Source organism: Isoptericola sp. NPDC019693 (assembly GCF_044389085.1).
Taxonomy (GTDB): Bacteria; Actinomycetota; Actinomycetes; order Actinomycetales; family Cellulomonadaceae; genus Isoptericola.
This window is the reverse complement of record NZ_JBIRXP010000006.1, coordinates 56,798-113,306: the sequence shown is the minus strand read 5'-3', so window position 1 is coordinate 113,306 and position 56,509 is coordinate 56,798. Positions and strand designations below refer to the sequence as shown.

Below are 56,509 nucleotides of genomic sequence, written 5' to 3'. Positions count from 1 at the left end.
CCCCGGCGCCGACGCGATCGAGCGCAGCTTCACCGAGCTGTGCCCGCGGACCTTCGTCGTGTACGTCGGGTCCGACTACGAGTCCTCGAGCCTGTCGATGTACTACGTCGCTCCGGACGAGACGACCTGGGCGCTCGGCGACCGCGAGCTGGTCTGCATCGTCGAGAACGGGGACGGCACGCCGCTCACGGGCAGCGTCACGGCCTCGCGGATGTGAGGCCGCGCCGCTGCGCCGGGCGGGGTCTCGTGCCCGTTCAGCGCAGCGGCGCCCCCGTGAGGCGCTGGTACGCCTCGAGGTAGCGGTCGCGGGTGCGCTCGACGACGTCGTCCGGCAGCGCGGGCGGCGGTGCGTCGGACGCACGGTCCCAGCCGGACGCGTCGGACGTCAGCCAGTCGCGCACGAACTGCTTGTCGAAGCTCGGCTGGGCACGTCCCGGTTCCCACTGGTCCGCCGGCCAGAACCGCGACGAGTCGGGGGTGAGCACCTCGTCGCCCAGCACCGTCTCGCCGGTGGCGGGGTCGACGCCGAACTCGAGCTTGGTGTCCGCGAGGATCACGCCGCGCTCGCGCGCGATCCCCTCGGCGCGGGCGTAGACGGCGAGCGTGAGGTCCCGCAGGCGCGTGGCGGCGTCGTCGCCGACCCGGCGCGCCACCTCCTCGAACGGCACGTTCTCGTCGTGCTCGCCCACCTCGGCCTTGGTCGCCGGCGTGAAGATCGGCTGCGGCAGGCGCGACCCGTCGACGAGGCCGGCGGGCAGCGGGATGCCCGTGACCTCGCCCGACGCGCGGTACTCGGCCAGGCCCGAACCCGTGAGGTAGCCGCGGGCCACGCACTCGACGGGGAACATCTCCAGGCGCCGGCAGATCATCGCGCGACCGGCGACGACGTCGGGCACCAGCCCGTCGGCCGGCGCGGCGCTCGCCTCGGTGGACACGACGTGGTTCGGGACGAGGTCCGCGAGCTGGTCGAACCACCACAGGCTGAGCTGCGTGAGCACCACGCCCTTGTCGGGGATCCCCGGGGAGAGGGTGTGGTCGTAGGCGGACACCCGGTCCGACGCCACGACGAGGACGACGTCGCCCAGCGGGTGCACGCCGCCCAGGGCCGGCAGGTCCGGCTCGTACAGGTCGCGGACCTTGCCGGAGTAGACGTGCCGCCACCCCGGCAGGTCGAGCGGTCCCCCGGCGAAGGCGTCGGGCTGGTCGGCGTCGCGCGTCTCGGTCACGGCGCCCAGTCTCGCATCCGGCGGCGCGACGGGGCGTCTTCGTCCGCGACCCCGCCGCACCGCTCGATCAGTTCGGCAGGACGTGGATCTCTTCGGCACCGATCCGTGCCGAAGAGATCCAGTCACTGCCGAACAGAGCAGCGTCAGGGGACGGCGACCTCGCCCCGCTCGGCCTTGAGCGCGATGTCGCTGCGGTGGTGCGAGCCGTCCAGCGCGATCTTCTCGACCCCGGCGTAGGACGCCGCGCGGGCGGCCGCGAGGTCCGTGCCCCGGCCGACGACGGACAGCACGCGCCCGCCGGCGGACACCAGCGCGCCGCCCGTGACGGCGGTGCCGGCGTGCAGCACGTGCACGCCGTGCAGCGCCTCGGCGTCGTCGATCCCGGTGATCGGGTCACCCTTGCGCGGCGACTCGGGGTAGCCCTGGGAGGCGACGACGACGTTCACCACGGCGTCGTCCGACCAGCGCAGCGGCTCGATGCCGTCGAGGCGCCCGGTGGCGGCGGCGAGCAGGACGCCGGACAGCGGGGTGCGCAGGCGCGCGAGCACGGCCTGGATCTCCGGGTCGCCGAAGCGGGCGTTGAACTCCACGACGCGCGTGCCGCGCGAGGTCAGCGCCAGACCGACGTAGAGGACGCCGGAGAACGGGGTGCCGCGGCGGGCCATCTCGTCCACGGTGGGCTGCGCGATCCGGTCGACCACCTCGGCCACGAGGCCCGACGGCGCCCAGTCGAGCGGCGTGTAGGCGCCCATGCCGCCCGTGTTGGGGCCGGCGTCGTCGTCGCCCACCCGCTTGAAGTCCTGCGCCGGCACCATCGGCACCACCGTGGCGCCGTCGCACAGGCAGAACAGCGAGACCTCCGGGCCGTCGAGGTACTCCTCGACCACGACCGTGCCGTCGACCCCGCGCGCCTCGAGCGCCTCGCGGGCGTGCGCGAGGGCGGCGTCACGGTCGGACGTCACGACGACGCCCTTGCCGGCGGCGAGCCCGTCGTCCTTGACGACGTACGGGGCGCCGAACGCGTCCAGCGCGTCGGCGACCTGCTCGACGGTGGTGCACACGTGGGCCATCGCCGTCGGGACGGCCGCGGCGGCCATGACGTCCTTCGCGAACGCCTTCGACCCCTCGAGCCGGGCGGCCTCTGCCGACGGCCCGAAGACGGGGACCCCGGCCTCGCGGACCGCGTCGGCGACCCCGGCCACGAGCGGCGCCTCGGGCCCGACGACGACGAGGTCGACGCCCAGCGACCGGGCGAGGGCGGCGACGGCGCGGCCGTCGTTCGCGTCCACGGGGTGCAGCGCGGCCTGCGCGGCCATGCCCGGGTTGCCGGGCGCGGCGTGCAGCTCGTGCGCCGGCTCCTCCGACGCGAGGGCGTGGACGATGGCGTGCTCACGGGCACCGGTCCCGACGACAAGGATCTTCACGGGCGACCATGCTAACGATCCCGGCGGCGGGACCGCCCCGGCGTCCGTCCCGGACGTCGTCGCGCCAGGTGGGACTGCCAGGGTCAGTCCGTCGTTCCCGAGGGCACGGTCGCGTCCTGGCCGGAGCGTGCCAGGGCGGCCGCGACGAAGCCGTCGGCGGTGAGCTCGGCGACGGCGTCGCGCAGCCACGCCACGGCGGCCGGGTCGCGGTCGCGTCCCGTGGCGACGGCCTGCCGGATCTCGGTGAACCGCGGCTCGACGACGCGCAGCCCCGGGTGCTCGGCGACGTACCGCGTGAGCGGCTGGCGGATGCCCGCCGCCACCTCCAGCCCGTGCTCCTCGAAGGCGACGGTGCCGTCGGCGCCGCGCACCACCTCGGCGCGGGCGAGCGTGCGCGAGAGGAACAGGTCGTAGGCCGACCCCTGCTTCACCCCGACGCGCACGCCCGGCCGGTCGACGTCGTCGGCGGTGCGGACGGGAGAGCCCTCCGGCACCGCGTACACGCCCTCGATGAGCACGTACGGCGCGGTGAACGCCACCTGCTCGGCGCGCTCGGGCTCGACGGCGAGGAAGCCGACGTCGGCCCGGCCCTCCGCGACGGCCGCGAACGAGTGCCGCGCCGCGTCGACGCACTCCAGGCGGGCGGGCACGCCCAGCCGCCGCGCCAGCTCCCGCGCGAGGTCCACGGTGACGCCCGACGGGGCGTCCGGCGTGCCCTGCGCCAGCACCGGGTTGCCGAGGTTCACCACCGCGCGCAGCACCCCCTGCGGGGCGAGCGCGGCGCGGACCTCCGGGGTCACCTGCGCGGGAGCCGCCACGTCAGCGCGCGTGGATCAGGTCGTGCACCGGGATGATCTCGTCGCGGCGCGGGCCGACGCCCACCGCGGAGATGCGGCAGCCGGACAGCTCCTCCAGCCGCGCGAGGTAGGCCTGCGCGTTCGCGGGCAGGTCCTCGATGGTGCGGGCACCGGAGATGTCCTCCCACCAGCCCGGCATCTCCTCGTAGATCGGCTTCGCATGGTGGAACGCCGACTGGTCGTCGGGCATCTCGTCGTAGCGGGTGCCGTCCACGTCGTAGGCCACGCAGACCGGCACCTTCTCCAGGCCCGTGAGCACGTCCAGCTTGGTCACCACGAGGTCCGTGAGGCCGTTGATGCGCGACGCGTACCGGGCGATGACGGAGTCGTACCAGCCGCAGCGGCGCGCACGGCCGGTCGTGACGCCGTACTCGCCGCCGGTCTTGAGCAGGTACTCGCCCATGTCGTCGAACAGCTCGGTGGGGAACGGGCCCTCGCCGACGCGCGTCGTGTAGGCCTTGATGACGCCGATGACGGAGTCCACGCGGGTGGGCCCGATGCCCGAGCCGGTCACCGCGCCGCCGGCCGTGGCGCTCGACGAGGTGACGAACGGGTACGTGCCGTGGTCGATGTCGAGCATCGTGGCCTGGCCGGCCTCGAACAGGACGTTCTTGCCGTCGTCGAGCGCCTGGTTGAGCACGAGCGGCGTGTTCGCGACCATCGGGCGCAGGCGCTCGGCGTGCGCCAGCAGCTCGTCGACCGTCGCGTCGATGTCGACGGCGCGGCGGTTGTAGACCTTCACGAGCAGGTGGTTCTTCTGGTCGAGGGAGCCCTCGACCTTCTCCCGCAGGATCTTCGGGTCGAACAGGTCCGCGATGCGGATGCCGACGCGGTTGATCTTGTCGGCGTACGCCGGGCCGATGCCACGACCCGTGGTGCCGATGCGGCGCTTGCCGAGGAACCGCTCCGTGACCTTGTCGAGCGTGCGGTGGTAGCCGGCGATGACGTGCGCCTGGCTCGAGACCAGCAGGCGGGAGACGTCCACGCCGCGCACGATGAGGTCGTCGAGCTCCTCGAACAGCACGTCGATGTCCACGACCACGCCGTTGCCGATGACGGGCACGACGCCCGGCGACAGGATGCCGGAGGGCAGCAGGTGCAGCGCGTACTTCTCGTCGCCGATGACGACGGTGTGACCCGCGTTGTTCCCGCCGTTGAACTTCACGACGTAGTCGACCCGTGACCCGAGCAGGTCCGTGGCCTTTCCCTTGCCCTCATCGCCCCACTGGGCACCGACGAGCACCACGGCTGGCATGAAATCTCCTCGCGTCGACGAGGCCCGGCGTGTTCACCCACGTCACCTCAGGAGGCGGGCCTCCTGGGCCGGGCCGCGCCCGAGTTTACCCGCCCGTGACCTACCTGCCGGTCCGGCGCGCGCTCAGCCCGCGGGGTGGTGCGTCGCGGACGTCGACGGGGCGGGCGCGGACTCGCACCGGTGGTCGCGGTCGATGCGGAACAGGTCGAGGGCCCCGCACACCTCGAGCACGAACAGGTCGCGCTCGTCCGCGCCGCGCAGCACCGTGGCTCCGCCGCGCTTGCGGCCGGCGTCGGCGAGGGAGATGAGGAACGCGGCGCCGGTCGAGTCCATGAACGTGACGCGGCACATGTCGATCACCAGCAGCTGCCGCCGCAGCCCGACCACCCGGGTGGCGATCTCCGGGAACTGGTCCCGCTCCGCGAGGTCGAGGTCACCGGCGATCACGAGCGTCGTCGTCGTCGAAGACGTCGCGATCTCGATCATGGAGCGAGCGTACCCGCGACCGGCGGTGCACGGTGCTCGAGGCGTCGAACCAGGACGGCGCCGGGAACGGCGGGCCAGAATGGGTCCATGACGTCCTCCCCGCGTGACCTGCTCGCCGGCCCGCCCCCGACGCTCCTGCCCGACGACCACCCCCAGGTGCGCGAGGGCCTGGACACCGGCGAGGACCCGGCGCGGCTCGCCGCCGACCACCCCGCCGCCACCCTCGCCTGGGCCGTGCTGGCCGAGTCGACGCTCGACGCCGCCGGCACCGAGCCCACCCCCGCCCGGTCCGTGACGGCGTACGCGTACGCGCGCACCGGGTACCACCGCGGGCTCGACGCGCTGCGCCGCGCCGGGTGGCGCGGGCAGGGGCCGATCCCTGCCGACCACGTGCCCAACCAGGGCTTCCTGCGCGCCCTCGCGGCGCTCTCCGAGGCGGCCGCGCAGATCGGCGAGACGGACGAGGCGGAGCGCTGCGCGCAGTTCCTGCGCGACTCCGGCACGTCGGCCGAGGAGGTCCGCGCGCTGCGCGACTGACGCGAACCTGCCTTCCGGCAGGTCAGCCGGGGGCGACGGCGTTCGCGTGCAGCTTGGCCCACACGAGCTTGCCGGACCCGGCAGGCCGCCAGCCCCAGTCCGCGAGCCGCTCGACGATCTGCATCCCGAACCCGCCGACGCGGTTGGGGTGGCCGTCGGTGGTGACGGGCGGGGCAGGGTTGGAGTCCTCGACCTCGATGCGCAGCCCGTCGCCGGTGTCGAACAGGCGCAGCGCGATGTTGCCCCAGCCGTGCAGGACGCCGTTGGCGACCAGCTCGGAGACCACCAGCTCCGCCGACGCGGACTCCGGCAGCCCCCAGGCCTGGCAGGTGCGCAGCACGGCGTGCCGGGCCCGCCCGATGGAGGCCGGCTCGCTCGGCAGCAGCCACCGCCGCGACCGCGGGCTGAGCGGCTGGATCTGGGCGTCGGCGACCGGGTCGGGCACGCGGACGACGACGAGCGCGACGTCGTCCTCGGGGGCGTCGGCGAGCCGCGACAGCAGCTCCTCCCCCACCCCGGCGGCGTCGCGGGCGGTGATGCGCGCCGACGTCTCGATGAGCGCGTCCAGGCCGACCTTGAGCGACCGGTCGCGGCGCTCGATGAGGCCGTCCGTGTAGAAGAGCAGCACGTCCCCGCGTCGCAGCTCCGCCTGGCCGGTGGTGCGCGGCTTCGACCCGAACCCGACGAGGGAGCCGGCCCCGCCCGCGAGCTGCGTGACGGTGCCGTCGCGCAGCAGCAGCGGCGGCAGGTGGCCGGCACGGGTGTACTGCACGGTCCAGGCGTCGCCGTCCTGCTGGTTCCGCAGCGTGGCGTAGACCATGGACGCGGACCGCGGGATCCGCATCCCGGTGACGAGCTGGTCCACCCGGTCCACCACGATGCCCGGGGTGGCGAGCTCGAACGCGTACGACCGCACCACCGACCGGAGCTGCCCCATGGCGGCGGCCGCCTCGACGTCGTGCCCCACGACGTCGCCGACCACCAGCCCGACGGTGCCCTCGTTGATCTGCAGCACGTCGTACCAGTCGCCGCCCACCTGGGCGTGCTCGGCGTTGGGGGCGTAGTAGGTCCACACGTCCAGCCCGGAGACGTCGGCCTGCTCGGGGAGCATGGCGCGCTGCAACGCCTCCGCGAGCCGGTGCTCGCGCGCGTACAGGCGCGCGTTGTCGATGGCGGTGCCGGCCCGCCGCGCCACCACCTCGATCACGGTGTGCACGTGCTGCGGCTCGCTCGGGCCGGGCCAGGCCTCCTCGGTGACGGTGCCGTCGGCGGCGACGCCGACGCCGTGCCAGGTCGCGAGCAGCCCCAGCACGCGGCGTCGTCCCGCCACGGCGTGCACGACGACGGCGCGCGGCAGCGCCCCGGTCTCCTCCACCACGCGGCGCAGCAGGTCGCGGCGCAGCCACCCGGACGCGGAGTGCGCCGGGAAGCCCGCGTCGAGCCGCAGCATCACGGGGCCCTCGACGACACCCTCCAGCAGGTCCTGCACCTCGTCACGGACCGGCTCGCGGGAGGCCCGGGCGTCGGCGGGCGGGTCCGGCGGCTCCCCGGGGACGTCGTCGGGGAGCTCGGGCACGTACCGCGCGTGCCGGCGGCCACGGCCGCTGGGCGGCGACGCGACGTCGACGCCGTCGGTGAAGACGAGCCCGTCGTCGTTGACGTAGAAGCCCGCCCACGGCACGAGCGCGCGCAGCAGGTCGGCGATGTCGCGCAGCGCGTACGGGTACTCGAGGTCGCCGAGCAGCTCCGTGGTCTGCGCGATGAGGTCGAGGTCGGCCCGCTCCCGGCGCTCCACCTCGAGGGACGCGAGCTGGTTGGCCTGCCGCTCGACGTGCGTCGACACGTCCGTCGCCGTGCCGAACCAGTGCTCCGCGGGGCTCGCCGGCCCCGGCACCGGTGTCATCGTGACCTGCCACCACGTGGCCCGGCCGTCGATCAGCCGCCCGCTCACCATCCGCGTGGTGGGACGCCCGGAGCGGAGGTCGCCCTGGCTGCGCTCACGCTCCGCGTCGTCGCCCACGAGCTCCAGGAGCGGGTGCCTGCCCAGGACGGCGAGGTCGTTGACGCCGATCCCGGACTCGCGCCCGAAGGCGTCGTTGACCCACAGGACGGGCATCCCGTCCTCCCAGGCGCCCGTGACGAAGGCGGGGATGACCGCCGCGGCGATGGCCGCGTCGAGGAATCCGTCCGGAAGGGGCGGCACAGGACCGGATGATTCGGTCATAATGCCTCCACTGCCGAGATTCCCCGCCCTGGTTGGTGTTCTTGCTGGTCATTCAACCGTAGATTGGTGTCCGCCGAGACTCGAGGTGAACGCCCCGCGCGTGGAAGGAGCACCGTGCACGACGGATCGAACACGACCCCCCGTGATCTGCGGCGTGCGGTCGTGAAGGAGGCAGACGCGGTGCCTGAGCTGGGAGACCCCGCGAGCGTGCACGTCATCGTGGGTGCGTCGCGCGCCCGTGTCGTGCTGTCCGGCGAGATCGACGCCGACATCGGAGCAGAGCTGGGCGAGGCCATCTCCGACGCCGAGGGCTCCGGCCTCCCCGTCGAGATCGACGCCCATCACGTCACGTTCATGGACTCCTCGGGCGTGGCGTTCCTCGCCCGGCTCGCGTCGCGCAGCCCGCACCGCGTCCGGGTGCTGCGCGCACCGCCGACCGTCCGGTTCCTCCTCGAGGTCACGCGCATCGGCGAGCTGCTGGAGATCGTCGACGTCGACCCGGGCTTCGACCTGGAGACCCCGGCGCCGAGGTAGCTCGAATCTCGTCGAGGTAGTTCAGAGGGCGGCCCGCACCACGTGCGGACCGCCCTCTGAACTACCTCGGCGCGAGGGTCACATCTTGTGGCCGGCGGAGCGCAGCTGCTGCGCGGCCTCGACGATGCGGGCGGCCATGCCGGCCTCGGCCTGCTTGCCCCAGGCGCGCGGGTCGTAGGCCTTCTTGTTGCCGACCTCGCCGTCGATCTTGAGGACGCCGTCGTAGTTGCGGAAGAAGTGGTCCGCGACGGGGCGCGAGAACGCGTACTGCGTGTCGGTGTCGATGTTCATCTTGATGACACCGTTGTCGACCGCCTCGGAGATCTCCTCGGCCGTGGAGCCCGAACCACCGTGGAACACGAGGTCGAACGGGTTCTCCTTGCCGATCTCCGAGCCGACGGCCTTCTGGATGTCCGCGAGGATCGACGGGCGCAGCTTCACGGCACCCGGCTTGTACACGCCGTGCACGTTGCCGAAGGTGAGGGCCGTCAGGTAGCGGCCCTTCTCGCCGGCGCCGAGGGCGCGCACGGTGGCGAGGCCGTCCTCGGCCGTCGTGTACAGCTTCTCGTTGATCTCGGCCTCGTGGCCGTCCTCCTCGCCACCCACGACGCCGACCTCGATCTCGAGGATGGTGCGCGCGGCCTGCGAGAGCTCGAGCAGCTCGGCGGCGATGACGAGGTTCTCGTCCAGGGGGATGTCCGAGCCGTCGAACATGTGCGACTGGAAGGTCGGGTTCTTGCCGGCCTTCACCTGCTCCGCCTCGAGGGCGAGCAGCGGGCGGACCCAGGAGTCGAGGTTCTTCTTGACGCAGTGGTCGGTGTGGATCGCGATGTTCACCGAGTAGTTCTTGGCGACCTCGGTGGCGTAGGCCGCGAGGGCGAGCGAGCCCACGACGCGGTCCTTCACGGTGGAGCCCGAGGCGTACTCGGCGCCGCCCACGGAGACCTGGATGATGCCGTCCGACTCGGCCTCGGCGAAGCCCTGGAGCGCGGCGGTCACGGTCTGCGACGAGGTGATGTTCACTGCGGGGTAGGCGAACTTGCCGGCCTTCGCCCGGTCGATCATCTCGGCGTAGACCTCGGGGGTTGCGATAGGCATCTGCGGTACTCCAATGACGGGGCGTACGAGGATGCAGCGGGATGCTTCGTCGCGACGGGCGCCGTGCGACCCGCATGCAACCGGATTTTCTCACGTCCGGGTCATGGGAGTCACATCCCGTCGGCTCCGTGAGACGGCACGGGTCACGACGGGCCCGACGACGAGAGCCAGCGCGACGCCCACGCGTGCATCGCGACGGCCCCCGCGGCGCCTGCGTTGAGGGAGCGGGTGGACCCGTGCTGGGTGATGTGCAGGACGTCGGCGCACACCGCCTGCGCCTCCGGCGTCAGCCCGGTGGACTCCTGGCCGAACAGCAGCACGCAGCGGGCGGGCAGGTCGTAGCCCTCCAGGGCCACGGACCCCGGCACGTTGTCGATGCCGATCACGGGCAGCCCTGCCCCGCCGTCCGCCGACGCCGCCCAGGCCGCGAGCGCCGCCGCGTCCGGGTGATGGTGGGTGTGCAGGTAGCGGTCGGTCACCATCGCGCCGCGCCGGTTCCACCGCCGCCGCCCGACGACGTGCACCCCCGCCGCGTTGAACGCGTTGGCCGTGCGCACCACCGACCCGATGTTGAGGTCGTGCGCCCAGTTCTCGATGGCGACGTGCAGCTGCCGGTCGGCGGGGCGGCGGGCGTCGAGGTCGGCGACGACGGCCTCGACGCTCCAGTACCGGTAGCGGTCGACGACGTTGCGCCGGTCGCCGTGCTCCAGCAGCTCCGGGTCGAACCGGGGGTCCGGCGTGCCGTCGGGCAGCCGCGGCCACGCGTCCGGCCCGCCCGGCCACGGCCCGACCCCGACCTCGTGCTGCTCCTCGGGCCCCGTCACCGCCCGGCCAGCCAGTCGTCGTAGGTCACCGTGCCCACCGCGGCGTCCGGGACGAGGTTGCGTCCCGCCCGGAAGAACTCGCCGAGTGCGCCGGGCAGCGGCACCCCCACCGGCAGCCGGCGCGAACCGTGCGCCCGCCGCCAGGCACGCGCCATCGCCCGCCCGTCGAGCGTCTGCGGCCCGCCGAGGGTCGCCGTCGGCGCGCCCGACGGCCCCGTGGCGGGGACGACGCCCAGCGGGTCGGCCCCCTCGGCCGCGTCGACGAGCGCCCGGGCGACGTCGCGCAGGTCGATCGTCTGGAACCGGCAGCCGCGCGGGTACGGCAGCAGCCCCAGCCGGGACCAGGCACCGAGCCGGCTGTCCCGGCCGAAGAAGAGGTCGAGGAACTCGTGGAACTGGGTGGCCCGGACGACGGTCGCCGGGACCGCGCCCCCGGCGTACACCCGCTCCTGCTCGGTGTGCGCCCGGTAGTACCCGTACCCGCTGCGGTCGACCCCGGCGATCGAGAGGATGACGGCGCGGCCCACGCCCGCGCGCTCCGCCGCGGCCACGACCCGCCGCGCCCCGGCGGTGAACACGGCCTGCGCGGCGGGAGACATCCCGTTGCTCGTGTCGACCACCGTGTCCGCGCCCTCGAACGCTGCGGCGAGCGCGCCCGCGACCCGTGCCGCGTCGTCGTCGAGCAGGTCCACCGCATGGTGCTCCGCGCCGGGCTCCAGGTCGGCGGGACGTCGGCGGGAGACCACCCGCACCTCGTGGCCGCGCGCCGCGGCCTCCCGCACGACGGCGCGCCCGGCCTGACCGGTGCCGCCCACCACCGCGATCGTCGTCATGCGCCCATCCTGGCGCACGCGCGACGCCGCCCCGCCCACTAGGGTGAGCGGCGTGAGCGAACGACGGATCGAGTGCTGGCTGACCGACATGGACGGCGTCCTCGTGCACGAGGGCCAAGCCATCCCCGGGGCACCGGAGTTCATCCGGGCGCTGCGCGACGCGGAGCGCCCGTTCCTCGTCCTGACGAACAACTCGATCTTCACGCCGCGCGACCTGCGCGCCCGCCTCGCCACGTCGGGGATCGACGTGCCGGAGGAGGCGATCTGGACGTCCGCGCTCGCGACCGGACAGTTCCTCACCGACCAGATCCCCAACGGCTCCGCCTACGTGATCGGCGAGGCCGGCCTCACCACCGCCCTCTACGAGGCGGGGTACACGCTCACCGAGTCGAGCCCGGACTACGTGGTGCTGGGCGAGACGCGCACCTACTCGTTCACGGCGATCACCAAGGCGATCCGGCTCGTGCGCGACGGCGCCCGGTTCATCGCCACCAACCCGGACACGACCGGCCCGTCGGCCGAGGGGCCGCTGCCGGCCACGGGCGCCGTCGCCGCGATGATCCAGGCCGCCACCGGCCGCTCGCCGTACTACGTGGGCAAGCCGAACCCCATGATGTTCCGCTCCGCGCTCAACCGCATCGACGCCCACTCCGAGGTGACGGCGATGATCGGCGACCGCATGGACACCGACGTCGTCGCCGGCATCGAGGCGGGGCTCGAGACGTTCCTCGTCATGACCGGCTCGACGACCGCGGCCGAGGTGGACACGTACCCGTTCCGGCCGTCGCACGTCGTCGACTCGATCGCCGACCTCATCGGCCGTGTCTGACGTCGGCACCCCGACCCCCGGGGCCGGAGACCCCCGCCGACGCCGCGGCACCTGGGCCGCGGTGCTCTCGATGGTGGTCGGCGCCGGCATGGTCGTCTGGGTGCTGACCCGCCCGGTGGGCTACGCGTCGGCCGGCTGGTTCGCCTACGCGCCGCTGTCCGACACGCTCTTCGTCCCGGGGTCGTCCAGGCTCGTGGTCATGCAGGTGCTGTTCGGCGTGGGCGCGCTGCTCGTCGGCCTGGGCGCCGGCTTCCTGCTCGGCCGCCGGCGCGGCTGACCCCTCGGCGCGGCGCGTTCGCCGCGGCCCTGCGGGCCGCTCAGGCGAGGCCCAGGTCCGCCAGGTCGTAGAGGTAGTGGTAGGGCACGCCGAGGGCCTCGATCTTCTCGCCGGCGCCGGTGGCGCGGTCGACGATCGTGGCGCAGCCGAGCACCTCGGCGCCCGCGGCGCGCAGCGCCTCGATGGCCGTGATGGGCGACCCACCGGTCGTCGTCGTGTCCTCCAGGACGACGACCTTGCGGCCGGCGACCTCGGGCCCCTCGATCTGCCGCTGCATGCCGTGCGCCTTGGCCGCCTTGCGGACGACGAACGCGTCGAGGTCCTGCCCGCGCGACGCCGCGGCGTGCAGCAGCGCGTCCGCGATCGGGTCCGCGCCGAGGGTCAGTCCGCCGACGGCGTCCACCTCCGCGGTGCCGAGCCCGACCTCCTCCAGGTGGTCGAGCAGCACGTGGCCCACCAGCGGGGCCGCACGGTGGTGGAGGGTGATGCGGCGCAGGTCGACGTAGTAGTCGGCCTCCTTGCCGGAGGACAGCGTCACCTTGCCGTGCACGACGGCGAGCTCGGTGATGAGGTCGCGGAGCTGCTCGCGGGGCGTGGGGCCGAAGGCGGTATCCGAGGAGGTCACCCGGTCATCGTACCGACGGCGTCCGCCCCGCCCGCGGGCGGGGCCGCCACCTGGAGGGCCACCAGGGCCACGTCGTCGGCGCCGCGGATCGGCGTGCTGCGCGCCAGCACGCAGTCGGCGAGCCGGGTGAGCCGGGGGTCCACGACCTGCTCCACGTCGCGTCGCAGGTGCTCCAGGGACTCGGTCAGCAGCTCGCCGCGCCTTTCGACCAGGCCGTCCGTGAAGAGCAGCAGCGACGCGCCCGGCTCGAGCACCAGGCTCGACTCCTTCCGCCGCTGCGGAAGGAGCAGGCCGAACAGCCTCCCGGGACGCTCGTCCAGGAGCTCGGCACCGAGGCCGGCCCGCCGTACCAGCGGCGGCAGCGAACCGGCGCGCGCCCAGGTGACGCGCCGCGACCCGTCGGGCGCGGGCGGGTCGACGACGGCGACCGTGACCGCCGCGAACGCCTCGAGCCGCAGCGCGGAGGCGGCCCGCTCGGCCCGGTCGAGGACGTCCGCGGGCCCCGCGTCGTCCTCCACGGCGACGGTGCGCAGCACGCCCTTGAGGTGGGTCATCGCGGCCGCGGCGTCGATATCGTGACCCGCCACGTCGCCCACGATGAGCACCGCCCGGCCCGACTCGCGGAGCACCACGTCGTACCAGTCGCCGCCCACCCGCGTGATCCGGTTGGCCGGCTGGTAGCGGACGTCCACGGCGAGGCCGGGGACGTCCGGCGGCGGGGTGAGCACCGACGACTGGAGGGTCACCGCGGCCTCGCGCTCGGCGGCGGCCGTCGCACGCATCCGCGCCACCGTGCTGTGCCACGACATGCGCTCGGGCGTGGCGTCCTCGTCCGTGCCCTCGACGTCGTCCGCGTCGACCTCCTCGACCCGGACGACGACGGCCCGGACCATCGAGTCCCCCGAGCGCGTGACCGGCAGCACCAGGAGCATCCAGTACCGCGGCCCCGTCTCGCCCGTGCGCGGGTCGGGCAGGTCCCACCTGGTCGGCTCCACGACCTCGGGCAGCCCGGTGCGCAGGCACCGGCCGATCGCGTCCAGGGCCCGGCGCACGGGAGGCGGTCCCCCCGGCACCCGCGCCAGCGCGTCGGCGAGGGTGCGCCCGACCAGGGCGTCCACCGGCATGCCGAGCAGCTCGGTGTACGAGCGGTTGGCGTCGAGCACGACGAGGTCGCGGTCCAGCACGATCTTCGGCACGGTCATCGCGTCGAAGAGGTCTCGGTAGTCCAGCGCGTCGCCGCCGGGTGCAGCGCTCGGGCCGCCCCCGGCGGCCGCCGCCGGCGTCGTCCCCCGGGTCACCCCACCATCGTGGGTCAGGCGGCGGGTCCTCGCCCGGGCTCGGTGACGGCCGTGGTCAGCGGTACTTGCCGACCGCGCGCACCGCGGCACGTGGGGCGAGGCGCAGCAGCGCCGAGGCCGCCTTGTAGCGGACGGACGGCGTGGAGATGACGACGCCGCGGCGGACGTCCGCGAGCGCCTCGGAGACCACGCGCGGGGCGTCCAGCCAGCCGATCTCCGGCACGGCGGACATGTCCACGCCCGCCCGGTCGTGGAACTCGGTGCGCACGAACCCGGGGCAGAGCACGGTGGCGGTGACGCCGGTCCCCTTGAGCTCGACGGCGAGCCCCTCCGTGAACGACCGCACGTACGCCTTCGCGGCGGCGTAGGTGCCGCCGGCGGTCAGCGCGGCGACCGACCCCACGGTGAGGATCGCGCCCCGCCCGCGGGCCGTCATCTGCCCGGCGGCCGCGTGCGACAGCACGAGCACCGCGCGGACCATCACGTCGAGGGCCGACAGCTCGACAGCGAGGTCTCCCCTCACGAACGACTGCGCCGTGGCGAACCCGGCGTTGTTGACGAGCAGGCCCACCGGGCGGCGGTCGTCGTCCTCCTCCTCGCCGGTGACGGCGAGCCGGGCGGCGACCCGCTCCAGGTCCTCCGGCACGGACAGGTCCGCCTGCAGCACCTCCACCCGCACGCCGGCGGCCGCGCGCACCTGCGCGGCGACCTGCTCCAGGCGGTCGGCGTCGCGCGCGACGACGACCACGTCGTGTCGCGCGGTGGCGAGCTGCCAGACGAACTCCAGGCCGAGGCCGGCGGTGGCGCCGGTGACGAGCGCGGTACCCATGGGGGCAGCCTAGTGGCGCGCCGCGGCCTCGGGCCGCCGGCGGGGCGGCGGCATCGACAGCATCAACAGCATCGGCGGCATCGGCGCCCGCGCCGGTAGCCTGGCGCCCGTGCGCCTCGCGACCTGGAACGTCAACTCCGTCCGTGCCCGCGTCGACCGGGTGATCGCCTTCCTGGAGCGCTCGGGCACGGACGTGCTCGCCATCCAGGAGACCAAGTGCCGCGACGAGCAGTTCCCGCACGCCGCGTTCGAGGCCGCCGGGTACCAGGTGGCGCACACGGGGCACTCGGCGTGGAACGGCGTCGCCATCGCGTCCCGGGTCGGGATCGCGGACGTCGAGACGTCCTTCCCGGGCCAGCCGGGCTTCGCCAAGCCCACCGCCCCCGCGCCCGCCGACGACGCGCCGGCCGAGGCCCCGGACGCGTCGCCCGACGAGGCACCGGCGGCCACCCTCCTCGACGTGCCGCCGCCGGTCGAGGCGCGCGCCCTCGGCGCCACCTGCGGCGGAGTCCGCGTCTGGTCGCTGTACGTGCCGCACGGTCGCGCCGTCGGCGACCCGCACTACGCGTACAAGCTGGCGTGGCTGGGCGCGCTGCGCGACGCCGCGTCCGGGTGGCTGGCGGACGACCCGCGCACGCAGGTCGCGCTCGTCGGCGACTGGAACGTCATCCCGCTCGACACGGACGTCTACGACCCCGGCGCGTTCGAGGGGCACACCCACGTGACGCCGGCGGAGCGCGAGGCGTTCACCTCGTTCGCCACCGCCGGGTACACCGAGGTGACGCGCGAGCACCTGCCCGCCGAGCACACCTACACGTACTGGGACTACCAGCAGCTCGCCTTCCCCCGGAACAAGGGCCTGCGCATCGACTTCGCCTACGCCTCCCCCGCCGTGCGCGAGCGCGTCACCGGCGTCGTCATCGACCGGGACGAGCGCAAGGGCAAGGGCGCCAGCGACCACGTGCCGGTCGTCCTCGACCTCGCCGACCCGGCCTGACGCGCGCGGAGCACGTCGTGACCCAGGACCCGATCCGCGACCCGAACCAGGACTCGAACCAGGACTCGAACCACGACCAGGTCCGAGACCCCTCGTCCGGGCCCGACGCGGCAGCCGGCACGACGCCGCCCGCGGACCCGGTCTTCGCCGCGCCCACGCCGGCGGGCGTGCTGCCCGTGGACGGCCTGGGCGACCTGCGACTGCCGGGACCGGGCGACGGCGACCCCTCGCCCGACGTCGCACGGCAGGCCCCGATCCCCGCGGGCGGGAGGGCCGGCGCCGCCCGGACCCGTCGCGTCGCGGGCCGCGCGGCGCTGGCGGTGGTGGCGCTGGCCGTCGTCGGCGGCGCGGTCGCGGCCGGGGTGACGACGGCGCGCGAGCGGGCGACCACCCCCGTGCCGGCGGCGGTGGCGCAGGCGCGCGACGTGAACGCGGTCCAGCTCGTGCTCGGGTCGTGCCTGCGCGACGTGCCGCCCGGCGACGTCGGCAGGGTGACGGTCGTGCCGTGCACCGACGAGCACGTCGCCCAGGTGGTGGGCCGCACGGACTCCGCGACCGGTGCCGTGTGGCCGGGGCACGACGCCCTGGTGCGCAAGGCGTCCGCCGACTGCGGGCCCGGGCTGCTGGGCGCCGCGGGTCGCGAGGCCGAGGGGCTGAGCTTCGTCGTCCTCGTCCCCTCCGAGGACGGCTGGGCGGCCGGCGACCGGACGGGCCTCTGCCTCGCGGTCTCGGGCTCTCCCGGGTCGGACGACCTGCTGGTCTGAGGCATAGGGGCCGAATCCCCCTACGGGCGGATTCCTACAGTGATCTTGGTCACATCCGGTATCACGCGACCCTGCCCGGTTCGGCCCGGCTTGCCCGAACTCGTCCAGGAGGGATGCCCCTCGCCCGGCTGGGCGACACGGCAGGGGACCTGTTACCGGAACGTGACCTCAGGGGGTCCCGGGGGTTAGCGTCCCTCGACCGCACCCACCACAGGTGCCGGCCGACCGAGGCGCAGCCGAGTGCTGCCGGCGTCCCGGTGACCACGACACCCACGGCAGCAGCGGGAGACCCACTTCCGGCCGGCCGCCCGGGCACACCGCCCGGACGCTCCCGGCCTTGGGGTTCAGCCACCTAGTGGCGGGCCAACGATCTCGGCCTCACCCGACAGCTCATCTCGCAGGCTGGAGGTCACGCCCATGTCCACGTCCCACGATCCCGCGCGCCCCGGCACGGCCGCCGTGGCCGCCCGCCGGCCCCGCCGGGCGATCATCGCCCTCGCCGTCGCCGGCGCTCTCACGGGCGGTGGCCTCATCGCCGTCGCCCCCCACGCCTCCGCCGCGACCGGCGTGAGCTCGGCCGCCGTCCAGGCCGCCACGTCGAAGCCGAAGCCCAAGACCGTCTTCACGGCGTCCAAGCACACCGTCTCCCGGTCCTCGGGCAAGCACCGCCCCACCTTCACGATGAAGGCCACGTACGGCGGCAAGGCCATCTCCGGCAAGGCCAAGCTCGTGCTGAACGGCAAGGTCGTCGCGACCAGGTCGCTGCACAGCGGCAAGGCGTCCTTCAAGCCGTACTGGTCCACCTACAAGGCCGGCAAGAACCGGGTGCGCATCGTCGTCGACCCGGCGTCCGGCTCGCTCGCGAACAAGTCCTCGCGCACCACCGGGGTCCACAAGAAGACGGGTTCGCCCGTCGTCGCGATCGCGAAGACCAAGGTCGGCGCGCGCTACGTCAGCGGCGCCACCGGTCCGAGCGCGTTCGACTGCTCGGGCTTCACCTCCTACGTGTACAAGAAGGCGATCGGCAAGAACATGCCGCGCACCTCGTCCGCGCAGAAGCACGTCGGCAAGAAGGTCTCGCGCAAGAACGCCAAGCCCGGTGACCTGATCTGGTCCCCCGGCCACGTCGCCATCTACATCGGCAACGGCAAGCAGATCGACGCCGGCAACCCGCGCGTCGGCGTCGTCAAGCGCAGCATCTGGCAGTCCAACCCGACGTTCATCCGGGTCAGCAGCAAGGCGGTCTGACCACCCGGATCACCCCCGGACCACCCGTCGGGCCCCCGGCCTCCGTCACGCGAGGCCGGGGGCTCGACGTCTGTGGCCTCAGCCCGCCGCGAGGGGCCACGAGTTGCCGCTCGCGACGACGGCGTCCCCCAGCTTCGCCGCGACGTCGTTGCCCGACGTCGTGTTGTCGCGCAGCACGGCGGCGGCGGTCTCCAGGAAGAACCCCGCCGCCCCGTTGTCCCGCGCCGTGTTCCCCACCAGCCGGATCGCCCCGCCGTTGCCGCCGTCCGCGAAGCCGTGGTGCCCGTTGCCCCACGCCACGTTCCCCTCGACGACGTGGGCCACCGCGGGCGGCTCGTCGCCGCCGCCCAGGGTGTAGCCGCCCCCGTTGCCGTGCCAGCCGGCGATCCCCCACCGGTCGATGCCGTTGCGGAACGACTCGTTCCCGCGCAGCGTCACCGGGCTCGCGAACTCGCCCAGGTCGACGCCGTCGTCGGCGTTGTCGTAGAAGCGGTTGCGCTCCACGACGTTGCCCGCGCCGGAGCCGAACTTGACCCCGAGGCCGAGGCCCGCGTCCCCGCCGGAGGAGTCGTCGTGGTTGTCGTAGAACGCGCTGTCGCGCACGACGTTGCCCACCGTCCCCGCGCCGCGCAGCTCGAGGCCGGAACGCGTGTTCGCGTGCACGCGCAGGCGCTGGAACACCCCGTCCGAGCAGGACACGCACAGGTACCCGTGGCTCTTCGAGCCCCGGACCTCCAGGTCCTGCACCGTCCACCGGTCGGCCTCCTGCACGAGGGGCCACTCGTCGGCGGGCACGCCCGCCAGGTCGAGCACCGCGCGCTCGTCGCGGTAGCCGCTCAGCGTGATCCGGGCGCCCGGGGCGCCGTCGGTCGTGATCGACACCGGCTCCTCGACGCGGTGGGTGCCGCCCCGCAGCGCGATGACCTGGCCGGGCCGGACCACCGACACCGCGTGGGCGACGGTCGCGAACGGCCGCGCCCAGCTGCCGTCGCCCGCGTCGGAGCCGTCGGGCGCGACGTACAGGTCGGCGGTGGGCACGCCCGACGTCGGCCCGTCGGGCGGCGGCTCGGTGGCCGGCGGCTCGGTGGCGGGCGGCTCGGTGGCCGGCGCCGCGACCTGGTCGACCGGTGACGACGGGTCCGGTGCGGTCGACGGCACGACGACGTGCGCCGGTCGGTCCGGGCCCGGCAGGACCAGCGTCGTGACCGCGGCCCCGCCCCCGGCCACGACGACCGCCGTCGCGGTGACGGCAGCCACCGGACGGGCGACGACCGCGTCCCACCCGTCCCGCAGCTGGTCCGCGAGGGCGTGCCACCAGCCGTGCGCGGCCGGGGCCCCGGCGTCGAGGAGTCCGCGCACCGTCTCCTCGGCCGCGCCCGCCGGCACGGCCACCAGGCCGATCGCCGGGACCAGCCGCTCGGGCGGCACCAGGGCGGCGGCGAGACCGGAGCACGCCGGGCAGTCCCGCACGTGCCGGTCCAGCCGCTTGCGCCACAGCGGCGAGGGCGTGCCGTCCCAGCCGGCGGCGGCGCGGTCGAGGCCCGCGCACCGCGGGACGGCGTCGAGCGCGAGGCCGATGCCGCGGGCGGTCGCGAGCTGCGCCCGCATGCGTTGCACCCGCACCGCGGCGTGGCGCCGGCCCACGCCGAGCGCGCGGGCGAGGTCGCCCCGGCCGAGCTCGCCGCACGCCTCCTGCCACCAGAGCCCGAGGACACCCTGGTGCGCCGGGTCGAGCCAGCGGCCCGCCGCGACCAGGCCGCGTCGCTGGTCGGCGGCCACGACGTCGACGGTCGCGCGCACGTCGGGCGACGGCTCCGGGTCGGCGACCCGGGTCAGCGCCGGGTCGTCAGGGACCGGACGACCGCGGCGCGCACGGTGGTGGTCCTGCATCTGCCGGTAGGCGATCGCCAGCAGCCACGACCGGAACCGGGCCGGGTCGCGCACCGCGCCCAGCGACGTCATGGCCCGCAGCATGGTCTCCTGCACGACGTCGTCGACGTCGGCGGCACAGGCCCCGTCGTCGCCGAGCCCCCTCGCGACCACGCCGCGCACGAGCGGCAGGTGCGCGCCGAGGAGCTCTCCGAGGGCGACCCGGTCGCCTCCCTGGGCGCGGACCACCAGGTCGGCCGTCCCGTCCACGTCGCTCTCCGTCCCCGTCGCCGGCCGGTCCGCGCCGTCGTCGGACCGCCTGGCATCGTAGCGAGCGGCTGCATCGATGAAAAAAGTGTTGTCGTCGCCGCCGGGCGACCGTCTACCTCGTGGCTCGCGACGACGCGGGCCACGGACCGGCCACCGGTCCGTCAGCCTGAGGGAAGGACCGTCGGACATGACCGACATCCCCAAGCACCGCCGACGACGGCTGGCCGGCGCCGCCGCCGTCGCGACCCTGGCCGCCGGGTTCCTCGTCGGGACCACGACCACCACCGCCGCCGCGGCGCCCGCCGCGGGCACCTACCAGCTCACCGTCGCCCGCAGCGGGCAGTGCCTCGACGTCGTCGCCGGCTCGAAGGACAACAGCGCCCTGCTCCAGCAGTGGGGCTGCAGCGGCGGCGCCTGGCAGCAGTTCCGCCTGGAGCCGCTCGGCGGCGGGGCGTACCAGCTGCGCAACGTCAACAGCGACCGCTGCCTCGACGTCCCCAGCGGCACGGACGTCGTCGGCACCCGCATCCAGCAGTGGAGCTGCAAGCCCGCCCAGACCAACCAGCAGTGGACGCTCACGCCGTCGCGCGACGGGTCGTACCTGGTCTCGAGCGTCGCCAACGGCCTGTGCCTCAGCATCCAGGGCGCGTCCACCACCAGCGGCGCGGCCGTCATCCAGGAGGGCTGCACGCACAACACCAACAAGCAGTGGACGTTCACCGCCGCCGGCGACGGTGGCGGCTCGACGGGCGACGCGACCGTCGCGGCCGACGGCTCCGGGACGTACCGCACCGTCCAGCAGGCCGTCGACGCGATCCCCGCGAACGCGACGTCCAAGCAGCGGATCACGGTCGCGCCCGGCACGTACCGAGGCAAGGTCGTGGTCGGCAAGGACAAGCCGTTCGTCGAGCTCGTCGGCCTCGGGGACGACCCCGCGGACGTCGTGATCGTCGACGGCGTCAGCGCCGGCGAGGGCGGCAGCCACCGCGGCAGCGCCACGATGGTGGTCGAGGGCGCGAGCTTCAGCGCCGACAACCTCACCGTGTCGAACGACCACGACGAGTCGGAACCGGGCGACGGCGACCAGGCCCTGGCCCTGTACCTCAACGCCGACCGGGTCCTGCTCGACGACCTGCGCCTCCTGGGCGACCAGGACACCCTGCTGGTCAACGACGCCACCCGCGCGTACGTGACCGACACGTACGTGGAGGGCACGGTCGACTTCATCTACGGCGGCGGCGTCGCCGTCTTCCACCGCAGCACGATCCACGAGAAGCGCACCACGGGCGGGCCGATCACCGCGGCGAGCACGCCGGCGGACCGCAAGTACGGCTTCCTCTTCTACCAGTCACGCATCACGGGGGCGACGAACAACACCACCCAGCTCGGGCGCCCCTGGCGGCAGGGCGCACAGGTGCTGTACCGCGAGTCGGACCTGTCGGCCACGATCAGGACGGCGCAGCCGTGGACCGACATGTCGGGCAGCACCTGGCAGAACGCCCGGTTCCTCGAGTACCGGAACACGGGCGCCGGCGCCGGCGTGAACTCCAACCGCCCGCAGCTCTCGGACGCCCAGGCGGCCGAGTACACGCCGCAGAAGTACCTCGCGGGCTCCGACGGCTGGAACCCGGTGGGCTGACCATGACGACCACCGTGACCCGACCCGAGACCCGCCCCGAGGAAGGACCGTCCGACATGACCGACACCCCGCCCCGCCGACGACGGCGCCTTCTGGCCGCCGTCACCACCGCCGCCGTCCTGGCCACCGGCCTCGCCGTCGGCAGCACCACCACCGCCACCGCGGCGCCCGCCGCGGGCACCTACCAGCTGAGCGTGGCCCGCAGCGGCAAGTGCCTCGACGTCGTCGCCGGGTCGAAGGACAACAGCGCCCTGCTGCAGCAGTGGGGCTGCAGCGGTGACCCCTGGCAGCAGTTCGAGCTCGAACCCGTGAACGCCACCACCTACCAGCTGCGCAACGTCAACAGCGACCGCTGCCTCGACGTGCCGAGCGGCACCGCCACGGTCGGCACCCGCATCCAGCAGTGGAGCTGCAAGCCCGCCCAGACCAACCAGCAGTGGACGCTCACCCCGTCCCGCGACGGCTCCTACCTCGTCACCAACGTCGCCAACGGGCTATGCCTCAGCATCCAGGGCGCCTCCACCGACAACGGGGCCGCCCTCGTCCAGGAGGGCTGCACCCACAACACCAACAAGCAGATCACCTTCACCCGGGCGGGAGCCGGCGGCGCCTGGCCGTCGTCCGCCGACGGGTTCGCCTCGACCGACGGGGGCACCACCGGCGGCGCCGGCGGCACGGCGGTCACCGTCACGACGCAGGCGGACCTGGAGAAGTACGTGACGGCATCCGGCCGGTACGTCATCACCGTCGCCGCGCCGATCACGATCTCGCCGAAGGGCAAGGAGCTCAAGGTCGCCTCCGACAAGACGATCGTCGGCAGGGGCACGTCGGGAGAGATCGTCGGCGGCGGCTTCTTCCTCGGCGAGACCACCAGCAACGTCATCATCCGCAACCTCACCATCCGCGACACCCGGATGGTCGAGGACGACCCCGACGACAAGGAGTTCGACTACGACGCCATCCAGATGGACGGCGCCGACCACGTCTGGATCGACCACAACCGCCTCACCCGGATGAACGACGGCCTCATCGACTCGCGCAAGGACACCACGAACCTCACCGTGTCGTGGAACGTGCTCGAGGAGAACAACAAGGCCTTCGGCATCGGCTGGACGGACAACGTCACGGCGAAGATCACGATCCACCACAACTGGATCCGCGCCACGAACCAGCGCAACCCCAGCACGGACAACGTGGCGTACGCCCACCTGTACAACAACTACCTGCAGGACGTCGCGAGCTACGGCAACTACGCCCGCGGCGGCACGAAGATGGTGCTGCAGAACAGCTGGTTCGAGCGGGTGAAGGACCCGTACTTCCGCGACGACACCGCCGCGCTCGCCCAGTCCGGCAGCATCGTCGTGGACTCCACGGGGCAGCAGGAGAGCGGCGGGACGGCGTTCGACCCCGCGTCGTTCTACCCGTACACGCTCGACCCGGCGGCCGACGTGCCGTCGATCGTGCGGGCGGGCGCCGGCCCGCAGGCCTCCATCGGCGGCTGACCACCTTCGCCGAGGTAGTTCGAGAATCGCCGAGGTAGTTCGAGAATCGCGATTCTCGAACTACCTCGGCGTCATGTCATGCCTGCCGTGTCACGACCAGCCCTGCGGCGTCCGGGGCCCGGTCGACGACGACGGTGCTGCCGTCGGAGACCGCGCCCGACAGCAGCTCCTTGGCGAGCCGGTCGCCGATCTCGCGCTGCACCAGGCGGCGCAGCGGGCGGGCACCGTACGCGGGGTCGAAGCCCTCCAGCGCCAGCCACTCGCGCGCGGCGGGCGTGACGTCCACCGTGATGCGCCGGTCGGCCAGCCGCTTCGCGAACGCCGCGACCTGCAGGTCGACGATCTCGCCCAGCTCCTCGACGTTCAGCGCGTCGAAGATCACGACGTCGTCGAGCCGGTTGAGGAACTCCGGCTTGAACGAGGCCCGCACGGCCGCCATGACGGCCTCCCGGCGGGCGGCGTCGTCGAGCGCCGGGTCCACGAGGAACTGCGAGCCCAGGTTGGACGTCAGCACCAGGATGACGTTGCGGAAGTCGACCGTGCGGCCCTGGCCGTCCGTGAGGCGGCCGTCGTCGAGCACCTGCAGCAGGATGTCGAAGACCTCGGGGTGGGCCTTCTCCACCTCGTCGAGCAGGACGACGGAGTACGGCCGCCGCCGCACCGCCTCGGTGAGCTGGCCGCCCTCCTCGTAGCCGACGTACCCCGGAGGGGCGCCGACCAGGCGGGACACGGAGTGCTTCTCCGAGTACTCGGACATGTCGATGCGCACCATGGCGCGCTCGTCGTCGAACAGGAAGTCCGCGAGGGACTTGGCCAGCTCCGTCTTGCCCACGCCGGTCGGCCCGAGGAAGAGGAACGACCCGGTGGGGCGGTCGGGGTCGGCCACGCCGGCGCGCGAGCGCCGCACGGCGTCCGAGACCGCGCGCACCGCGGCCGCCTGGCCGATGAGGCGCTCGCCGAGGACGTCCTCCATGTGCAGCAGCTTCTCCGACTCGCCCTGCAGCAGCCGCCCGGCCGGGATGCCCGTCCAGGCAGAGACCACCTCGGCGATCTCGTCGGAGCCCACCTTGTCGGCGATCATCGGCGCCTCGTGCGCCGCGTCCTCGCCCGACTGCGACGCCTCGGCCCGCTCGGCCTCCGCGAGCTCGCGCTCGACCTGCGGGATCTCCCCGTAGAGCAGGCGGGCCGCCGACTCGAGGTCGCCCTCGCGCTGCAGCCGGTCGGACTCGGTGCGCAGCTCGTCGATGCGCGCGCGCAGGTCGCCGACGCGGTTGTGGCCGGCCTTCTCCGACTCCCACCGCGCGGTGAGCGCGGCGAGCCGCTCGCGCGTGTCGGCGAGGTCGGCGCGCAGCCGCTCCAGGCGGTCCTTCGACGCCACGTCGTCGGACTCCTTGAGCACGACCTCCTCCATCTCGAGGCGCGTGACGGCGCGCTGCAGCTCGTCGATCTCGACGGGCGAGGAGTCCATCTCCATGCGCAGCCGGGACGCCGCCTCGTCGACGAGGTCGATCGCCTTGTCGGGCAGCTGGCGGCCGGTGATGTACCGGTCGGACAGCGCGGCGGCGGCGACGAGCGCGGAGTCCGCGATCGTCACCTTGTGGTGCGCCTCGTAGCGCTCCTTGAGCCCGCGCAGGATGGCGACGGTGTCCTCCACGGACGGCTCGCCGACGAAGACCTGCTGGAAGCGCCGCTCGAGGGCCGGGTCCTTCTCGATGTGCTCGCGGTACTCGTCGAGCGTGGTGGCGCCCACGAGCCGCAGCTCGCCGCGGGCCAGCATCGGCTTGAGCATGTTGCCCGCGTCCATGGCGCCCTCGCCGCCGGCGCCCGCGCCGACGACCGTGTGCAGCTCGTCGATGAAGGTGATGACCTCGCCGTCGGACGCGGTGATCTCCTCGAGGACGGCCTTGAGCCGCTCCTCGAACTCGCCGCGGTACTTGGCGCCCGCGACCATGCCCGCGAGGTCGAGCGCGACGAGGCGCTTGCCCTGCAGGGACGTGGGGACGTCGCCCGCGACGATGCGCTGGGCCAGGCCCTCGACCACGGCGGTCTTGCCGACGCCGGGCTCGCCGATGAGCACGGGGTTGTTCTTGGTGCGGCGACTGAGCACCTGGACGACGCGGCGGATCTCGGAGTCGCGGCCGATGACGGGGTCGAGCCGGCCGTCGCGGGCGCGCTGCGTGAGGTCGCTGCCGTACTGCTCCAGCGCCTTGTAGGTGCCCTCGGGGTTCGGGCTGGTCACGCGGGAGGAGCCGCGGACGGCGGGCAGGGCGGCGCGCAGCGCGTCGGCGGAGGCGCCCGCCTCGGCGAGCGCCTGGGCCGCGGCCGACTGGCCGGCGGCGAGCGCGATGAGCAGGTGCTCGGTGGAGACGTACTCGTCGCCGAGCGCCTCCGCCTCCTTGCCGGCGTTCTCCAGCACGGCGCTCATGGCGCGCGAGGGTGCGGGCTGCGCGACGGCGGAGCCGCTCGCCTGCGGCAGGGCGACGAGGGCCGCGCGGGCGCGCTGGCCGATCTGCTGGGCGTTCGCGCCGACGGCGTCGAGCAGGCCGACGGCGACGCCGCCCGTCTGGTGCAGCAGCGCCTGCAGCAGGTGGACGGGCTCGAGCTGGGGGTTGCCCGCGGCCGACGCCGACTGGACGGCGTCGCCGAGCGCCTGCTGCGACATGGTCGTGAGCTTGATGTCCATGGGACCTCCGGGGTGACGTGCGGTGACACGGAAAAGACGTCTGTCGGGGGAACGACGGCAAAGTTGAGTCTATTCCGCTCAACTTTGATCGCCAACCGGCCGGGACGCCGGGTGGCTGCCCGACCGCCGCTGCGGGATGCTGGGCCGGTGACCACTCCAGCCCGCTGCCCCGTGCGCCGCCTCCGCACCGTGATCGCGGCGGCGCTCGCCGCTGTCGGCCTCCTCGCCCTCGCCGGGTGCATGAAGGTCGACATGGACCTGAAGCTCTCGGAGGACGACACCGTCTCCGGCACCATGATCATGGCCGTCTCGAACAGCCTGGCCGAGACCATGGGGATGGAGCCGAGCGAGCTGTGGGACCAGGCGGGCGGCGAGCTGACGCAGGGCCTGCCCGAGGGCGCCTCCCAGGAGCCCTGGTCCGACGACGAGTACACGGGCACCAGGTACACCTTCGCCGACGCGCCGATCAGCGAGATCTCCGGCGAGGGCGGCGAGGACCTCAGCATCACGCGCGACGGCGACACCTACGTGGTGGACGGCGTCATGGACCTCTCGGAGGGTGCCGACCAGCTCGAGTCGCTGCCGCAGGGCGTCCAGGACGCCTTCGACGTCAGGCTGGCCGTCACGTTCCCCGGGCCCGTGAGCGACGCCACCGGCACCGTCGACGGCAACACCGTCACCTGGACGCCGAAGGTCGGGGAGAACACCGAGATCCACGCCGTCGGCTCCGCCGACGCCGGGAGCAGCTTCCCCTGGTGGATCGTGGGCCTCGTCGTCGGGCTCGTCGTCATCGGCCTGGTCGTGTGGTTCGTCGTGCGGAACAACCGCCGTCCCGCCCCGTTCACGGGCACGGCGACGGGTGATGCCGCGTTCGCCGCGCAGGCGGCCCCCGGGGCCGTGCCGGCGGCGGGCCCGACGCCCGAGGAGCAGGTCTTCGGCGCCCCGCCCGCCCCGCCCGCGCCGCCAGCGCCGCCGACGACGCCGGCGGGTGGTCCCACGACCGGTCCCGTGGCCGAACCGTTCGCACCGGAGCCCGCGCCCGAGACCGCCCCGCCGGCGGGCCCCGCCACGGGCCCGGTCGCCGAGCCGCTGGAGCCCGGCCGCCCCGGCGAGGAGGACACGCTCCGGCAGCCGCCGGCCGACGACCCCTCCGCCCCCGGTCCCGACGTCGAGCCCGGGACCGACGACCGCCCGTCCGGCCCCGCACAGGGTGCCTGACGCGCGGACCGCCCCACGTCCTCCCGAGCCAGGGGCGTGGCGCGAGGACGTCCTCGGCCCGGAGTTCCGGGCGCGCACCCTCCTGCTGCCCGACGGCGCGGAGGCCGTGCTGGTGCGACACGTGCCGTCCACCCCGGGGGACGACGGCGGGGCTCCCGGACGGCAGGGCGCCGTCGCGCGCACGGCGGTGCTGTACGTGCACGGGTTCGCGGACTACTTCTTCCACCCCCACCTGGCGGCGGCCTTCGCCGGGCGCGGCATCGCGTTCTACGCCGTCGACCTGCGCGGCCACGGGCGGGCCTGGGACGCCCAGGTGTCCGCCGGCGGCGACCCCAACCAGGTGCACGACATCGCCGTGTACGCCCGGGACCTCGACGCCGCGGCCGCCGTCGTCCGCGCGGCCGGGCACGAGCGGCTCGTCGTCCTCGGCCACTCCACCGGCGGCCTGGTGGCCCCCCTGTGGGCCGCGGCCCGCCCGGGCCGGGCCGACGCGCTGGTGCTCAACAGCCCGTGGGTCCAGCTGAACAAGCCCCGCCCCGTCCGGCTCGCCGCCACCGCCCTCGTCGAGGCCGTCGGCGTTGTCGCGCCGCGCACCGTCGTCAACCACCTCGACGACGGGTACGCGCGCGCCCTGCACCGGGCGCACGGCGGCGAGTGGGACTTCGACGCGGCGTGGAAGCCGCACGAGCCGTTCGCCGTCCGGGCGGCCTGGCTGCGGTCGGTGCTGCGCGCGCAGCGCCGCCTCGCCCGCGGGCTGGGGCTCCGGGTCCCCGTGCTCGTGCTGACCTCCGACCGGTCCACCACCGACCAGCACCTCACCACCGACACGGTCCTCGACGTCGCGCACATGCGCGAGCGGGCACGGCGTCTCGGCGGCGACGTCACGGTCCGTACCGTCGCGGGCGGCACCCACGACCTGGCCCTGTCGCCACGACCGGCCCGGGACGCGTACCTCACCGCCGTCCTCGACTGGATCGGGGCCCTCCCCTAGCGCCCCGCGGCGGCGCCACAGTCGTGTCCGAATCCCGCTAGCCACCGGTCGGTGGCCGGCGCGAGGATGAAGGCATGACGACGACAGACCGCCCCGACGGCGCACCCGGCACGGTGGACGCGCGCGCGTTCGAGGAGCGGTACCGCGCCATCGCCGCGCGGGACACCCGGTTCGACGGCCAGTTCTTCACGGCGGTCAGCTCGACCGGCATCTACTGCCGGCCGTCCTGCCCGGCGCGCACGCCCAAGCCGGAGAACGTCACCTTCTACCTCACCTCGGCGGCGGCCCACGAGGCCGGGTACCGCGCCTGCAAGCGGTGCCTGCCCGAGGCCGCACCCGGCACCCCCGCGTGGGACCTGCGCCACGACCTCGCCGGCCGGGCGATGCGCCTCATCGCCGACGGTGTCGTCGACCGCGAGGGCACGGACGGGCTCGCGGCCCGCCTCGGGTACAGCGCCCGCCACGTGCACCGGCTGCTCACCGCCGAGCTCGGCGCGGGCCCGCTCGCCCTCGCCCGCGCGCAGCGGGCACAGACGGCGCGGAGCCTCGTCGTCGGCACCGACCTGCCGCTCGCGGACGTCGCGTTCGCCGCGGGGTTCGGCTCGATCCGGCAGTTCAACGACACGATGACCGAGGTCTTCGCCGTCGTGCCGAGCGAGCTGCGCGCCCGCGCCCACCGCCGTCCCACGGCGTTCCAGCACGCGATCCGTCGCGGCACGGGGCCCGATGCCGCGACGGATCGCTTGCTGGATGGCGACTCCGGCGCCGACGCCGCGCGCGTCCGGCTCGACCTCGAGCTGCCGGTGCGGGAGCCGTTCGACGCCCGCGGCGTGATCGCTTTCCTCGCGGCGCGCGCCGTCGACGGCGTGGAGGTCGCCGACCTGTCGGGGGGAGCCTCCGGCGCCGACGTGCGCTACGCCCGCACCCTGCTGCTGCCGCACGGACCGGGCGCGGCGGAGGTGCTGGCGGGGCCCGGCGCGGGCCGGGGACGGGTGGCGGTCCGCCTCGAGCTCGCCTCCGCGGCCGACGTCTCGGTGGCCGTGTCCCGCCTGCGCCGGCTGCTCGACCTGGACGCCGACCCGTCCGCCGTCGACACCGCGCTGGCGGACGACCCCGCGCTGGCGCCGTCGGTCGCCCGCACGCCCGGCCTGCGCCTGCCCGGCACGGTGGACCCGCACGAGATCGTGGTGCGCGCCATCGTCGGGCAGCAGATCAGCGTCGCCGCGGCCCGCACCCACCTGAGCCGGCTGGCGGCCGCCGCGGGCACCCCGTACGAGTCCGCCGTGCCCGGGCTGACGCGCCTGTTCCCGACGCCTGGCCAGGTCGCGGCGTCGGCGGCCGACCACCTGCGCCTCCCCGCCCGGTCGGTCGCCACGGTCGTGGACACCGCCCGCGCCCTCGACGACGGCACCCTCGCCGTCGGGATCGGCGACGACGGCGACGCCCTGCGCGCCGCGCTCGTGGCCCGGCGGGGCATCGGGCCGTGGACCGCCGGCTACGTGGCGATGCGCGTGCTGCGCGACCCGGACTCCTGGCTCGACGGCGACGTCGCGCTCCTGGCCGGTGCCGCCGCGGCCGGGGTCGCGCTGGGGCTCCCGGACGGCGCCTCCCGCGCGGCCCGGTCGCGCGCCCTGGCCGCCCACGCCGAGCGGTGGGCGCCCTGGCGGTCGTACGCGGCCCTCCACCTGTGGCGTGCCGCCCTGCCGCCGGCCAGGCGGTAGCCCCCGTCCGCCCGCCGGCCGCACCCCTGCCCTGCCCCTGCATCCCACCTGCGCGACGCCCGCCCGAGACCGATCCCCCGGAGGTTCCCATGACCGTCACGACCCCGGCCGCCCGTGCCACCACCCTGAGCACCCCGGACGGCCCGTTCACCCTCGTCGTCGACCCGGACGGCACCGTCCTCGCGTCCGGCTGGACGACGGCCGCCGACGCGCTGGTCGGCCTCGTCCACCCCGACGTCCGGCCCGCCGCGACGGTGGCCGTCCCGGAGCACGACGCGGCCGTGGCGACCGCGGTCGCGGCCGTGCGGGCCTACTACGAGGGCGACGTGCACGCGATCGACGCCGTGCCCGTGCACCAGGTCTCCGGCCCGTACCGCACGCACGCCTGGGAGGTGCTGCGAGCGGTCGACGCGGGTGCCCCCGTGACGTACACCCGGTACGCGGAGCTGTCCGGCCGCCCGGCCGCGGTCCGTGCGGCGGCGGGCGCGTGCGCGATGAACGCGGCCGCCCTGTTCGTGCCCTGCCACCGCGTGCTGCGCACCGACGGCAGCCTCGGCGGCTTCCGCTACGGCCTGGACGTCAAGCGCAGCCTGCTCGCCCACGAGGCCCGGCACGCCGGCTGAGCCCGGCCGCCCGCGCCGGATCAGCCCAATCAGCCCGATCAGCCCGATCAGCCCGATCAGCCCGATCAGCCGGCTCAGAGCGAAGGCTCCTCCGGCGTGGAGACGGTGAACACGGCCCCGGCGATGACGGGCACGCGCGTCGCGACCCGCTCGAGGTCGTCCAGGCGGCGCGCGACGGTCTCCTCCGGCTCGTTGCCGCTGAGGTCCACGCTGGCCACGAGGTACAGCGACCGGGGCCCGACGTACTCGAGCCGCAGGTACGTGACGCGCTCGACCTGCGGCATCGCGACGAGGTGGTCCAGCACGGCCGCGCGCGTCTCGGGGCGCGCGGCCTCCCCGACGAGGAACCGCCGGTTGCGGTCGACGAGGACGAGGGAGACGACGGCGAGCACGAGGCCGACGACGATCGACCCGAGCGCGTCGGGCACGGGCGACCCGGTGAGCTGGTGCGCGAGCACGCCCCCGAACGCGACGACGAGGCCGATCAGCGCGGCGGCGTCCTCGGCGTAGACGGCGCGCAGGGTGGGGTCGGAGGTGACGAGCACGTGGTGCAGGACGTCGTGCTCGGCCTTCCTCGCCTCCGCCCTCGCCTGCCGGGAGGCCTGCAGGAACGAGAACCCCTCGAGCACGAACGCGAGGCCGAGGACGGCGTACGCGACGCCGAAGTCGCTCGCCGGCTCCGGGTGCACCAGCTCCTGGATGCCGTGCGTGACGGACACGCCCGCGCCGACCGCGAACAGCCCGATCGCGGCGAACATCGACCACACGTACGCCTCCCGGCCGAAGCCGAGCGGGTGCAGCGGGTCGGCGGGCCGGCGCGAGCGCCGGTCGGCCACGAGCAGGAAGATCTCGTTGCCGGTGTCCGCCCAGGAGTGCACGGCCTCGGCCAGCATGGACGCCGACCCGGTGACCACCGCCGCGAACGACTTGGCCGCCGCGATGAGCAGGTTGGCGCCGAAGGCGATGACGACCGTGAGGGTGCTCTCGCCGCCGCGCTCCTCGCGCACGACGCGCGGGCTGACGCCGGGCTGGACAGGGGCAGGGCGGTCGGGCTCGGCAGGGGCCATGCGCCCGGTCTACCAGCCGGGGGTCAGTCGGGCTCGCCGAACTCGTTGGGACGCAGGTCCTCGGGATCGACCTTGCCGGTGCGGAACCCGGCGCGGCCCACCATGTGGGCGGCGACGGGCGACGTGACGAGCTGGAACGCGACCACCAGCACGAGCATCGCGACGGCGGACCAGCTGCGCACGCGCAGCGCGAGCGCCGTGAGCAGGAGGATGAGGCCCAGCACCTGCGGCTTGGTGACGGTGTGCATGCGGGCCAGCAGCGACGGGAAGCGCACGAGCCCCATCCCCGCGCCGAGCGTCAGGAACGCGCCGGCGAGCAGGCACACCGCGGCGACGGTGTCGGCGATCGTGGTCCACAGACCGGGCTCGACGTGGGTCATCGCGGCGCACCTCCCGTGCCGTCGGCGTCGTCCTCGAGATCGATCGCCCGGGCCCCGTCCCGCTGCTCGCCGCGCGACACGTCAGAGGCACGGGCCTGCGCGGCCACCTCCTCGGGCGTGCGCACCCGGCCCTCGCCCTCGGGCTCCTTCGCGGCGAACCGGGCCATCGTCACGGAGCCCACGAAGCCGACCATCGACAGTGCGACGAGGATCGGGATGGTCTCGGTGCGACGGGACCAGATGGCCTCGATCGCGATGGCGCACACCAGGGTGATGGTCAGGGTGTCGAGGGCGACGGCCCGGTCGAGCATCGACGGACCGCGCTCGACCCGGACGATCGCGAGCAGCGCGGCGGCCGCCACGAGCACGGAGGCCGCGATCACGGCGGCGAGCATCATGCGTCCTTCCCCTCTCGCCCGGACGGCGACGTCGACGCGGCGCCGAGGGAGTCGCCCGGCGCCAGCCCGCACCGGGCCAGCACGGCGCTGCTCGCGAACGCCCGCAGGACCCGCTCCTCGAGGTCCAGCGTGTCGCGGCGCACGGCCTCCGGGCCGCCGGAGCCGTCGATGTCGAGCACGTGCAGGTAGACGACGCCGGTGTCGCGGCGCGCCTCGACGACCAGGGAGCCCGGCACCAGCGACGACATCACCGCGGTGATGGTGAGGTAGGCGTCCTCGGGGTTGCGCAGCCGGACGGCGACGATCGCGCCGTGCGGCGGCGGGCCGGGTCGGACTGCCTTCCACGCCACCTCGAAGGACGCGGCGAACAGGTCGGAGACGAACCGGGCGACGAGCACGACGGCCCGCCACGGACGGACCGTGCCGTTCATCTCGACGACGGGCAGCGGGAACAGCATGACCACCGCGCTCGCGATCACGGCTCCCGCGATGACGTTGGCCCACGACAGGTCGCCCCACAGCATCACCCAGACGGCGGTGAGCAGCACGAGGGCGTGCCACTGCGACCCCAGCCGGCGCAGCAGGTCGGCGGGTCGGCGCGACTGCGGGCTCATCCGTGACCACCTCCCTGGGCGCTGTCCTCGGTCGCGCCGTCGTCGTCGCCGGAGACGACCGACTCGCCGCGGCCGCGGTCCGCCCCGTCGGGGAAGACGGCGTCCACGTAGGTGTGGCCGTCCATCGACGCCGTGGCGGCACGCTCGGCGTAGCCGTACAGCGGGCCGGCGGCGACGGTGAGGAGCAGGCCGAACGCGACGAGCGCACCCGTGGGCAGCACCATGCCGCGCGGCAGCGGCACGTCGGCCTCGATCTCCTCCGACGGCGCCTGCCAGAACGCCTTGTTCCACGCCTTGACGATGGCGTACAGGGTGAGCAGCGACGTCACGACCGACCCGACGACGAGCACCCACGCCAGCCCGGTCCCCACGGTCGCGCCCTCGGTGAGCAGCCCGACCTTGCCGAGGAACCCGGACAGCGGCGGGATGCCGGCCAGGTTGAGCGCGGGCACGAAGAACAGCACGGCGAGCCCGGGGGCGAGCTTCGCGAGGCCGCCCAGCCGGTCGAGCGACGTCGACCCGCCCCGCCACTCGACGAGGCCCACCACGAGGAACAGGGCCGTCTGGACGGAGATGTGGTGCACCACGTAGTAGATCGCCGCGGCGGTGCCCGCCTCGGTGGCGAGCGCGATGCCGAAGATCATGTAACCGATGTGGCTGACCAGGGTGAACGACAGCAGGCGTTTGACGTCGTTCTGCGCGACGGCGCCCAGGATCCCGATGACCATGGTGAGCAGCGCGAGCACCATGAGCACCTGGTCGACGGTGGGGTTGTCCGGGAACAGCACCGTCTGCGTGCGCAAGATCGAGTACACGCCCACCTTGGTGAGGAGGCCCGCGAACACCGCGGTGACCGGCGCGGGCGCCGTCGGGTAGGAGTCCGGCAGCCACGCGGACAGCGGGAAGATCGCCGCCTTGATGCCGAACGCGAGCAGCAGCAGGAGCTGCAGCGCGGTGCGCACGGTCGGGTCGATCTCGGGCAGCCGCTCCGCGAGCTGGGCCATGTTCACGGTGCCGGTGGCGCCGTAGATCAGCGCGATCGCGCTGAGGAACAGCGTCGACGAGACCAGCGTGACGATGATGTACACCGACCCGGCGCGGATGCGCTCGGCCGTGCCACCCAGGGTGAGCAGCACCGCGGACGACGCGAGCAGGATCTCGAACCCGACGTAGAGGTTGAACAGGTCCCCGGTGAGGAACGCGTTCGCGACACCCGCGGCCAGGATGAGGAACGTCGGGTGGAAGATCGCGACGGGGATCATGTCGCCGCGCGTCGCGCCCGGGTCCTCCTCCCCCTCGGGCACGCCCTGCCCCAGGGAGTACAGGAGCACGCACAGCAGCATCACGAACGAGACGGTGAGCATCACCGCGGAGATCCGGTCGGCCACCAGGTCGATGCCGACGGGTGCCGCCCACGAGCCCACCTCGACGACGATCGGCCCGGCGTCCGCGGCGACCAGCAGCCCGACGGAGGCCGCGAGGGCGCCGGCGAGCGCGGTGACGCTGATGATGCGCTGCACGCGGGCGTACCGGTGCAGGGCGAGCGTCAGCCCGGCGGCGAACAGCGGCAGCATGACGGGCAGCGGCACCAGCGTGGCGGAGTCCCAGGGCATCAGGGGCGCTCCTCGGGGGTGCCGGTCCGGGGGCTGTCGGCGCGGTGGGCGTCGTCGTCGCTGTCGTCGACGTCGTCGTACACGTCGGCGGCCTCCTCGTCGAGCGTCTGGTCGGGCTCGGTGTCGTCCGCGTCCTCGAACGCAGGGGCGTTGAGCGCGGCGTGCCGGGCGACCCGCCGGTCCTCGACGTCGTCCGCGACCTCGTCGTGGCCGTGCAGCTGCCACGACCGGTAGGCCATGGCCAGCACGAACGCGGTCAGCGCGAGCGTGATGACGATCGAGGTGAGCACCATCGCCTGGGCGAGCGGGTCGCTCATCCGCACGCCCTCGGGCGCGTTGCCGATGATGGGCGACGCGCCGGAGCGGCCGCCCATGACCAGCAGCATGAGGTTGACACCGTTGCCGATGAGCACGAAGCCGAGCAGCACCCGGGTCAGCGGACGCTCGAGGAGCAGGTAGACGCCGGTGCCGAACATGACGCCGATGGCGAGCACGAGGACGGCGGGCGGGGTGTTCTCGAGGACGATCACGCCGACACCTCCTCACGGGCGGGCCGCGGGTCCTGACGGTCGATCTCGGCGCCGAGCGTGCGCAGCAGGTCGAGCACGAGGCCGACGACGACGAGCATCACGCCGATGTCGAAGAACAGGGAGGTCACGAGGTGCACCTCGCCGAGCACCGGGAAGTGCATGTCGACGATGGCGCTCTGCAGCACCTCCTGCCCGGCGACGAGCGTCGCGAGGCCCACGCCGGCGGAGAGGAACAGGCCGGTGCCGAGCAGCACGCCGGGGTTGACCGGCGCGGCCTCGCCCAGCTCGTACCGCCCGCCCGCCAGGTACCGCACGGCGAACGCGATGCCGACCACGAGCCCCGCGGCGAAGCCGCCGCCCGGGGCGTTGTGGCCGCTGAACAGCAGGAACAGCGCGAACACGATCATGGCGTGGAAGACCACGCGGGTGACGACCTCGAACAGCACGGACCGGCGCTCCGGCTCCAGCGTGCTGCCCGCGGCGAGCCACACGCGGCGCGTGCGCGGGTCGGACCGGCTGACCTCGTCCACGCGGGACAGCCGCAGCACCTCGCCGCTGCGCTGCCGCAGGAAGATGAGCGACGCGACGCCGGTCGCCGCGACGAGCAGCACGGAGATCTCGCCCACCGTGTCCCAGGCGCGGATGTCGACCAGGGTCACGTTGACGATGTTCTTGCCGCCGCCCCAGGTGTAGGCCTCCTCGGGGAAGTCGGTGCTGATCGGCTCGGTGACGCGCGCCAGCGGCGCGGCGACCGTGAACGCCATCACGACAAGACCCGAGACCACCGCCAGCGCGAGCCGCACCCAGCGGCTGGCGGCGAGCGGCCGGTCGGTGAAGTAGGGGGGCAGGCGACGCAGCACGAGCATCATGACGACGAGCGTGACCGTCTCGCAGAGCACCTGGGTGAGCGCGAGGTCCGGGGCGCCGTGCAGCATGAACAGCGTCGCGTTGGCGTAGCCGGCCACGCCCACGAGGACGACGGCCTTGAGCCGGCGGCGGGCGCGCGCCGCGAGCACGCAGGAGATGACGACGACGGCGACGACCGCCGCGTCGGCCGGACGGTCCCACAGCACCAGCTCGAGCGGCGGCTGCCCGCCGATCAGCCCGGACGCGATCACCGTGCCGGGCGCGACGGCGAGGACCACGAGGATGATGCCGAGGTAGACCGGGAGGGAGCCGCGCTGGGTGGCCGCGGTGACGTCGGCGGCGAGGTCGTCCAGACGCCGCATGGTGCGGCGGTAGGTGACCTCGGCGGAGCGCGGGGACCACAGGAAGTCCTGGGCCTTCTCGACCCGGGCGCGCTGCCAGAAGAGCACGAAGCCGGCGAGCAGCACGAGGACCGTGATCGCGAGGACCGGCGTGAACCCGCCCCAGAGCACGAGGTGGCCGGGCTCACCGGCGGGGTAGCGGTCCGCGTACGGGGCGAGCAGCCGCTCCCCGGTCGCCGGCGCCAGCGCGACGGCGAGACCCAGCACCGCGAGCACGAGCGGCGGGGTGACGAGCAGCCACGGCTGGCGGCGCACGGGCGTCGCGGGCGCGGGCTCCGCGGCGGCGTCGCGCGTCGTCGCCGGCGCGCCCGCGGCGGCCACGCCGGGGCGCCGCTTCGTGCCGAACGCGCCCCACGCGAACCGCAGGCCGTAGGCGACGGTCAGCGCGGAGCCGACGGCGACGGCGAGCAGCGCGATCCACTCGAGCGCCCCCGCGCCGTGCGTGACGTCGTGCCACAGGCCCTCGAGCGCGGCCTCCTTGGCGACGTACCCGGCGAACGGCGGGAACCCGATCATCGACGCCGTGGCGAGCACGCCCGCGACGGCGGTGAACGGCATCGTGCGCCACAGCCCGGACAGCTTGCGCAGGTCGCGGGTGCCGGTGGCGACGTCGACCGCCCCGACGACGAGGAACAGCGCGGCCTTGAACATGGCGTGCGCGCCGAGCATCGCGAGGCCGGCGAGCGCGAGCGCCTTGCTGCCGAGCCCCAGCAGCAGCACGATCAGGCCGAGCTGAGAGACGGTGCCGAACGCGAGGACGAGCTTGAGGTCGTGCTGGCGCAGCGCCTGGTAGCCCCCCAGCAGCAGCGTGCCGCCGCCCAGGACCAGCACCAGCCAGCGCCAGACGGGCAGGTCGGCGAACGCCGGGGCGAACCGCGCCACGAGGTAGACGCCCGCCTTGACCATGGCCGCCGCGTGCAGGTACGCGGACACCGGCGTGGGCGCCGCCATCGCCGCGGGAAGCCAGAAGTGGAACGGGATGAGCGCGGACTTCGTCGCGGCGCCCGCGAGGAGGCACACCGCCGCCCAGGTGACCGCGGTGCCCGACGGCGGGTTCGCGACGAGCTCGGAGATCCGCCAGGAGTCGCCCATGACGCCGAGGATGATGAGCCCGACGAGCATGGCGAGGCCGCCGGCCGTCGTCACGACGATCGCCTGCATCGCGGCGCGACGCGACGCCTTGCGGTCGGCGTAGTGGCCGATCAGCAGGTAGGAGAAGACGGTCGTGAGCTCCCAGAACACGAACAGGAGCAGCAGGTCGTCGGCGACGACGAGGCCGACCATGGCGGCGGCGAAGGCCGTGAGCACGGCCGCGAACCGGCCGAGGCCGAGGGCGTCGCGGGCGAAGTAGGCGGAGCAGTAGAGCAGCACCAGGGCGCCGACACCGCCGACCACGAGCAGCATGAACCACGCGAGGGTGTCGAGCTGCAGGGTGATCGACAGGTGCAGGCCGGGCACCCAGGGGACCTCGGTGGTCGGGAAGTCCCCCGCGGTCACCCGGGGGGTCATCGCCAGCGCGTACGCGGCGGCCGAGGTCGGCCCGAGGGCCAGGACCCAGAAGGCTCTCCTGCCCACCCACGCCACCAGAGCCGGCGCCGCGAGGGCCAGCAGGAAGGTGAAGAGCAGCACTGAGAGCACAGCACTCCGTCCGGTCGAAGGGCGGGGCGTCGGCTTTACTTTACCGGCATCGAGCGATGGTCCGACCCTGACGAGGTGACACCTCGGTGTGACCTGAGTCGCTCGACGTCACGCCCTACAGGTCCTCGGGGGCGAGCAGGAAGTCCGCCTCGTCCGCGATCTCGCCGCCGACGGCCGCGTGGATCGCGACCGCCATCTTCCCGACGAGGTCGGCCGCGCGACGCCGGGCGACGACGTGCGCCGCCTGGGGGAACTCCTGGTTGGCCTCGTACAGGTCCGGCGGGTCCCACCGCACGTGGTAGCAGACGGCGCCTCCGGCGGCCCACGGCAGCTCGCGCACCAGCAGCGGCAGGGTCTCGTCGCCGACCACCTCGACCGTGACGGAGCCGTCGGGCCCCAGATCGGTCGACAGCCCGTACGCGTCGAGCACCATCGGCGCCTGCAGCGCGGCGATGTCGACGTCGTCGGCACGCTCGTGGATCGCCTTGCGCACCTCCGGGTCGAGCGGCTCGCCCGGGTACAGGGGGCGGTCCGCGATCCCCGCGGGCGGCCCCTCGTAGGGCTTGCCCTCGGTCGCGAGCCGCACGCGCGGGTGCGTGGCCTGCAGCACGCGGTGCGCGGCCTGCGGGTCCAGCCAGATGTCGGAGTACACCGTGAGGTCCACGGCCCGGTCGGGGTCCGGGGTCAGCACGACGCCCGGACCGGTGGCGCGCCGGCCGCCGTCGGCGTCGTCCCACGTGCCCGCGACGTCGATCCGCACCGAGCCGCCCAGCCGGCGCGCCGCCTGGAGCAACCAGGACACGACCCGCTCCTCCTCGCGGTTCGGCAGCGCGGCGGGGAACGCGCGCCCGAGGCCGTCGCGGTCGCCGCCGAACCGGGTGGCGTCGTCCCAGCGCTCGCGCGGGCACACGACGTCGAACACCATCGCGGTGCCGGCGGGCAGGCCCGCGTCGACGCCCTTGCCCGACGGCGCGTACGGGCCCGAGACGACGCTGTGGCGCGACAGCCGCAGCACGCCCGGCTCCCCCGGGTTCGCCATGCGGCCCACCGGGACGTCCGCCCCGGGCAGGTCCGCGGGGACCACGTCCCAGCGCGTGCCGACGAAGCGGGACATCGCGAGGACCTCGATCTCGTCGACGACGACATCCGACGGCACCCCCAGCAGGTGACGCGCCTGGTGGCCCTGCGCCGCCACCTGCGGCAACGAGGGCAGGACGGGCTGGTTCTGGGCCACTTCGCGGAGCTCCTTCCGGGACCGGGGCGCGCCGGTGCCGGCGCGGCGGGACCGAGCGTAGCGACGTCCGGACCCGTCGCGGAACGGGCCGTCGGTGGCCCCGCTGCCGCGGCCGCGCGCGGCGCTCAGACCTCGCTCCGGTGGAACGACTGCCACGAGCGGCTGGCCGTCGGGCCGCGCTGCCCCTGGTAGCGCGAGCCGTACGCGTCGGAGCCGTAGGGGTGCTCCGCCGGGGACGACAGGCGGAAGAAGCACATCTGCCCGATCTTCATGCCGGGCCACAGCGTGATGGGCAGCGTCGCGACGTTGCTCAGCTCCAGCGTGACGTGGCCCGAGAAGCCGGGGTCGATGAACCCGGCGGTGCTGTGCGTGAGCAGCCCCAGGCGCCCCAGCGACGACTTGCCCTCCAGCCGCGCGGCGACGTCGTCGGGCAGCGTGACGGACTCGAACGTGGAGCCGAGCACGAACTCCCCCGGGTGCAGCACGAACGGCTCGTCCGGCGCCACCTCGACGAGGCGGGTGAGCTCGGGCTGCTCCTGCGACGGGTCGATGAACGGGTACTTGTGGTTGTCGAACAGCCGGAAGTACCGGTCGAGACGGACGTCGATGCTGGAGGGCTGGAGCATCGTCGGGTCGTACGGGTCGAGGACGACCCGCCCGGCGTCGAGCTCGGCCCGGATGTCGCGGTCGGAGAGCAGCACGGGGACACGGTAGTCGGGTCGGGCGGGGAGCGCTCCGCCGTCCGACGCCGGGCCCGACCGGCCTTCGTGTATCCTGGACGCCGCGCACGCCGCGGGATCCGACCCCGGCACTCTTCGGTACCTCGCATCGAAGCAAGGTCCGCGCGCAGGAGACAGCACCGCTGTCCACGACGATCTCCGCCCGACGAACCGACCTCACGGCGTCGCGCGGAACGAGAGCAGAGCAGAGAGCATCACTTCTTCCACCATCGCAAGGCCCCTCGCGTCCGCGTCCGCGGCGGAGGGCACCACCCGACCCACCCCCGTGTGGCGCCGGGCCGACGACGACCTGTGGGTCGCGACGGTCGACGGCGAGTACGGGGGCATGATCACCCGACTTCCGGACGGCTTCCACGTGCACGACCGCTTCTCGCGGCCCGTCGCCGTCGTCCCCACCCTGGCCGAGGCGACGGCGCAGCGCGCGCCCGCCCGCCACGTCACCGCGCGCGCTCGTCGAGCCCGCGCCCGCACCGTCCGCACCCGACCGGGTGCGACGACCGGACCGGCGTTCGCTGGTCCGTCGCATCAACGAGAGAAGACACCATGACCACCGGAACTGTGAAGTGGTTCAACGAGGAGAAGGGGTTCGGCTTCATCGCCCCCTCCGACGGCACCGCCGACGTGTTCGCGCACTACAGCGCCATCGTCGCGGACGGCTTCCGCTCCCTCAACGAGGGCCAGCAGGTCGAGTTCGACGTCACGCAGGGCCCCAAGGGCATGCAGGCGTCCAACATCCGCCCGCTCTGACGCCGCCGCCGGCACGCCGTCCGCGGCGTGCCGGCCACCGGTTCGGAGCATCACCCTCGGTTGGGTATGATCGGGGCGCGCACACCGTCACGGTGCTGCTGCGCGGGTGTAGTTCAATGGTAGAACTTCAGCTTCCCAAGCTGACAGCGCGGGTTCGATTCCCGTCACCCGCTCCACCGCTTCCCCGCCCCCAGGGCGGGGTCGCCGCACGGCCTGTCGCCACCAGACCCCACTCGCCCTAGAGTGATGTGGCATGGTGCAGGCCACCCCGGACGGCACAGACCTGGAGCACACGCTCTCGGTCGTCATTCCCGTCTACCGGGGCGAGCGCCATCTGCCCGGGCTCGTCGAGGAGCTCGTCCCCCTCACCGAACCCGGACGCTCCCCCGCCGGCCACCCGTACCGTGTCACCGAGGTCATCCTCGTCAACGACTGCGGCCCCGACGACTCCGCCCGGGTGATCCGCGAGCTCGCGGCGGCGCTCCCGTGGGTCCGGCCCGTGTGGCTCAGCCGGAACTTCGGGCAGCACGCGGCGACCACCGCCGGCATCGCGAGCTCGTCGGGCGACTGGGTCGTGACGATGGACGAGGACGGCCAGCACGACCCGGCCGACATCGGGGCGCTCCTCGACACCGCGATGCGCGAGCGCTCGGCGCTCGTCTACGCGTCGCCGCGCAACGAGACGCCGCACACGGCGTTCCGCAACACGACCTCGCGGGCCGCCAAGCTGCTCATCAACCTGCTCTCGGGCGGGGACGCCGACGCGACGAAGTTCCACAGCTACCGCCTCATGCTCGGCGAGATCGGGCGCAGCGTCGCCGCGTACGCCGGCCAGGGCGTCTACCTCGACGTCGCGCTGAGCTGGGTCGCCGACCGGGTGACCACCTGCCCCGTGTCGGTGCGCTCCGAGGGCGAGCGCGTGTCGGGCTACTCCGTGCGCACCCTGCTCTCCCACTTCTGGCGGATGGTCATGACGAGCGGCACGCGCGGGCTGCGGGTCGTCAGCCTGATCGGCGCGGTCTTCGCGACCTTCGGTCTCGTCCTCGCGGTCGTGCTCGCCGTCGAACGGCTCGCGGGCGGCAACGTCCCCGAGGGGTGGACCTCGACCGTCGTCATCCTCCTGCTGTGCTCGGGCCTCATCCTGTACGCCCTCGGCATCGTCGCCGAGTACATCGGGGTGGCGGTGAACATGGCGATGGGGAAGCCGCCGTACGTCATCATGAGCGACCCGCACTCCGGACCCCTCGGCAGGGGCGGTCGTGCCACGTGACGGGCAGGTGACCTGGGTGGTCGGCGGCGGCGGGCTGCTCGGCGGCCAGCTCGTCGCGTGCGCCAGGGCGGCGGGCCGCACCGTCCGCACGAGCACCGTGCCCTGGCACGACCCGGCGGCCTCCGTGTCGGTCCTGGCGAGGGACGCCGAGCGCCTGCTGGGGACGTTCCGGTCGGTCGACCTGCTCTGGGCCGCGGGGGCCGGCGTCGTCGCGACCGGCCAGGAGGCGCTGGACCGCGAGGTGTCCGTCCTCGACGCGGTCGTCGACGTGCTGGCCGCCGCGTGCGGGCGGCACCCCGGGACGACGGTCCGCGCGTTCCTCGCGTCCTCCGCCGGCGGGGTCTACGCGGGCTCGGCGGACCCGCCCTTCACCGAGGCGACGGCGCCGAGGGCGCTGGCGCCGTACGGGGTGGCGAAGCTCGCCACCGAGTCGGCGGTGCGACGCCTGACGGCGTGCGGCGCCTCGGTGCTGGTCGGGAGGATCGCCAACCTGTACGGGCCGGGCCAGAACCTGGCCAAGCCGCAGGGCCTGATCACCCAGCTCTGCCGGGCCGAGGTGCAGCGCTCTCCGCTGCTGATCTACGTCTCCCTGGACACGGCCCGGGACTACGTCTTCGTGCGCGACGCCGCGCGCATGGTGCTGGCGGGGATGGACCGGCTCGCCGAGGCCGGGCCGGGCGCCGCCGTCGTGAAGATCCTCGCCTCGCAGAGCGCGGTGACCCTCGCGACGATCGTGGGAGAGCTCTCCCGCATCACCAAGCGGCGCGCGCCCATCGTCCTGGGCACGTCCCCGAGCACGGCGTTCCAGACCCGCGACCTCCGCTTCCGGTCGACCCTCTGGCCGGAGGTCGACCGGCTCGCGACCACCACGCTGGCCGCCGGCATCGGTGCCACGTTCGCGGACGTCGCGCGGTCCCTGCGGCGACCGGGGGCGTGCCGATGACGCGCGGCGGGCGCCACCCGCTCCGCCGCGCCGCCTCCCTCGTCGTCCTCCTGACGGGGGTGGTGGGGACGTCGTCGTGCGTCGACCCGTCGGCCGGGTACCAGGGACCCGCCGCTCTCGTCCCCCCGCTCGCCGGCCCCTGCTGGCCGCTGCCCGACGACGTCAGCATCGACGTCGGGCACCAGGTCATGCGGCAGTACGTCGTGGGCGACCGGTGGGTGCTGGTCGCCCAGTTCGACCAGGTCGGCCCGGACGACTTCACCGAGAGCCTCACCGACAGCCTGGTCGACGGCGGCTTCACCCCGCTGGGCGCGGACGGCGGGTGGCACCGGTTCGAGGCCCCCGGGTACGGCGCCGTGGCGTTCGACGTCGCACCGCTCGAGGACGCCACGCCCGAGACCCTGGTGCAGGGCACCTTCCGGCTCGACCTGCCCCGGAAGGCCGGCCTGCCCCGCAGGACGGCGGACTGCACACCGATCGAGAAGGTGGACCCGCCGGCCGAGGGGGCGACCGTGATGCGGAAGGGCTCGTCGTGACCGGCGCGGGTGGGATCACGACGCCCCCGCCCGGGGTGCGACGTCGGCCGGTCCTGCCCCTGGTCGTCGTCGGCACGCTGGTCCTCCTGAACCTGGCGCTCCGGGTCGTCCTGGCGTTCAAGGCGCTGCCCGGCCCGCTGGCCGGCGACGAGGTCGCGTACACCACGGGCGCGCGCGTCCTCGCGGACTCCGTCCACGCCCTGCTGCAGGGCGACGGGCTCCCGACGGACGAGCTCCAGGCCCGCCTCGTGGGCAACGGCTGGTTCATGCCCGGGATGGCGCTGCTGCTCACCCCCCTGTTCCTGCTGGACCCGACGGCGGACGACGTCACCGTCCGGCTGTTCCTCGGCGGGCTCTCGACGGTCGTCTTCCTCGGCGTGGTGGCGGTCGTCGCCCGGACCCTCGGGCTCCGGACCGCGGCGGTGCTGCTGGTGGTCCCCGGGCTCGTCCCGATGTGGGTCCTGTTCGGCTTCAGCGCATGGGGGGACGCCTGGGCCGGTCTCGTGATCCTCGCGACGGTCCCCCTGCTCGTGGTCATGTGGCGCCGGCTCGACTCCACGGGCACGGTTCGGCTCCGCGACGCGGCCCTGCTCGGCCTGGCCCTGGTGGTCACCCTGTACCTGCGCTCCAGCGCGCTCCCGCTGGTGGTGGGTGTCCTCGCCCTGCTCGTCGTGGTGGTGCTCGTGCGGACCCGCGGCCGGGCGCTCGTGCGGTCGCTGGCCGCGTGCGCCACGGCGGCCGCGGTGGTCGTGCTGCTGCTGGCCCCGTGGTCGACGATCATGACCCGCACCTTCGGGGAGCGCGTCACCACGACCACCACGATGTCGCTCTCCGTCGCCTACGCCTTCGGCGACCGGGACGAGCTCTGCTTCGGCCCGTGCACCGAGGGGAACATCTGGACGAACATGGCCCGCTACGCGAGGGCGGTGGGCGCGCAGACCGGCGAGAACCCCCTGGAGGTGCGACGGCAGATGCGCGACTACGCGATGCGGGACGTCACCCCCTCGACGTACGCCGCCGGGGTGCTCGACAACTTCAGGCGGTACGCCTTCTCCCCCGACTCGTACGACCACGTGTTCCGGCCCGGGGTCGAGGGGACGGCCGCGCCGCCCGAGACGGCCCCCGACCGGCTCAGCATCGCGGCGACGCGCTGGACGTACTTCGTCGCCCTCGGCGCCGCCGCGGTCGCGATCGTGGCCGCGCGACGGGTGCGGACGGACGCCCAGGTCATGGTGATCCTCGCCTCCGGCCTGCTCGCCCTCCTCATGTCCCAGCCGTTCGTCCACGTCTCCAGCGGACGGTACTGGCCGGTGTTCGCGCCGCTGCTCGGGATCGCCGTCGCCGGGCTGCTGGCGCCCGCCGACCCCGCGAGGTCGAGCACGGTGCTGCGCCGGACGCAGGTCGCGCTCGCCGCCGGCTGGGTCGTGGTCGTCGCCGCCCTGTTCGTCGTCGCCGGGTGACGGTCGAGGAGGCACCGGATGACGGACCAGGGCAGGACCGGCCCCGCGTGGCGGGCCAGGATCGTGGCGGTGCTGCGCCGGCGGGAGTCCGCGTACCTCGTCGTGGGCGGGATCAACACGCTGGTCGGCCTGCTGGCCTTCGCGGCCTTCGAGCGGCTGCTCGGTGACACGATCGGGTACCTCGGGGCCCTCGTCCTGGCCTACGCCGTCGGCATCGCGGTGGGCTTCACGCTGCAGCGCCGCTTCGTGTTCAGGGTCCGGGGCGGTGTCTGGCTCGACCTCGTCCGGTTCGTGGGCGTGCAGCTCAGCGCGCTCGCGCTGAACGCCGCGCTGCTCGGGGCCTTCGTGGAGCTCCTGCACCTGCCCGTGCTGCCGGCGCAGGTGCTGGCGCTGGCCCTGACCGTGGTCGCCAGCTACTTCGGCCACCTTCACTTCTCGTTCCGGCGGCCTGCGGGGGCCGCCGGCCCGGGGTCAGAGCGGGGGCCGGCGGGCGGCGACGACGACCGATGACCCGAACGGCAGGTCGCGGCGTGCCAGCAGCCTGCCGTCGACCGTCCCCAGCGCGGTGAGGACCCGGTCGGCCACCGGGGGCGTCCTCGGGAGCCGGACGATGTCCGCCGCCCCGCCGTCGTCCCGCTTCACGAGGCCGCGGGCACGGCGCGCGAGGCGCTCCACGACGAAGGCCGGGAACGTCGAGGCGAACGCGTAGGTCGCACGGAGGATCTCGAACCCGCCGTCCCCCAGCGCGGCCACGGCGCGCCCCCGCGTGTAGCGGCGCACGTGCCCGTTCCGGACGTCGAAGTCGCTCCAGAGCCATTGGTAGGCCGGCACCGTCATGAGGAAGTGGCCGCCCGGCCGCAGCACCCTGCGGATCTCGGCGAGCACGCGGTCCTCACGGTCGCAGTGCTCCAGGACGTCGAAGGCTCCGACGACGTCGAACGCGCCGTCCGCGAAGGGCAGCGCGTCCGCGGAGCCGCACACCCCCGAGCCCGGTGCGAGGCCCCGCGGGTCGAGGTCCAGGGTGACGTGGTGGTCCCGTCCTCGCAGCCAGCCCACGCTGGGCCCGTCGGCGCTGCCCACGTCCAGGACGGCCCCCGCGCCGTCGGTGTACCGGCCCAGCACCGTGCGCAGCAGGTGGGTGCGGGTGCGGTACCACCAGTAGTCGGAGCTCTCGAGGGACGCAGACCCACCGTTCGCCGACGGATTCACAGCCACGAACGTACCCGCGCGGCGTGCGGGTCGCGCGACGCCCCGACGTCCGGCGGTCGGGGCCGGGCTCGTGGAGTGGTTCGTGGACTGGTCGTGGGCGGGGCGTGGACGGGTCGGTGGGCACCCGGCCGGGCGCGGGTTCACCCGCCGCACCGGGGGCACGCGCGGCCGGGCGTGCATAGGCTGCCTGGCACGCTCGACGCCGTCGAGACCGTCGCCCGACGCCGGGCGAGGACGCCCCGGGGGGAACCATGCAGGCTCGCGCGATCACGGTCGTCGCCCTCGTCACCACGGCACTGCTGGCGGAGCCGCTGGCGGCCGTCGGCGCCCCGGTGCCCGCGGCCGCGCCGTCGGCACCGTCAGCGGTCACGACGACGGACCCGCCGCCCACCATGGGACGGGTGCCCGACGGCGAGGCCGTCGACGACGTCGTGCGGTGGCAGTCCGCCGTCGCCGGTCCGGACGCCTCGGCGCCCGCCCTCCGCGCCCGGACCGACCGCAGCGTGCACCGGGTGGACGTCGCGGTCGCGACGCCGCACTGGATGTCGAAGAACCGGGCGGCGCAGCTCGTGCGCGACGCCGACGTCGACGCGCTGCTCACCAAGGTGTCGGCGTACTGGTCGACGCAGTCCGGCGGCCGCGTCCGGTTCGTGCGCTCCTCCGAGATCGAGCGCATCGACACCGGCGACGGCGCGTGCACGACGACCAGCCGCATCCTCAAGCAGGTCAAGCGCGGCGGGCGGGCGCACTACGGCGCGGACTGGATGACGTCCAGGACGCGCGGCCCGGGCACCCGGGAGCACCTCGTGGTCCTCTTCCCCTATCTGCGGGGCGACCGTCCGGGCGGGCCGCGGGAGACGGACACGTGCGGCGGCACGCTCGGGCTCGGCTCCCTGCCGAGCACGGCGAGCCGCGACAACCCCGGCGCCTGGTCGTTCTCGCTGTTCGGCGGGCCCGACGGCGAGACCCGCAGCTCGCGGTTCACGCACCCCCAGTACGCGACGGCGGTGTCCACGCTGGCGCACGAGCTCGGCCACAACATGGGCCTGGAGCACTCGGGCGTGGGCTGGTGCACCGGGAGCGTCCCCGACCGCACCTTCACGTCGTCCCGGTGCGGCGCCGTCGAGGGCCTCGACCCGATGGACCTCATGGGCGCCGACTTCGCCGCCGTCGGCACCGCCCCGCTGTCGGGCGCGCAGAAGAAGCGCCTGGGCGTGCTCCCGGCGTCCGACGTCGTGACCGTCACGAAGAAGGGCGGCGCGCGCACCGTGACGCTCGACGCCCGGCACCGGAGCACGAGCAGGCCCACCCTGCTGCGCGCCGTCGACCCGAGGACCGGGCAGTACTACTACGTGGAGTTCCGGCGCCCCAGCGGGGCCCGGTACCCGTACCTCGGCGGCATCCCCTGGCGGGCCGCCGGCAACTACACGGTCGCGTACGGGGTCACGGTGAGCCGGCTCGGGCGGCAGGGCTCGACGTGGGCCTACCCCGGGGAGCACCTGGTCGTGCCGATGGGCAAGGAGTCGGCCCGGCGGTCGAACCTGCGGGAGGGCTCGTCGTTCACGACCCGCTCAGGGGCGATGCGGATCACGGTGCGGTCCACGTCGGAGGGCGCCGCGACCGTGCGGGTGACGTTCCCGCGGACCTGACGCGCCCCGTCAGCGCCGGGTGCGGGGCCGCAGCCGGACGTCGGGCAGCACCGGCGCACGCAGGGGCCCGCTCGCGTACCCGTGCACCTGCCCGAACCTCCGGTCGGCGGCCCCGTCGGAGTACCGCGTGGGCGTGTCCTCGCCGTCGTCGGCGACCTGCGCCATCCAGTCGGCGCGCGCCCGCGCGACGTCGTCGTGCGTGCGGCCCACGAAGTTCCACCACATGACGACGTCCTCGGTGAACGGCTCGCCGCCGACGAGGACGGCGCGCACGGGGGTCGCGCCCGCCGTCACGACGAGCCGGTCGCGGCCGGGAGCCACGTAGCCGAGCTCGGCCACCGGCACGGTCTCTCCCTCGAGCGTGGCGTCGCCGGCGTCGACGAGCAGGGCGTGCTCGAACGTCGGGTCCGTCTCCAGGGTGAGGCGCCCGCCGGCCGGCAGGTCGAGCTGGGCCCCGACGATCGGCGTGTACGTGCGGGCGGGCGACGCGAGCCGCTCCCCCGCGACGCCGAGCTCCCCCATGAACACCTGGACGCGCGCGCCGTCCGGCGTCGCGACGGGCAGGTCGCCGTGGTGCTCGAAGTGCGGCTCCGACGTCCGGTCGGCCTCGGGCAGCACCGTCCACAGCTGGACGCCGTGCAGCACGGGCGGGCGCCCCTGCGCGGGCGACTCCTCCGAGTGCGAGATGCCGACGCCCGCGGTCATGAGGTTGAGCTCCCCCGGGCGCACCGTCTGGAGCGAGCCCACCGAGTCGCGGTGCAGGATCTCTCCGGCGAACAGCCACGAGACCGTCTGCAGCCCGATGTGCGGGTGCGGCGGCACCTGCATCCCCGCGGAGCCGGAGACGCCGTCCGGGCCGTAGTGGTCGCAGAAGCACCAGGCCCCCACGAGAGACCGCTGCCGCTGCGGGATCGTGCGTCGCACGTTCATCGCCCGCGGGCCGCCGAGGGGGACGTCGCGGGCGGTCAGCAGCTCGACGCCGGCCGGGCGGTCGCCCGCCGTGCAGGTGCGCTCCGCGGGCCGGGTCTCGAGGTTGCTCATGGCCCGAGCGTAGGCCGCGCGGCGCTGCGCCGGAGCCTCGGGCCGGATGTGCCGAGGCCCCCCGGGGCGGCCGGGGGGCCTCGGAGTGGAACCGCGTCCCCCTGATCGACGGTCCCGGGGACCAGGGGTGCCGTGGCGACGTCACGACCCCGACCGCTCGCCGTGTCCCACCGAGGCCTGGTGCGTCGTCGCCTCTGCAGAACCCGTTCTCCACGAACAGCCGGACGCGGGTGGTCTTCCGGCCCCGTACAGGCACCTGCGTCGTCACCCGCAACCCGCACCGCGGTACGGGACGGCCCGTCGTTCTCCGGTCGACCGTGTCCCGTGGAGCGGGCAAGCGACCGCCCTCTCGGGTGATCGTCGGCCCGGCCTCCCCAAGACCGGTACGCACGTTTCTAGACCTGCTGCGGGTGCGGTGCAAGGGGTCTGGAGCAGGTTTTCCCGGTGGATCTTCTGGTCACAGGCTCGTCCACAGGATGACCCGCGGAATCCCCATGTCGCCCACAGCCCTGTGGAAGAAATCTGTGGACGACGCGCCGGGCGCGACACGCCCCGGCCGCGGGACCAGGCTCACCCCGCCTCGCGACAGCCGGGCACCGCCCGCCCGGGACGGCGCGCAAAACCGCAGGATCTCGCGGCTGCCACGGGGGTCCGTCCGACGGCACGGCGCGGCAGCACCGGCGTGCCGACGGACGCGGTGCGCCCGTTCCAGGGTGGAACGTCGCAGGTGAGGAAGCGTGCAACAGGGCATCGGCACGGCGTCGCCCTGTGGACAACGCCTGTGGAAAGCGTCTGTGGACAGCGGCCTGCCCGACCCCGGTCACACCCAGGCGCGCGCCCCCGGCGACGCCGCGGCGCGCCGCAGCTCCAGGTCGCGCTCCGAGACCTCGAACCCGGCGTCGTCGACGACGACACCGCCCGCCCGGCCGCGCAGCAGCGTCGCGGCGCGCGCCAGCAGCGCCCGGGCCCGGTCGCGGGCGATGAGGTGCAGCCCCGACGGCTCGAACACCTGCAGCTCGTACGGGTCCGGCGGCCGCCACACGAGGTGGACGGCCGCCCCGTCCGACCCGCCCTGCCCCCGGTCCGTCGGGAGCGACCACGGGCGCCCGGTCGTCGCCCCCGGGGCGACGACGAGGTCGCCGTCGTACGGCGTCCGCGCCAGCACCTGGTGACCGGGCCCGCCCGGGACCGCCTCGAGCCTGGCGGTGGCGACCACCGCCCGCACCACCTCGAGCAGCTCCTCGGCGTGCACCGGCCGCGCCGGCCGCACCGTCAGGTCGACGGCGGCGCCCGGGTCGGGACGCACGGCCTGCCGGCCGTCGGCGAGCAGCACCCCCGCGGCGCGCCGGGCCACCGCGACGGCCCACCGGACGACGCGCAGCTCCTCCCCGACCGGCATCGCCGCCGCGAACGCGAGCGCGATCCCGTCGTGGTCGTCGTGGACCGCCGGCCGGGCGCCCCGCACGTCGAGCGCACCGTCCCCCCGGCCCAGCGCCCAGGCATCCGCCGGGGCCGCGGTCCCGAGCGCGGCGGCCGCGGCGGGGTCGAGCGGGAAGGGACCTGTCGCCCGGTGCTCCGCACCGAGCCGCAGCACCCCCGGGGCGGACCGGACCGCAGCCCGGACCCCGTGGAACCGCGCCCCGCCCGCGGGCCGACCGGGCGCCGCCGCGGACGGCTCGGCCAGCCAGGCGACGTCGTCGAACCACGCGGCCGCCAGCTCGGGCAGGTCGCCACCGGGCCGGTCGCCAGGGCGGTCGTGGCCAGGCCCGTCGGGGCGAGGCCGGTCGTGGCCGGCCCCTCCGTCGTCGTCGGGCCGGCGCGGCACGACGAGCACGTGGTCGGAGGTGTGCTCCGCGGGGACGAGCGCCGGGACACTGGCCATGGCGCGGACCGTACCGGTCAGGGGGTCACCGGGCCGTGACGGCGAGGTTGCGGTCGTGTGACGGGACTCCGGGGCGGGTGCGCCGTCAGGCGCGCACGTCGTGCAGGTGGTGCACCACGTCGTGCAGGAAGTACTGCCCCAGCGTGCGGACGGTGAAGACCGAGCCGTTGGACCGACGTCCCGTCCGCCCGGCATCCTCGGGAGCCACGGCGTCGAACGACGCCGCGACGGCCGCGCCGTCGACGTCGAGCTCGGTCACCAGGGCCGCCACGTCCTGGTGGGCGTAGTCGCCCTCGAGCGCGGCGACGTCCTGGTCCCAGTTCGCGAACGCCGGGTCGTCCTCCGCGAGCATCAGGGCGAGGCGCTCGTCGAAGATGCGGAAGACGTCGCGCACGTGCGCGGCGTACTCCAGCGTCGACCAGACGTCGGCGCGCGGCCGCTCGGCGACGTCGGGCCGGGCGAGGACGGCGCGCCACCGGGGCAGCGTCGCGCGGACGGCGGGGCCGACGTCCGACGGCTCCACGCCCGCCGCCGCGAACCCGCACTCCGGGCAGGGGCGCTCCAGCACCCAGGTCCAGTCCTTGGTGTCGGGGACGATGCCGTCCGGCTGTGCGTGCTGCTCTGAAGGCACGGTGGGGTCGGTCACACCGGAACCCTAGCGTCCCGAGGTGCTGACAACGGATGCCTATGATGTCAGCATGCCCAAGATCATCGGGAAGAGCCTGCACGAGCACCGCCAGATGACCCGGCACAAGCTGTTCACCGCCCTGTCGACGCTGATGTCCGAGCGGGGATTCGACTCCGTGACGCTGGCCGACATCGCGACGGCGGCCGGTGTCGGCCGCACCGCCGTCTACAACCACTTCCCCGACAAGGAAGCGCTGCTGCTGGGGTTCATCACCCACGAGACCGAGCAGTACGCGCAGACCCTGGAGCGGGCCCTCGCCGAGGTGGACGACCCCGTCGAGCAGCTCCGGACGTACATCCGCCAGCAGGCCCAGCTCACCCGCGTCTTCCACCTGGCCCCCGGCCCGGACCTGCGCACGGTGCTGTCGCGCACCACGCAGGCACGGCTGCGCGAGCACGCGGAGATCGTCGAGTCCATCCTCAAGCGCATCCTGCGCGCCGGGGTCGCGGAGGGCGAGTTCCCCGAGCAGGACATCGAGCCGACCGTGCAGCTGGTCAACGCGTGCCTGTCCGGCCGCCTCATCCCGGACGACCCTGCCGCGCGCGAGCGCGCGATCCGCGCCACCGAGGCGTTCGTGCTGCGGGCCGTCGGCGCCCGCGTCGTCGCGGCCTGACCCCCGCGCCGGCCGGCGGTCTACCAGGCGTCGGCGGGCAGGTGGTGGTGCTCCGGCGGGGGCGGCTGGTACGGCTCCGGCTCCGGGGCGAGGTGCGCCCGCGCGAACTTCAGCGCCGCCTGCAGGTCGGCGTGCCGCTCGCTCGCGGTGCGCGCCTTGCGCGTGGAGATCTCGACGACGACGTCCCCCGCGTACTCGCGCCGCGCCAGCTCCTCCAGCACCTTGTCGCACGCCATGTCACCGCGGCCGGGCACCATGTGCTCGTCGCGACCCGACGCCGTGCCGTCCGCGAGGTGCACGTGCCGCAGCTTGTCGCCGAAACCGTGCACCAGCGCGAGCCCGTCCTGGTGGGCGATCGCCGCGTGGGAGAGGTCGAGCGTGACGGCGTCGTAGTCGTGGTCGGCGGGGTCCCAGCCCGGCAGGTAGGCCTTGAGCTCGCGGTCGCCGCGGGACCGCGGCTTCCACGGGTACATGTTCTCCACGGCGACCGTGACCCCGCCGGGGCGGTGGAGGCTGGCCTCGTTGAGCTCGTGCACGAGCTCCTGGAACTGCCGCGCGTACTTGTACTGCCACCGGAACGGCGGGTGCACGACGACCGTCGGCGCCCCGAGCTCGCCCGCCATGTCGACCGCCCGCCTGAGCTTGTCGGCGGGCGACCGGCCCCACACCCGCTGGCTGACCAGCAGCGTCGGGGCGTGCACCGACCGGACGGGCACCCCGTGGTGGTCGGCCAGGCGCCGCAGCTGCGCCGGGTCCTGCGTGGCCGGGTCCGACCACACCATGACCTCGACGCCGTCGTACCCGAGCTCGGCCGCGACCTCGAACGCGAACGCCGCTCGGCGCGGATACACCGAGGCGGTCGACAGCGTCACGGGGACTGCCTGTGCTGCGCGCGGTTCGGCCATGCTCCGCACGATAGCCGCCACGACTGGACGCACGCTGACAACCTGCTGTCCTCGGCCCCGCGCCGCCGTTCCTGACGTGACCGGTGGGCGACCGTGGGGCGACAGGTCGGTGGCCGGTAGGGTCGCGGGCATGGTGCGTGCGGTGGTGTTCGACGTCGGTGAGACGCTGGTCGACGAGACCCGGATCTGGACCCGCTGGGCCGACCGGCTGGGCGTGCCCGCCCTGACGTTCCTGGGCGTCCTCGGCGGGTGCGCGGCCCTCGACCGGTCGCACCGGCACGCGTTCGAGATGGTGCGGCCCGGCCTCGACGTCCCGGCCGAGATCGAGCGGTGGGCCGCGGACGACCCGACCGGCCTGCGGGAGAACTTCGACGCCGACGACCTCTATCCGGACGTGCGCGAGGCGCTCGCCGCGCTGCGCGCCGCCGGGCTCACCGTCGTGGTCGCCGGGAACCAGCCGCCGCAGGCCCGTGCCGCGCTCGAGGCGATGGACCTGCCCGTGGACGCGATCCGCACGTCCGACGAGTGGGGCGTGCAGAAGCCGGACCCGGGGTTCTTCACCCGGGTCGTCGAGCTGACCGGCGTCCCCGCGGCCGAGATCGCGTACGTCGGAGACCGGCTCGACAACGACGTGCTGCCCGCCGCCGACGCCGGCATGGTGCCGATCCTGGTCCGCCGCGGGCCGTGGGGCTTCCTGCACGCCGAACGGCCCGAGGCGGCGCGCGTCACCGTCGTCGACTCCCTCCTCGAGCTGCCCACGGTGCTGGCCCCCGTGCCGAGCACCTGAGCCGCCCTCCGCTACGCTCACGCGCGTGCTGACGAAGACGACGGTCACCGACGACCAGGTCGCGGCGCTGGTCGCGCCGCTGGGCCGCGCGGTCCGGGTCACGCCGCTCAGCGGCGGCCTGTTCGCGAGCGTGCTGCGTGCGGACCTCGACGACGGACGCCGCGTCGTGGTCAAGGTGACCGGTGCGGACACGTCGCGCCTGCTGCGCTACGAGCACGGCGTGCTGGGCACGGAGGCGGCCGTGGACCGGCTCGCCCACGCGACGGGGCTGCCGGTGCCGCAGGTGCTGCACGTCGACACGACGCGCGCCCACGTGGACGGCGACGCGCTCGTCACGACGTTCCTCGCCGGCGACCTGTGGCGCGGCCTCGAGCTGGACGACACGGACGCCGCCCGGGCCCGGCGCTCCCTCGGCGCCCTCATGGCCGGTTTCCACCGGATCACGGGCGACGAGTTCGGCTACCCCGCGCCCGAGTCGGGGCTCTCGGCCCCGTCGTGGCCGGACGCCTTCCGCGCGATGGTCGACGCCGTCCTCGACGACGCCGACCGCTGGGACGTGAGCCTCCCGGCCGCCCGCCTCCGCGCCGCCGTCGAACGCCACCACGACCTGCTCGCCTCCGTGACGGTCCCCCGCCTCGTGCACGCCGACCTGTGGGAGGGCAACCTCCTGCTCGACCCCGCCGACCGCACCGTGGCGGGTGCCATCGACGCCGAGCGGGCGCTATGGGGCGACCCCGTGTTCGAGCTGGTCGGCGCCGACCAGCTCGGCGCGGGGGCGGTGGACGCCGACCTCCTGGCCGGGTACCGCGACGCCGGCGGCGACCTCGGCGTCGGCGACGGGGAACCCGGCTCGGGCGACCCCGACGCGTGGCGGCGGCTGCGGCTGTACCGGGCGTACTTCGCCTGCCTCCTGGTCGTGGAGATCGTGCCCCGCGCCTACACCGGCGAGTGGGCGACGGGGCACGACCGCGCCGCCCGCGCCAACCTGGCGCGGGTGCTCGACGAGCTGGGCGCCTGACCGGCCGTGCCCCCGGGCGTCAGGCCCATCCCAGCCGGCCCACGGCGTTGAGCGCCAGCAGCACGCCCAGGATGCCGAGCACCCAGCCCGTCATCTCGGCGGCGTTCTTGGTCAGCCACCGCTCCAGCCGGGCCAGGACCGGCTCGACGCGACGGGTGAACGCGAGCCGCGCCCCCAGCAGGAGCAGCGCCGGCAGCACCATGACCACGCAGTACGCGGCGAGGACGCCGAGGCTCGTGCCGGTGCCCAGGTCCGACGTCGTGAGGAGCCCGATGGCCGCCAGGTACGGCAGCATCGTCCCGACCTCGAGGGCCACCGCACCGAGCGCGAGCCCCAGCAGCGGCAGCAGCGACGCGTTCGGCGCCGCGACCGTCGACGTCGGCGCGGGCAGCAGGCCCGGCACCGCGGCCTCGGGCGCCGTCAGGCCCGCGCCGGCCGCACCCGCCTCGATGCCCATGGCCCGCGCCCGCCAGCGCACCAGCCGGCCCGGCTTCGCGCCGTCCCGGGCGGCCCGCGCCTCGGCCTTCTTGCCGTCGAAGCGCCAGCTGATCGCGAACAGGAAGACGCCGAGGGCGAGCTGCAGCAGCATCACCGGGCGCGAGTCCAGCACGTCGCCGTAGCGGGACAGCAGCGCCCCGGCCCCGAGCATCACCGCGACCCCCACCGCGAGGTAGAAGCCCGCGACCGTGCCGAGGTAGGCCAGGAGCCGCGCCGGTCGGGGGCGGCCCGGCGCCATGAGCAGCCACACCGGGATGAGCAGGGTGCCGAAGCTGGTCGAGTCGATCAGCGCGAGCACGACGAGCGCGCCCGCGAGCACGCCGAGGCCCGCGCCCTCCAGGCCGCCGAGGTCGATGAGGTCCATGCCATCGATCCTCGCGGCGCGCCCTTGCACCGTCGTCCCCCGAACGAGTGATCCTGCGACGCCCGCCCCGGGTACACCCTTCGACCGATCCCCCGCGCGGTTCCCTGTGCTGGGATGGAGCCGTGACGCCCGACCGCCCCGCGCCCACCCTCGTGGGGAGGGCCGTGCGCCGGTGGCGCGGCGACGACCGGCGGCGCGACGCCACGACCGCGGTCACGCTCTTCCTGCTCGGCTGGCTCCTCCTCGAGGTCGGCCTCGTCGACGTGTACACCTGGAACCCGCCGCTGACCCCCGAGCCCGAGCTCTGGTGGCGGGTCGCGCTGCTGGGGGTGGGGTGCGCCCTCACGCTCGCGAAGCGGCACCGGCCGATGCTGGCCCTCGCGGGCGGCGTGCTCGTGACGGCGCTCGACGTCGTCTGGGGCGGCAGCCTCGCGGTCATGCTCGTGCTCTGGGACCTGCTGTACGCGGCGGCGATGTGGTCGGGACCGACGGCGCGCCGATGGCTCTGGGGGACGGCGATCGTCGTGGCCGTGGGCGGGGCGATCGTCGTCGGGGAGGCGACCCAGGACGTGCGGATGTTCGTCTACGGCGGCCTCCAGTTCGGCGCGATCCTGCTGGTGCCGATGTGGTGGGCCGACAACGTGCGGCAGAAGTCCGAGCTCGCCGAGCTCGAGCGCGCCCGTGCGGACGAGGCCGCGCGGACTGCGGAGCTCGAGCGCGAGCGCGCCGCCGACCT

General features: G+C 74.5%; 54 protein-coding genes and 1 tRNA gene (2 of these 55 cut by a window edge). 26 read left to right on the top strand and 29 right to left on the bottom strand.

Annotated features, from left to right (window positions below; all coding sequences use genetic code 11):
- On the top strand, positions 1-217 hold the 3' end of the coding sequence (locus ACH436_RS17370; RefSeq protein WP_430561448.1) for a septum formation family protein. The gene continues 608 nt to the left of window position 1, outside the view; the window shows 217 of its 825 coding nt (coding positions 609-825); its start codon lies off the left edge, out of view; the stop codon is at positions 215-217.
- A 37-nt stretch (positions 218-254) separates the two neighbouring features.
- Here the strand turns inward: ACH436_RS17370 and ACH436_RS17365 are convergent, their stop codons facing one another.
- The 5 genes from ACH436_RS17365 to ACH436_RS17345 form a co-directional block, all read right to left on the bottom strand.
- A complete protein-coding gene (locus ACH436_RS17365) occupies positions 255-1,226 on the bottom strand; it encodes a phosphoribosylaminoimidazolesuccinocarboxamide synthase (RefSeq protein WP_430561447.1) in 972 nt (323 codons plus the stop codon).
- A gap of 143 nt (positions 1,227-1,369) precedes the next feature.
- The gene (purD, locus tag ACH436_RS17360; RefSeq protein WP_430561446.1) at positions 1,370-2,650 is read right to left on the bottom strand and encodes a phosphoribosylamine--glycine ligase; all 1,281 of its coding nucleotides are present in this window, start codon (positions 2,648-2,650) and stop codon (positions 1,370-1,372) included.
- An 83-nt stretch (positions 2,651-2,733) separates the two neighbouring features.
- A complete protein-coding gene (locus ACH436_RS17355) occupies positions 2,734-3,468 on the bottom strand; it encodes a transporter substrate-binding domain-containing protein (RefSeq protein WP_430561445.1) in 735 nt (244 codons plus the stop codon).
- Position 3,469: 1 nt separating this feature from the next.
- On the bottom strand, positions 3,470-4,762 hold the full coding sequence (locus ACH436_RS17350; protein ID WP_430561444.1) for an adenylosuccinate synthase: 1,293 nt from the start codon (positions 4,760-4,762) through the stop codon (positions 3,470-3,472).
- A gap of 123 nt (positions 4,763-4,885) precedes the next feature.
- Entirely contained in the window at positions 4,886-5,248 is a 363-nt protein-coding gene (locus ACH436_RS17345; RefSeq protein ID WP_430561443.1) for an STAS domain-containing protein, read from the bottom strand.
- 87 nt (positions 5,249-5,335) lie between these two features.
- Here ACH436_RS17345 and ACH436_RS17340 point away from each other — a divergent pair, with 87 nt between their 5' ends.
- Positions 5,336-5,785 carry a DUF3151 domain-containing protein gene (locus ACH436_RS17340; RefSeq protein ID WP_430561442.1) on the top strand — a complete coding sequence of 150 codons (450 nt, stop codon included), beginning with the start codon at positions 5,336-5,338 and terminating at the stop codon, positions 5,783-5,785.
- Positions 5,786-5,807: 22 nt separating this feature from the next.
- Here ACH436_RS17340 and ACH436_RS17335 read toward each other — a convergent pair whose 3' ends face one another.
- Positions 5,808-7,988, bottom strand: a complete 2,181-nt coding sequence (locus ACH436_RS17335; RefSeq protein ID WP_430561441.1) for a SpoIIE family protein phosphatase — start codon at positions 7,986-7,988, stop codon at positions 5,808-5,810.
- 201 nt (positions 7,989-8,189) lie between these two features.
- Here ACH436_RS17335 and ACH436_RS17330 point away from each other — a divergent pair, with 201 nt between their 5' ends.
- Positions 8,190-8,543, top strand: coding sequence for an STAS domain-containing protein (locus ACH436_RS17330; protein ID WP_245807192.1), 354 nt, complete (start codon positions 8,190-8,192; stop codon positions 8,541-8,543).
- A gap of 78 nt (positions 8,544-8,621) precedes the next feature.
- On the opposite strand, the gene fbaA is transcribed toward ACH436_RS17330, so the two are convergent.
- The 3 genes from fbaA to ACH436_RS17315 all read right to left on the bottom strand — a co-directional run bounded on the left by fbaA (position 8,622) and on the right by ACH436_RS17315 (position 11,298).
- Positions 8,622-9,641 carry a class II fructose-bisphosphate aldolase gene (gene fbaA / locus ACH436_RS17325; protein ID WP_430561440.1) on the bottom strand — a complete coding sequence of 340 codons (1,020 nt, stop codon included), beginning with the start codon at positions 9,639-9,641 and terminating at the stop codon, positions 8,622-8,624.
- A 143-nt stretch (positions 9,642-9,784) separates the two neighbouring features.
- Entirely contained in the window at positions 9,785-10,465 is a 681-nt protein-coding gene (locus ACH436_RS17320; RefSeq protein ID WP_430561439.1) for a TrmH family RNA methyltransferase, read from the bottom strand.
- Positions 10,462-11,298 carry an SDR family oxidoreductase gene (locus ACH436_RS17315; protein WP_430561438.1) on the bottom strand — a complete coding sequence of 279 codons (837 nt, stop codon included), beginning with the start codon at positions 11,296-11,298 and terminating at the stop codon, positions 10,462-10,464. Before ACH436_RS17315 ends, ACH436_RS17320 begins: the two co-directional genes overlap by 4 nt.
- Positions 11,299-11,386: 88 nt before the next feature.
- On the opposite strand from ACH436_RS17315, the gene ACH436_RS17310 reads away from it, so the two are divergent.
- Positions 11,387-12,127: an HAD-IIA family hydrolase gene (locus ACH436_RS17310; protein ID WP_430561639.1), complete on the top strand. Its 741-nt coding sequence runs from the start codon at positions 11,387-11,389 to the stop codon at positions 12,125-12,127.
- Positions 12,120-12,404, top strand: a complete 285-nt coding sequence (locus ACH436_RS17305) for a hypothetical protein (RefSeq protein WP_430561437.1) — start codon at positions 12,120-12,122, stop codon at positions 12,402-12,404. Before ACH436_RS17310 ends, ACH436_RS17305 begins: the two co-directional genes overlap by 8 nt.
- 40 nt (positions 12,405-12,444) lie before the next feature.
- On the opposite strand, the gene pyrE is transcribed toward ACH436_RS17305, so the two are convergent.
- Genes pyrE through ACH436_RS17290 form a run of 3 tightly spaced genes read right to left on the bottom strand, consistent with a single transcriptional unit; the run spans position 12,445 to position 15,156 of the window.
- The gene (gene pyrE / locus ACH436_RS17300; RefSeq protein WP_430551701.1) at positions 12,445-13,029 is read right to left on the bottom strand and encodes an orotate phosphoribosyltransferase; all 585 of its coding nucleotides are present in this window, start codon (positions 13,027-13,029) and stop codon (positions 12,445-12,447) included.
- The gene (locus ACH436_RS17295) at positions 13,026-14,327 is read right to left on the bottom strand and encodes a SpoIIE family protein phosphatase (protein ID WP_430561436.1); all 1,302 of its coding nucleotides are present in this window, start codon (positions 14,325-14,327) and stop codon (positions 13,026-13,028) included. The genes pyrE and ACH436_RS17295 overlap by 4 nt, the downstream gene beginning before the upstream one ends.
- 55 nt (positions 14,328-14,382) lie before the next feature.
- Positions 14,383-15,156 carry an SDR family NAD(P)-dependent oxidoreductase gene (locus ACH436_RS17290; protein WP_430561435.1) on the bottom strand — a complete coding sequence of 258 codons (774 nt, stop codon included), beginning with the start codon at positions 15,154-15,156 and terminating at the stop codon, positions 14,383-14,385.
- Between the two features lie 109 nt (positions 15,157-15,265).
- Here ACH436_RS17290 and ACH436_RS17285 point away from each other — a divergent pair, with 109 nt between their 5' ends.
- From ACH436_RS17285 to ACH436_RS17275, 3 genes are all read left to right on the top strand, one after another.
- On the top strand, positions 15,266-16,153 hold the full coding sequence (locus tag ACH436_RS17285; protein WP_430561434.1) for an exodeoxyribonuclease III: 888 nt from the start codon (positions 15,266-15,268) through the stop codon (positions 16,151-16,153).
- Between the two features lie 17 nt (positions 16,154-16,170).
- Complete coding sequence (locus tag ACH436_RS17280; protein ID WP_430561433.1) at positions 16,171-16,917, top strand: septum formation family protein; 747 nt, start codon at positions 16,171-16,173, stop codon at positions 16,915-16,917.
- Between the two features lie 417 nt (positions 16,918-17,334).
- Positions 17,335-18,165: a C40 family peptidase gene (locus ACH436_RS17275; RefSeq protein ID WP_430561432.1), complete on the top strand. Its 831-nt coding sequence runs from the start codon at positions 17,335-17,337 to the stop codon at positions 18,163-18,165.
- 78 nt (positions 18,166-18,243) lie between these two features.
- Here ACH436_RS17275 and ACH436_RS17270 read toward each other — a convergent pair whose 3' ends face one another.
- Positions 18,244-20,304 carry a sigma-70 family RNA polymerase sigma factor gene (locus tag ACH436_RS17270; RefSeq protein WP_430561431.1) on the bottom strand — a complete coding sequence of 687 codons (2,061 nt, stop codon included), beginning with the start codon at positions 20,302-20,304 and terminating at the stop codon, positions 18,244-18,246.
- Between the two features lie 187 nt (positions 20,305-20,491).
- Between ACH436_RS17270 and ACH436_RS17265 the strand changes: the two genes are divergently transcribed.
- Together ACH436_RS17265 and ACH436_RS17260 are read left to right on the top strand one after the other, a co-directional pair.
- On the top strand, positions 20,492-21,943 hold the full coding sequence (locus tag ACH436_RS17265; RefSeq protein WP_430561430.1) for a pectinesterase family protein: 1,452 nt from the start codon (positions 20,492-20,494) through the stop codon (positions 21,941-21,943).
- Between the two features lie 56 nt (positions 21,944-21,999).
- Positions 22,000-23,445: an RICIN domain-containing protein gene (locus ACH436_RS17260; RefSeq protein ID WP_430561429.1), complete on the top strand. Its 1,446-nt coding sequence runs from the start codon at positions 22,000-22,002 to the stop codon at positions 23,443-23,445.
- Positions 23,446-23,521: 76 nt separating this feature from the next.
- Here the strand turns inward: ACH436_RS17260 and clpB are convergent, their stop codons facing one another.
- Complete coding sequence (gene clpB / locus ACH436_RS17255; RefSeq protein WP_430561428.1) at positions 23,522-26,128, bottom strand: ATP-dependent chaperone ClpB; 2,607 nt, start codon at positions 26,126-26,128, stop codon at positions 23,522-23,524.
- Positions 26,129-26,275: 147 nt separating this feature from the next.
- Here clpB and ACH436_RS17250 point away from each other — a divergent pair, with 147 nt between their 5' ends.
- The 4 genes from ACH436_RS17250 to ACH436_RS17235 all read left to right on the top strand — a co-directional run bounded on the left by ACH436_RS17250 (position 26,276) and on the right by ACH436_RS17235 (position 30,681).
- Positions 26,276-27,346 carry an LppM family (lipo)protein gene (locus ACH436_RS17250; protein ID WP_430561427.1) on the top strand — a complete coding sequence of 357 codons (1,071 nt, stop codon included), beginning with the start codon at positions 26,276-26,278 and terminating at the stop codon, positions 27,344-27,346.
- On the top strand, positions 27,339-28,337 hold the full coding sequence (locus ACH436_RS17245) for an alpha/beta hydrolase (RefSeq protein WP_430561426.1): 999 nt from the start codon (positions 27,339-27,341) through the stop codon (positions 28,335-28,337). The genes ACH436_RS17250 and ACH436_RS17245 overlap by 8 nt, the downstream gene beginning before the upstream one ends.
- A gap of 74 nt (positions 28,338-28,411) precedes the next feature.
- Positions 28,412-30,058 (top strand): AlkA N-terminal domain-containing protein, encoded by a 1,647-nt coding sequence (locus ACH436_RS17240; RefSeq protein WP_430561425.1) that lies wholly within the window; start codon positions 28,412-28,414, stop codon positions 30,056-30,058.
- An 89-nt stretch (positions 30,059-30,147) separates the two neighbouring features.
- Positions 30,148-30,681, top strand: a complete 534-nt coding sequence (locus ACH436_RS17235) for a methylated-DNA--[protein]-cysteine S-methyltransferase (protein ID WP_430561424.1) — start codon at positions 30,148-30,150, stop codon at positions 30,679-30,681.
- Positions 30,682-30,755: 74 nt separating this feature from the next.
- Here the strand turns inward: ACH436_RS17235 and ACH436_RS17230 are convergent, their stop codons facing one another.
- From ACH436_RS17230 to dcd, 9 genes are all read right to left on the bottom strand, one after another.
- Positions 30,756-31,748 carry a cation diffusion facilitator family transporter gene (locus ACH436_RS17230; RefSeq protein ID WP_430561423.1) on the bottom strand — a complete coding sequence of 331 codons (993 nt, stop codon included), beginning with the start codon at positions 31,746-31,748 and terminating at the stop codon, positions 30,756-30,758.
- Positions 31,749-31,771: 23 nt separating this feature from the next.
- Positions 31,772-32,128, bottom strand: a complete 357-nt coding sequence (mnhG, locus tag ACH436_RS17225; protein ID WP_430561422.1) for a monovalent cation/H(+) antiporter subunit G — start codon at positions 32,126-32,128, stop codon at positions 31,772-31,774.
- Positions 32,125-32,526, bottom strand: a complete 402-nt coding sequence (locus ACH436_RS17220; RefSeq protein WP_430561421.1) for a monovalent cation/H+ antiporter complex subunit F — start codon at positions 32,524-32,526, stop codon at positions 32,125-32,127. Before ACH436_RS17220 ends, mnhG begins: the two co-directional genes overlap by 4 nt.
- On the bottom strand, positions 32,523-33,140 hold the full coding sequence (locus ACH436_RS17215; protein ID WP_430561420.1) for a Na+/H+ antiporter subunit E: 618 nt from the start codon (positions 33,138-33,140) through the stop codon (positions 32,523-32,525). Before ACH436_RS17215 ends, ACH436_RS17220 begins: the two co-directional genes overlap by 4 nt.
- The gene (locus ACH436_RS17210; RefSeq protein ID WP_430561419.1) at positions 33,137-34,753 is read right to left on the bottom strand and encodes a Na+/H+ antiporter subunit D; all 1,617 of its coding nucleotides are present in this window, start codon (positions 34,751-34,753) and stop codon (positions 33,137-33,139) included. The genes ACH436_RS17215 and ACH436_RS17210 overlap by 4 nt, the downstream gene beginning before the upstream one ends.
- Entirely contained in the window at positions 34,753-35,283 is a 531-nt protein-coding gene (locus tag ACH436_RS17205; protein WP_430561418.1) for a Na(+)/H(+) antiporter subunit C, read from the bottom strand. The genes ACH436_RS17210 and ACH436_RS17205 overlap by 1 nt, the downstream gene beginning before the upstream one ends.
- Positions 35,280-38,189 (bottom strand): Na+/H+ antiporter subunit A, encoded by a 2,910-nt coding sequence (locus tag ACH436_RS17200; RefSeq protein WP_430561417.1) that lies wholly within the window; start codon positions 38,187-38,189, stop codon positions 35,280-35,282. The genes ACH436_RS17205 and ACH436_RS17200 overlap by 4 nt, the downstream gene beginning before the upstream one ends.
- A gap of 115 nt (positions 38,190-38,304) precedes the next feature.
- The gene (locus ACH436_RS17195) at positions 38,305-39,423 is read right to left on the bottom strand and encodes a hypothetical protein (RefSeq protein WP_430561416.1); all 1,119 of its coding nucleotides are present in this window, start codon (positions 39,421-39,423) and stop codon (positions 38,305-38,307) included.
- 125 nt (positions 39,424-39,548) lie between these two features.
- On the bottom strand, positions 39,549-40,124 hold the full coding sequence (gene dcd, locus ACH436_RS17190; RefSeq protein ID WP_430561415.1) for a dCTP deaminase: 576 nt from the start codon (positions 40,122-40,124) through the stop codon (positions 39,549-39,551).
- A gap of 582 nt (positions 40,125-40,706) precedes the next feature.
- Between dcd and ACH436_RS17185 the strand changes: the two genes are divergently transcribed.
- The 7 genes from ACH436_RS17185 to ACH436_RS17155 all read left to right on the top strand — a co-directional run bounded on the left by ACH436_RS17185 (position 40,707) and on the right by ACH436_RS17155 (position 45,629).
- Positions 40,707-40,910, top strand: coding sequence for a cold-shock protein (locus ACH436_RS17185; protein ID WP_429765752.1), 204 nt, complete (start codon positions 40,707-40,709; stop codon positions 40,908-40,910).
- A gap of 102 nt (positions 40,911-41,012) precedes the next feature.
- Positions 41,013-41,086: transfer RNA gene (locus tag ACH436_RS17180), tRNA-Gly, on the top strand.
- Between the two features lie 77 nt (positions 41,087-41,163).
- Positions 41,164-42,180: a glycosyltransferase family 2 protein gene (locus ACH436_RS17175; protein ID WP_430561414.1), complete on the top strand. Its 1,017-nt coding sequence runs from the start codon at positions 41,164-41,166 to the stop codon at positions 42,178-42,180.
- Complete coding sequence (locus tag ACH436_RS17170; RefSeq protein ID WP_430561413.1) at positions 42,170-43,123, top strand: NAD-dependent epimerase/dehydratase family protein; 954 nt, start codon at positions 42,170-42,172, stop codon at positions 43,121-43,123. Before ACH436_RS17175 ends, ACH436_RS17170 begins: the two co-directional genes overlap by 11 nt.
- Positions 43,114-43,659, top strand: a complete 546-nt coding sequence (locus ACH436_RS17165) for a hypothetical protein (protein ID WP_430561412.1) — start codon at positions 43,114-43,116, stop codon at positions 43,657-43,659. The genes ACH436_RS17170 and ACH436_RS17165 overlap by 10 nt, the downstream gene beginning before the upstream one ends.
- Complete coding sequence (locus ACH436_RS17160) at positions 43,656-45,119, top strand: hypothetical protein (protein ID WP_430561411.1); 1,464 nt, start codon at positions 43,656-43,658, stop codon at positions 45,117-45,119. The genes ACH436_RS17165 and ACH436_RS17160 overlap by 4 nt, the downstream gene beginning before the upstream one ends.
- 18 nt (positions 45,120-45,137) lie before the next feature.
- The gene (locus tag ACH436_RS17155; RefSeq protein WP_430561410.1) at positions 45,138-45,629 is read left to right on the top strand and encodes a GtrA family protein; all 492 of its coding nucleotides are present in this window, start codon (positions 45,138-45,140) and stop codon (positions 45,627-45,629) included.
- Here ACH436_RS17155 and ACH436_RS17150 read toward each other — a convergent pair.
- Positions 45,591-46,328: a class I SAM-dependent methyltransferase gene (locus ACH436_RS17150; RefSeq protein ID WP_430561409.1), complete on the bottom strand. Its 738-nt coding sequence runs from the start codon at positions 46,326-46,328 to the stop codon at positions 45,591-45,593. The genes ACH436_RS17155 and ACH436_RS17150 overlap by 39 nt on opposite strands.
- 251 nt (positions 46,329-46,579) lie before the next feature.
- Between ACH436_RS17150 and ACH436_RS17145 the strand changes: the two genes are divergently transcribed.
- Positions 46,580-47,977 carry a hypothetical protein gene (locus ACH436_RS17145; RefSeq protein ID WP_430561408.1) on the top strand — a complete coding sequence of 466 codons (1,398 nt, stop codon included), beginning with the start codon at positions 46,580-46,582 and terminating at the stop codon, positions 47,975-47,977.
- Between the two features lie 9 nt (positions 47,978-47,986).
- Here ACH436_RS17145 and ACH436_RS17140 read toward each other — a convergent pair whose 3' ends face one another.
- The 3 genes from ACH436_RS17140 to ACH436_RS17130 form a co-directional block, all read right to left on the bottom strand.
- Positions 47,987-49,018 carry a pirin family protein gene (locus tag ACH436_RS17140; RefSeq protein WP_430561407.1) on the bottom strand — a complete coding sequence of 344 codons (1,032 nt, stop codon included), beginning with the start codon at positions 49,016-49,018 and terminating at the stop codon, positions 47,987-47,989.
- An 820-nt stretch (positions 49,019-49,838) separates the two neighbouring features.
- The gene (locus ACH436_RS17135) at positions 49,839-50,900 is read right to left on the bottom strand and encodes a hypothetical protein (RefSeq protein WP_430561406.1); all 1,062 of its coding nucleotides are present in this window, start codon (positions 50,898-50,900) and stop codon (positions 49,839-49,841) included.
- An 85-nt stretch (positions 50,901-50,985) separates the two neighbouring features.
- On the bottom strand, positions 50,986-51,546 hold the full coding sequence (locus ACH436_RS17130; RefSeq protein ID WP_430561405.1) for a DinB family protein: 561 nt from the start codon (positions 51,544-51,546) through the stop codon (positions 50,986-50,988).
- A gap of 52 nt (positions 51,547-51,598) precedes the next feature.
- On the opposite strand from ACH436_RS17130, the gene ACH436_RS17125 reads away from it, so the two are divergent.
- Positions 51,599-52,201: a TetR/AcrR family transcriptional regulator gene (locus ACH436_RS17125; protein ID WP_430561404.1), complete on the top strand. Its 603-nt coding sequence runs from the start codon at positions 51,599-51,601 to the stop codon at positions 52,199-52,201.
- A gap of 20 nt (positions 52,202-52,221) precedes the next feature.
- On the opposite strand, the gene ACH436_RS17120 is transcribed toward ACH436_RS17125, so the two are convergent.
- Entirely contained in the window at positions 52,222-53,106 is an 885-nt protein-coding gene (locus ACH436_RS17120; protein WP_430561403.1) for a sugar phosphate isomerase/epimerase family protein, read from the bottom strand.
- A 130-nt stretch (positions 53,107-53,236) separates the two neighbouring features.
- On the opposite strand from ACH436_RS17120, the gene ACH436_RS17115 reads away from it, so the two are divergent.
- Positions 53,237-53,893, top strand: a complete 657-nt coding sequence (locus ACH436_RS17115; RefSeq protein WP_430561402.1) for an HAD family hydrolase — start codon at positions 53,237-53,239, stop codon at positions 53,891-53,893.
- A 25-nt stretch (positions 53,894-53,918) separates the two neighbouring features.
- A complete protein-coding gene (locus ACH436_RS17110) occupies positions 53,919-54,911 on the top strand; it encodes a phosphotransferase family protein (RefSeq protein ID WP_430561401.1) in 993 nt (330 codons plus the stop codon).
- Positions 54,912-54,930: 19 nt separating this feature from the next.
- Here ACH436_RS17110 and ACH436_RS17105 read toward each other — a convergent pair whose 3' ends face one another.
- On the bottom strand, positions 54,931-55,773 hold the full coding sequence (locus ACH436_RS17105; protein ID WP_430561400.1) for a GAP family protein: 843 nt from the start codon (positions 55,771-55,773) through the stop codon (positions 54,931-54,933).
- Positions 55,774-55,895: 122 nt separating this feature from the next.
- On the opposite strand from ACH436_RS17105, the gene ACH436_RS17100 reads away from it, so the two are divergent.
- Positions 55,896-56,509 carry the start of a sensor histidine kinase gene (locus tag ACH436_RS17100; RefSeq protein WP_430561399.1) on the top strand. It continues 703 nt past the right edge of the window, so the window shows 614 of its 1,317 coding nt (coding positions 1-614); its start codon is at positions 55,896-55,898; its stop codon lies off the right edge, out of view.

Coding starts and splice junctions, on each gene's coding strand:
- ACH436_RS17350 (WP_430561444.1), bottom strand. CDS start 4,762: ATGCCAGCCGTGGTGCTCGTCGGTGCCCAGTGGGGCGATGAGGGCAAG.
- ACH436_RS17345 (WP_430561443.1), bottom strand. CDS start 5,248: ATGATCGAGATCGCGACGTCTTCGACGACGACGACGCTCGTGATCGCC.
- ACH436_RS17340 (WP_430561442.1), top strand. CDS start 5,336: ATGACGTCCTCCCCGCGTGACCTGCTCGCCGGCCCGCCCCCGACGCTC.
- fbaA (WP_430561440.1), bottom strand. CDS start 9,641: ATGCCTATCGCAACCCCCGAGGTCTACGCCGAGATGATCGACCGGGCG.
- ACH436_RS17315 (WP_430561438.1), bottom strand. CDS start 11,298: ATGACGACGATCGCGGTGGTGGGCGGCACCGGTCAGGCCGGGCGCGCC.
- ACH436_RS17310 (WP_430561639.1), top strand. CDS start 11,387: ATGGACGGCGTCCTCGTGCACGAGGGCCAAGCCATCCCCGGGGCACCG.
- ACH436_RS17290 (WP_430561435.1), bottom strand. CDS start 15,156: ATGGGTACCGCGCTCGTCACCGGCGCCACCGCCGGCCTCGGCCTGGAG.
- ACH436_RS17275 (WP_430561432.1), top strand. CDS start 17,335: ATGTCCACGTCCCACGATCCCGCGCGCCCCGGCACGGCCGCCGTGGCC.
- ACH436_RS17265 (WP_430561430.1), top strand. CDS start 20,492: ATGACCGACATCCCCAAGCACCGCCGACGACGGCTGGCCGGCGCCGCC.
- ACH436_RS17260 (WP_430561429.1), top strand. CDS start 22,000: ATGACCGACACCCCGCCCCGCCGACGACGGCGCCTTCTGGCCGCCGTC.
- clpB (WP_430561428.1), bottom strand. CDS start 26,128: ATGGACATCAAGCTCACGACCATGTCGCAGCAGGCGCTCGGCGACGCC.
- ACH436_RS17240 (WP_430561425.1), top strand. CDS start 28,412: ATGACGACGACAGACCGCCCCGACGGCGCACCCGGCACGGTGGACGCG.
- ACH436_RS17235 (WP_430561424.1), top strand. CDS start 30,148: ATGACCGTCACGACCCCGGCCGCCCGTGCCACCACCCTGAGCACCCCG.
- ACH436_RS17230 (WP_430561423.1), bottom strand. CDS start 31,748: ATGGCCCCTGCCGAGCCCGACCGCCCTGCCCCTGTCCAGCCCGGCGTC.
- mnhG (WP_430561422.1), bottom strand. CDS start 32,128: ATGACCCACGTCGAGCCCGGTCTGTGGACCACGATCGCCGACACCGTC.
- ACH436_RS17220 (WP_430561421.1), bottom strand. CDS start 32,526: ATGATGCTCGCCGCCGTGATCGCGGCCTCCGTGCTCGTGGCGGCCGCC.
- ACH436_RS17215 (WP_430561420.1), bottom strand. CDS start 33,140: ATGAGCCCGCAGTCGCGCCGACCCGCCGACCTGCTGCGCCGGCTGGGG.
- ACH436_RS17210 (WP_430561419.1), bottom strand. CDS start 34,753: ATGCCCTGGGACTCCGCCACGCTGGTGCCGCTGCCCGTCATGCTGCCG.
- ACH436_RS17185 (WP_429765752.1), top strand. CDS start 40,707: ATGACCACCGGAACTGTGAAGTGGTTCAACGAGGAGAAGGGGTTCGGC.
- ACH436_RS17175 (WP_430561414.1), top strand. CDS start 41,164: ATGGTGCAGGCCACCCCGGACGGCACAGACCTGGAGCACACGCTCTCG.
- ACH436_RS17155 (WP_430561410.1), top strand. CDS start 45,138: ATGACGGACCAGGGCAGGACCGGCCCCGCGTGGCGGGCCAGGATCGTG.
- ACH436_RS17145 (WP_430561408.1), top strand. CDS start 46,580: ATGCAGGCTCGCGCGATCACGGTCGTCGCCCTCGTCACCACGGCACTG.
- ACH436_RS17140 (WP_430561407.1), bottom strand. CDS start 49,018: ATGAGCAACCTCGAGACCCGGCCCGCGGAGCGCACCTGCACGGCGGGC.
- ACH436_RS17135 (WP_430561406.1), bottom strand. CDS start 50,900: ATGGCCAGTGTCCCGGCGCTCGTCCCCGCGGAGCACACCTCCGACCAC.
- ACH436_RS17125 (WP_430561404.1), top strand. CDS start 51,599: ATGCCCAAGATCATCGGGAAGAGCCTGCACGAGCACCGCCAGATGACC.
- ACH436_RS17120 (WP_430561403.1), bottom strand. CDS start 53,106: ATGGCCGAACCGCGCGCAGCACAGGCAGTCCCCGTGACGCTGTCGACC.
- ACH436_RS17115 (WP_430561402.1), top strand. CDS start 53,237: ATGGTGCGTGCGGTGGTGTTCGACGTCGGTGAGACGCTGGTCGACGAG.
- ACH436_RS17105 (WP_430561400.1), bottom strand. CDS start 55,773: ATGGACCTCATCGACCTCGGCGGCCTGGAGGGCGCGGGCCTCGGCGTG.